Source organism: Paenibacillus sp. FSL H7-0331 (assembly GCF_001956045.1).
Genome location: NZ_MRTH01000031.1, coordinates 1 through 57,671 on the forward strand (window position 1 = coordinate 1; position 57,671 = coordinate 57,671).

General features: G+C 44.6%; 60 protein-coding genes and 1 tRNA gene (1 of these 61 running past the window's edge). 41 read left to right on the forward strand and 20 right to left on the reverse strand.

Annotation, left to right across the window (positions count from 1 at the left end; translation table 11 throughout):
• Window positions 1-448, forward strand: a 448-nt coding sequence (locus BK127_RS30775) for a DDE-type integrase/transposase/recombinase (RefSeq protein ID WP_144026617.1), incomplete at its 5' end; no start/stop codon positions are given.
• 197 nt (window positions 449-645) lie between these two features.
• Here BK127_RS30775 and BK127_RS43185 read toward each other — a convergent pair.
• Window positions 646-780 (reverse strand): hypothetical protein, encoded by a 135-nt coding sequence (locus BK127_RS43185; RefSeq protein ID WP_144026618.1) that lies wholly within the window; start codon window positions 778-780, stop codon window positions 646-648.
• Window positions 781-1,509: 729 nt separating this feature from the next.
• Window positions 1,510-1,797, reverse strand: a complete 288-nt coding sequence (locus tag BK127_RS30780) for a hypothetical protein (RefSeq protein ID WP_144026619.1) — start codon at window positions 1,795-1,797, stop codon at window positions 1,510-1,512.
• A 253-nt stretch (window positions 1,798-2,050) separates the two neighbouring features.
• On the opposite strand from BK127_RS30780, the gene BK127_RS30785 reads away from it, so the two are divergent.
• Window positions 2,051-2,245: a hypothetical protein gene (locus BK127_RS30785; protein WP_144026620.1), complete on the forward strand. Its 195-nt coding sequence runs from the start codon at window positions 2,051-2,053 to the stop codon at window positions 2,243-2,245.
• A gap of 66 nt (window positions 2,246-2,311) precedes the next feature.
• On the opposite strand, the gene BK127_RS44560 is transcribed toward BK127_RS30785, so the two are convergent.
• The 4 genes from BK127_RS44560 to sda all read right to left on the reverse strand — a co-directional run bounded on the left by BK127_RS44560 (window position 2,312) and on the right by sda (window position 3,408).
• On the reverse strand, window positions 2,312-2,443 hold the full coding sequence (locus tag BK127_RS44560; RefSeq protein WP_218639056.1) for a YjcZ family sporulation protein: 132 nt from the start codon (window positions 2,441-2,443) through the stop codon (window positions 2,312-2,314).
• 384 nt (window positions 2,444-2,827) lie between these two features.
• A complete protein-coding gene (locus BK127_RS45830) occupies window positions 2,828-2,926 on the reverse strand; it encodes a YjcZ family sporulation protein (protein WP_372237387.1) in 99 nt (32 codons plus the stop codon).
• Window positions 2,927-3,071: 145 nt separating this feature from the next.
• Window positions 3,072-3,233, reverse strand: coding sequence for a hypothetical protein (locus BK127_RS44035; RefSeq protein ID WP_179097667.1), 162 nt, complete (start codon window positions 3,231-3,233; stop codon window positions 3,072-3,074).
• 16 nt (window positions 3,234-3,249) lie between these two features.
• A complete protein-coding gene (gene sda / locus BK127_RS42670) occupies window positions 3,250-3,408 on the reverse strand; it encodes a sporulation histidine kinase inhibitor Sda (RefSeq protein ID WP_179097668.1) in 159 nt (52 codons plus the stop codon).
• An 86-nt stretch (window positions 3,409-3,494) separates the two neighbouring features.
• Between sda and BK127_RS30795 the strand changes: the two genes are divergently transcribed.
• From BK127_RS30795 to BK127_RS30845, 11 genes are all read left to right on the forward strand, one after another.
• On the forward strand, window positions 3,495-4,238 hold the full coding sequence (locus tag BK127_RS30795) for a Kelch repeat-containing protein (protein WP_076235938.1): 744 nt from the start codon (window positions 3,495-3,497) through the stop codon (window positions 4,236-4,238).
• Entirely contained in the window at window positions 4,186-4,719 is a 534-nt protein-coding gene (locus BK127_RS30800) for a terminase small subunit (RefSeq protein ID WP_076235939.1), read from the forward strand. Before BK127_RS30795 ends, BK127_RS30800 begins: the two co-directional genes overlap by 53 nt.
• Complete coding sequence (locus BK127_RS30805; RefSeq protein ID WP_076235940.1) at window positions 4,640-5,917, forward strand: PBSX family phage terminase large subunit; 1,278 nt, start codon at window positions 4,640-4,642, stop codon at window positions 5,915-5,917. The genes BK127_RS30800 and BK127_RS30805 overlap by 80 nt, the downstream gene beginning before the upstream one ends.
• 152 nt (window positions 5,918-6,069) lie before the next feature.
• A complete protein-coding gene (locus tag BK127_RS30810; protein ID WP_076235941.1) occupies window positions 6,070-6,783 on the forward strand; it encodes a hypothetical protein in 714 nt (237 codons plus the stop codon).
• Between the two features lie 210 nt (window positions 6,784-6,993).
• On the forward strand, window positions 6,994-7,584 hold the full coding sequence (locus BK127_RS30815) for an anti-CBASS protein Acb1 family protein (protein ID WP_076235942.1): 591 nt from the start codon (window positions 6,994-6,996) through the stop codon (window positions 7,582-7,584).
• A 140-nt stretch (window positions 7,585-7,724) separates the two neighbouring features.
• Window positions 7,725-7,925: a helix-turn-helix domain-containing protein gene (locus BK127_RS30820; protein ID WP_083689732.1), complete on the forward strand. Its 201-nt coding sequence runs from the start codon at window positions 7,725-7,727 to the stop codon at window positions 7,923-7,925.
• Between the two features lie 124 nt (window positions 7,926-8,049).
• Entirely contained in the window at window positions 8,050-8,436 is a 387-nt protein-coding gene (locus tag BK127_RS45080; RefSeq protein WP_256711525.1) for a helix-turn-helix domain-containing protein, read from the forward strand.
• 110 nt (window positions 8,437-8,546) lie between these two features.
• Window positions 8,547-8,726, forward strand: coding sequence for a hypothetical protein (locus BK127_RS30830; protein ID WP_256711526.1), 180 nt, complete (start codon window positions 8,547-8,549; stop codon window positions 8,724-8,726).
• A 33-nt stretch (window positions 8,727-8,759) separates the two neighbouring features.
• Window positions 8,760-9,041 carry a group-specific protein gene (locus tag BK127_RS30835; protein ID WP_076235943.1) on the forward strand — a complete coding sequence of 94 codons (282 nt, stop codon included), beginning with the start codon at window positions 8,760-8,762 and terminating at the stop codon, window positions 9,039-9,041.
• Between the two features lie 298 nt (window positions 9,042-9,339).
• On the forward strand, window positions 9,340-9,858 hold the full coding sequence (locus tag BK127_RS30840) for a hypothetical protein (protein ID WP_076235944.1): 519 nt from the start codon (window positions 9,340-9,342) through the stop codon (window positions 9,856-9,858).
• 117 nt (window positions 9,859-9,975) lie between these two features.
• On the forward strand, window positions 9,976-11,223 hold the full coding sequence (locus BK127_RS30845) for a PIN-like domain-containing protein (RefSeq protein WP_076235945.1): 1,248 nt from the start codon (window positions 9,976-9,978) through the stop codon (window positions 11,221-11,223).
• Between the two features lie 728 nt (window positions 11,224-11,951).
• Here the strand turns inward: BK127_RS30845 and BK127_RS30850 are convergent.
• Window positions 11,952-12,024: transfer RNA gene (locus BK127_RS30850), tRNA-Val, on the reverse strand.
• 198 nt (window positions 12,025-12,222) lie between these two features.
• Here BK127_RS30850 and BK127_RS30855 point away from each other — a divergent pair.
• Window positions 12,223-13,158 (forward strand): hypothetical protein, encoded by a 936-nt coding sequence (locus tag BK127_RS30855; protein WP_256711527.1) that lies wholly within the window; start codon window positions 12,223-12,225, stop codon window positions 13,156-13,158.
• 18 nt (window positions 13,159-13,176) lie between these two features.
• On the opposite strand, the gene BK127_RS30860 is transcribed toward BK127_RS30855, so the two are convergent.
• Complete coding sequence (locus BK127_RS30860) at window positions 13,177-13,404, reverse strand: hypothetical protein (RefSeq protein ID WP_076235946.1); 228 nt, start codon at window positions 13,402-13,404, stop codon at window positions 13,177-13,179.
• A 100-nt stretch (window positions 13,405-13,504) separates the two neighbouring features.
• Between BK127_RS30860 and BK127_RS30865 the strand changes: the two genes are divergently transcribed.
• The 4 genes from BK127_RS30865 to BK127_RS30880 all read left to right on the forward strand — a co-directional run bounded on the left by BK127_RS30865 (window position 13,505) and on the right by BK127_RS30880 (window position 17,349).
• The gene (locus tag BK127_RS30865) at window positions 13,505-14,521 is read left to right on the forward strand and encodes a phosphotransferase (protein WP_076235947.1); all 1,017 of its coding nucleotides are present in this window, start codon (window positions 13,505-13,507) and stop codon (window positions 14,519-14,521) included.
• Entirely contained in the window at window positions 14,521-14,841 is a 321-nt protein-coding gene (locus tag BK127_RS30870; protein WP_076236014.1) for a DUF1811 family protein, read from the forward strand. Before BK127_RS30865 ends, BK127_RS30870 begins: the two co-directional genes overlap by 1 nt.
• A 22-nt stretch (window positions 14,842-14,863) precedes the next feature.
• Window positions 14,864-15,775 (forward strand): sugar phosphate isomerase/epimerase family protein, encoded by a 912-nt coding sequence (locus BK127_RS30875; protein ID WP_083689733.1) that lies wholly within the window; start codon window positions 14,864-14,866, stop codon window positions 15,773-15,775.
• A 95-nt stretch (window positions 15,776-15,870) separates the two neighbouring features.
• Window positions 15,871-17,349, forward strand: a complete 1,479-nt coding sequence (locus BK127_RS30880) for a stalk domain-containing protein (RefSeq protein WP_076235948.1) — start codon at window positions 15,871-15,873, stop codon at window positions 17,347-17,349.
• 53 nt (window positions 17,350-17,402) lie between these two features.
• Here BK127_RS30880 and BK127_RS30885 read toward each other — a convergent pair whose 3' ends face one another.
• Together BK127_RS30885 and BK127_RS30890 are read right to left on the reverse strand one after the other, a co-directional pair.
• Entirely contained in the window at window positions 17,403-19,019 is a 1,617-nt protein-coding gene (locus BK127_RS30885; RefSeq protein WP_076235949.1) for an ATP-binding protein, read from the reverse strand.
• 192 nt (window positions 19,020-19,211) lie between these two features.
• A complete protein-coding gene (locus tag BK127_RS30890; RefSeq protein WP_076235950.1) occupies window positions 19,212-19,955 on the reverse strand; it encodes an MBL fold metallo-hydrolase in 744 nt (247 codons plus the stop codon).
• 402 nt (window positions 19,956-20,357) lie between these two features.
• Between BK127_RS30890 and BK127_RS30895 the strand changes: the two genes are divergently transcribed.
• Entirely contained in the window at window positions 20,358-20,975 is a 618-nt protein-coding gene (locus BK127_RS30895) for a stalk domain-containing protein (RefSeq protein WP_076235951.1), read from the forward strand.
• Between the two features lie 96 nt (window positions 20,976-21,071).
• Window positions 21,072-21,368, forward strand: coding sequence for a DUF1292 domain-containing protein (locus BK127_RS30900; RefSeq protein ID WP_076235952.1), 297 nt, complete (start codon window positions 21,072-21,074; stop codon window positions 21,366-21,368).
• A 121-nt stretch (window positions 21,369-21,489) separates the two neighbouring features.
• On the opposite strand, the gene BK127_RS30905 is transcribed toward BK127_RS30900, so the two are convergent.
• On the reverse strand, window positions 21,490-21,909 hold the full coding sequence (locus BK127_RS30905) for a DUF1885 family protein (RefSeq protein WP_076235953.1): 420 nt from the start codon (window positions 21,907-21,909) through the stop codon (window positions 21,490-21,492).
• Window positions 21,910-22,026: 117 nt separating this feature from the next.
• On the opposite strand from BK127_RS30905, the gene BK127_RS30910 reads away from it, so the two are divergent.
• On the forward strand, window positions 22,027-22,851 hold the full coding sequence (locus tag BK127_RS30910) for a Cof-type HAD-IIB family hydrolase (RefSeq protein WP_076235954.1): 825 nt from the start codon (window positions 22,027-22,029) through the stop codon (window positions 22,849-22,851).
• Between the two features lie 111 nt (window positions 22,852-22,962).
• Here BK127_RS30910 and BK127_RS30915 read toward each other — a convergent pair whose 3' ends face one another.
• The gene (locus BK127_RS30915) at window positions 22,963-24,432 is read right to left on the reverse strand and encodes an aminotransferase class I/II-fold pyridoxal phosphate-dependent enzyme (protein WP_445667536.1); all 1,470 of its coding nucleotides are present in this window, start codon (window positions 24,430-24,432) and stop codon (window positions 22,963-22,965) included.
• 277 nt (window positions 24,433-24,709) lie between these two features.
• Here BK127_RS30915 and BK127_RS30920 point away from each other — a divergent pair, with 277 nt between their 5' ends.
• On the forward strand, window positions 24,710-25,888 hold the full coding sequence (locus BK127_RS30920; protein WP_076235956.1) for an MFS transporter: 1,179 nt from the start codon (window positions 24,710-24,712) through the stop codon (window positions 25,886-25,888).
• 102 nt (window positions 25,889-25,990) lie between these two features.
• Here the strand turns inward: BK127_RS30920 and BK127_RS30925 are convergent, their stop codons facing one another.
• From BK127_RS30925 to BK127_RS30935, 3 genes are all read right to left on the reverse strand, one after another.
• Window positions 25,991-26,914 carry an S-layer homology domain-containing protein gene (locus BK127_RS30925; RefSeq protein ID WP_076235957.1) on the reverse strand — a complete coding sequence of 308 codons (924 nt, stop codon included), beginning with the start codon at window positions 26,912-26,914 and terminating at the stop codon, window positions 25,991-25,993.
• A gap of 205 nt (window positions 26,915-27,119) precedes the next feature.
• On the reverse strand, window positions 27,120-27,881 hold the full coding sequence (locus tag BK127_RS30930; protein ID WP_256711528.1) for a hypothetical protein: 762 nt from the start codon (window positions 27,879-27,881) through the stop codon (window positions 27,120-27,122).
• A gap of 111 nt (window positions 27,882-27,992) precedes the next feature.
• Window positions 27,993-28,628, reverse strand: coding sequence for a DUF1054 domain-containing protein (locus tag BK127_RS30935; RefSeq protein ID WP_076235958.1), 636 nt, complete (start codon window positions 28,626-28,628; stop codon window positions 27,993-27,995).
• Between the two features lie 253 nt (window positions 28,629-28,881).
• On the opposite strand from BK127_RS30935, the gene BK127_RS30940 reads away from it, so the two are divergent.
• From BK127_RS30940 to BK127_RS30985, 10 genes are all read left to right on the forward strand, one after another.
• Complete coding sequence (locus tag BK127_RS30940) at window positions 28,882-29,838, forward strand: ABC transporter permease (protein WP_076235959.1); 957 nt, start codon at window positions 28,882-28,884, stop codon at window positions 29,836-29,838.
• Window positions 29,839-29,860: 22 nt separating this feature from the next.
• Complete coding sequence (locus BK127_RS30945) at window positions 29,861-30,739, forward strand: carbohydrate ABC transporter permease (RefSeq protein WP_076235960.1); 879 nt, start codon at window positions 29,861-29,863, stop codon at window positions 30,737-30,739.
• A gap of 166 nt (window positions 30,740-30,905) precedes the next feature.
• Complete coding sequence (locus BK127_RS30950; protein WP_076235961.1) at window positions 30,906-32,474, forward strand: extracellular solute-binding protein; 1,569 nt, start codon at window positions 30,906-30,908, stop codon at window positions 32,472-32,474.
• 151 nt (window positions 32,475-32,625) lie between these two features.
• The gene (locus tag BK127_RS30955; RefSeq protein WP_076235962.1) at window positions 32,626-33,663 is read left to right on the forward strand and encodes a response regulator transcription factor; all 1,038 of its coding nucleotides are present in this window, start codon (window positions 32,626-32,628) and stop codon (window positions 33,661-33,663) included.
• Window positions 33,660-35,513 carry a cache domain-containing sensor histidine kinase gene (locus BK127_RS30960; protein ID WP_305954337.1) on the forward strand — a complete coding sequence of 618 codons (1,854 nt, stop codon included), beginning with the start codon at window positions 33,660-33,662 and terminating at the stop codon, window positions 35,511-35,513. Before BK127_RS30955 ends, BK127_RS30960 begins: the two co-directional genes overlap by 4 nt.
• Window positions 35,514-35,553: 40 nt before the next feature.
• Window positions 35,554-36,321 (forward strand): SDR family NAD(P)-dependent oxidoreductase, encoded by a 768-nt coding sequence (locus BK127_RS30965; RefSeq protein WP_076235963.1) that lies wholly within the window; start codon window positions 35,554-35,556, stop codon window positions 36,319-36,321.
• The gene (locus BK127_RS30970; RefSeq protein ID WP_076235964.1) at window positions 36,318-38,498 is read left to right on the forward strand and encodes a heparinase II/III domain-containing protein; all 2,181 of its coding nucleotides are present in this window, start codon (window positions 36,318-36,320) and stop codon (window positions 38,496-38,498) included. Before BK127_RS30965 ends, BK127_RS30970 begins: the two co-directional genes overlap by 4 nt.
• Window positions 38,491-40,788: a DUF4962 domain-containing protein gene (locus BK127_RS30975; RefSeq protein WP_076235965.1), complete on the forward strand. Its 2,298-nt coding sequence runs from the start codon at window positions 38,491-38,493 to the stop codon at window positions 40,786-40,788. The genes BK127_RS30970 and BK127_RS30975 overlap by 8 nt, the downstream gene beginning before the upstream one ends.
• A gap of 178 nt (window positions 40,789-40,966) precedes the next feature.
• A complete protein-coding gene (locus BK127_RS30980) occupies window positions 40,967-41,542 on the forward strand; it encodes a TetR/AcrR family transcriptional regulator (RefSeq protein ID WP_076235966.1) in 576 nt (191 codons plus the stop codon).
• 11 nt (window positions 41,543-41,553) lie between these two features.
• Window positions 41,554-44,235, forward strand: coding sequence for a phosphoenolpyruvate synthase (locus BK127_RS30985; RefSeq protein ID WP_256711529.1), 2,682 nt, complete (start codon window positions 41,554-41,556; stop codon window positions 44,233-44,235).
• Between the two features lie 59 nt (window positions 44,236-44,294).
• Here the strand turns inward: BK127_RS30985 and BK127_RS30990 are convergent, their stop codons facing one another.
• The 3 genes from BK127_RS30990 to BK127_RS31000 are packed head-to-tail and all read right to left on the reverse strand — an operon-like array spanning window position 44,295 to window position 46,931.
• Window positions 44,295-45,359, reverse strand: a complete 1,065-nt coding sequence (locus BK127_RS30990) for an ABC transporter substrate-binding protein (protein ID WP_076235967.1) — start codon at window positions 45,357-45,359, stop codon at window positions 44,295-44,297.
• Window positions 45,360-45,388: 29 nt separating this feature from the next.
• Window positions 45,389-46,159 carry an ABC transporter permease gene (locus BK127_RS30995; RefSeq protein WP_240417420.1) on the reverse strand — a complete coding sequence of 257 codons (771 nt, stop codon included), beginning with the start codon at window positions 46,157-46,159 and terminating at the stop codon, window positions 45,389-45,391.
• A complete protein-coding gene (locus tag BK127_RS31000; RefSeq protein ID WP_076235968.1) occupies window positions 46,092-46,931 on the reverse strand; it encodes an ABC transporter ATP-binding protein in 840 nt (279 codons plus the stop codon). Before BK127_RS31000 ends, BK127_RS30995 begins: the two co-directional genes overlap by 68 nt.
• Before the next feature lie 216 nt (window positions 46,932-47,147).
• Between BK127_RS31000 and BK127_RS31005 the strand changes: the two genes are divergently transcribed.
• From BK127_RS31005 to gndA, 7 genes are all read left to right on the forward strand, one after another.
• Window positions 47,148-48,113 (forward strand): stalk domain-containing protein, encoded by a 966-nt coding sequence (locus tag BK127_RS31005; protein ID WP_076235969.1) that lies wholly within the window; start codon window positions 47,148-47,150, stop codon window positions 48,111-48,113.
• Window positions 48,114-48,365: 252 nt separating this feature from the next.
• Window positions 48,366-48,962 carry a hypothetical protein gene (locus BK127_RS31010; protein ID WP_076235970.1) on the forward strand — a complete coding sequence of 199 codons (597 nt, stop codon included), beginning with the start codon at window positions 48,366-48,368 and terminating at the stop codon, window positions 48,960-48,962.
• Between the two features lie 142 nt (window positions 48,963-49,104).
• The gene (locus BK127_RS31015; RefSeq protein ID WP_076235971.1) at window positions 49,105-50,121 is read left to right on the forward strand and encodes a LacI family DNA-binding transcriptional regulator; all 1,017 of its coding nucleotides are present in this window, start codon (window positions 49,105-49,107) and stop codon (window positions 50,119-50,121) included.
• Window positions 50,118-51,389, forward strand: coding sequence for a nickel pincer cofactor-dependent isomerase, group 22 (locus BK127_RS31020; RefSeq protein ID WP_076235972.1), 1,272 nt, complete (start codon window positions 50,118-50,120; stop codon window positions 51,387-51,389). The genes BK127_RS31015 and BK127_RS31020 overlap by 4 nt, the downstream gene beginning before the upstream one ends.
• A complete protein-coding gene (gene gntK / locus BK127_RS31025) occupies window positions 51,386-52,939 on the forward strand; it encodes a gluconokinase (protein WP_076235973.1) in 1,554 nt (517 codons plus the stop codon). Before BK127_RS31020 ends, gntK begins: the two co-directional genes overlap by 4 nt.
• Window positions 52,940-52,979: 40 nt before the next feature.
• A complete protein-coding gene (locus BK127_RS31030) occupies window positions 52,980-53,747 on the forward strand; it encodes an SDR family oxidoreductase (protein ID WP_076235974.1) in 768 nt (255 codons plus the stop codon).
• Between the two features lie 82 nt (window positions 53,748-53,829).
• Complete coding sequence (gndA, locus tag BK127_RS31035; RefSeq protein ID WP_076235975.1) at window positions 53,830-55,242, forward strand: NADP-dependent phosphogluconate dehydrogenase; 1,413 nt, start codon at window positions 53,830-53,832, stop codon at window positions 55,240-55,242.
• On the opposite strand, the gene BK127_RS31040 is transcribed toward gndA, so the two are convergent.
• On the reverse strand, window positions 55,223-55,552 hold the full coding sequence (locus BK127_RS31040) for a hypothetical protein (protein WP_305954338.1): 330 nt from the start codon (window positions 55,550-55,552) through the stop codon (window positions 55,223-55,225). The two genes, gndA and BK127_RS31040, sit on opposite strands and share 20 nt — an antisense overlap.
• An 84-nt stretch (window positions 55,553-55,636) precedes the next feature.
• Here BK127_RS31040 and BK127_RS31045 point away from each other — a divergent pair, with 84 nt between their 5' ends.
• The gene (locus tag BK127_RS31045) at window positions 55,637-56,143 is read left to right on the forward strand and encodes a shikimate kinase (RefSeq protein ID WP_076235977.1); all 507 of its coding nucleotides are present in this window, start codon (window positions 55,637-55,639) and stop codon (window positions 56,141-56,143) included.
• A gap of 6 nt (window positions 56,144-56,149) precedes the next feature.
• Here the strand turns inward: BK127_RS31045 and BK127_RS31050 are convergent, their stop codons facing one another.
• Window positions 56,150-56,443, reverse strand: a complete 294-nt coding sequence (locus BK127_RS31050) for a rhodanese-like domain-containing protein (RefSeq protein WP_076235978.1) — start codon at window positions 56,441-56,443, stop codon at window positions 56,150-56,152.
• 172 nt (window positions 56,444-56,615) lie between these two features.
• Here BK127_RS31050 and aroA point away from each other — a divergent pair, with 172 nt between their 5' ends.
• A protein-coding gene (gene aroA, locus BK127_RS31055; RefSeq protein ID WP_076235979.1) for a 3-phosphoshikimate 1-carboxyvinyltransferase crosses the window boundary here: on the forward strand, window positions 56,616-57,671 show its 5' portion. Its footprint extends 237 nt past the window's final position; only the first 1,056 of its 1,293 coding nucleotides appear in the window; the start codon lies at window positions 56,616-56,618; its stop codon lies off the right edge, out of view.

A 57,671-nucleotide genomic window follows, 5' to 3' on the forward strand; every position in this document is an offset into this window, starting at 1 on the left:
ATTCAAGCCGTTCAAATCCGATGCCAACAATGCTAAAGTTAGCAATCAACTACAACGTCAGTTCAAGCAAGAGGAGCTCTATGCGGTTGTTGTTAGTGATTTAACGTATGTACGGGTGGCAGGGAAATGGCAGTATGTCTGCTTGTTTGTTGACCTATTTAACCGTGAAATCATTGGGTTTAGTAGCGTTCCGAGAAAGACAGCAACGCTGGTTTACAAGGCGATTGCGAGCATCTCTGTCCGGTTGGATCGTATCCAAATGTTTCACGCGGATCGGGGTAAAGAATTCGATAATACACTGATTTCTCAGGCCTTACAAACCTTTGGAATTGAACGCTCACTAAGCAAAAAAGGTTGTCCATACGACAATGTTGTTGCCGAAGCCACATTTAAGATCTTCAAGACGGAATTTGCTAACCATGCTCATTTCTTGAACTCGGAGCGCTAACTCTTGAGCTCAGCGATTACGTCCATGGTTCAACCACCACCGAATTCATGGTACCTTGGGGTATCCTACTCCCATTGAATTTAGAAAAATCCCTTCATAAATATTGTCCAGTTTTCTGTTGACAATCCAAGTGTATAGGCAACGAAAGGGTAGCTGTAACCACCTCCCAAATTGAGCGAGAGGTGGTTAACAAATATTTAAATAACAAAAGCACTGCTTATAATAACCAACAAAATGAATAGTACAAGAATGGCGGCTGTACTAGTTCCTACTCCATAACCTGCACAACTTCCACCAATTCCACCAACTCCACCAACTCCGAGTGCACCCATATATAAACCTCCTTCCGTCTTTCCTTCAGCATATTATGAACACCAGGCACTGTGTGATTGGACAGATGACAAAATGGGTGCTTGAAAAAGTAGTAGCGACAAGTTCCCAACTTGGAAGGTTTTCATATGCTGTGGTGTGACTGAATCCTCCTTCTGCTCACGTTGGCCTCCTTTCCTGAAAGTAGACGGCAGCAATCCGTGCTCCGTCTATTTCTCGTTAATAACAACATGCCTATGGGGATGCAAAAGATCGTAGACAAGACGCTCACAGCTTGCGGAGCTGGCGTTTTTAAATACAGTGCTGTATGGTAGGGTGGATCGAGGGATCGAGGTTTAAATAGCAAGGCCCTCGATCCGGGAGGAAAGAGGGCCTATTTGTTTGTGTAGGTCAAGAAAATTTTCCATACATTATTCTTTCTTTTCTATTCTAATACCCCAAGACATCCATTTTTTTATACCTACAAACAAAAATGGAGTGGCTAAAAGACTAATCCAGAAGAAACCGTTAACTACATATTTCATGTCAGATCCACCCCATACGGATTTATAAACACTAGGAGACACCTTCTTTATTTCTCCTGGAGACATTGACGTACGTAAAGTTTCTTTTGTTTGACTATGATATGAAGAATCATATTTTGGATTAAAGTCAAAAGCAATAATATCCAGGGCTTCCCAAGCAAGGAACAGAGTTAAAACAATGACGTATACAAAGATTAGAAGTTTAGCTTATTGCCTTTGATCCAAATATAGTTCAATAGGTTTATCTTTAAAAAGGCGTAGAAATGTAACGAAGAGTAATGGCATAATGAGAATTCCACCCCAAAAAAATGGTGTATGTATAGTTGGTTGAGACACCTTTATAACCCAATTCCTTAATTCGCCATGAAGAAGAGGATTGTTTAAACCTTCTGCAAGAGTTGGATCATAATCTGGATTCGCCACTGTTCCATAATAATAAGTAACCAATCCTCCAAGGAATACAGCAACGATTACAGCTAAAATGCGACGAATCATATGTAACCTCCAAATTGTAATAAACACTAAGAAAGTATCAAGGGTGTCTATCTTTTGTAAAATCAACTTTTTTCCTTGCAGTACTTTATATGCCACAAGGTACAGTAACGCCACCTACAGGTAACAACAGGGCCTTACTCGTTATTACCCTAAGGTAGCCGGCATTACTGGAAACGTGGACATGAATGAAATGGACCTTGCATTTTGGCAGGAAATAATAGAGGTAAAACAAATTGAGGAGGCAGAGAACGATATGACGAGAAAATTGGAGTTTGAACACGATTGGCAATGGGACCAACTTTCAACTGCATTGGATGGCTTGTACCACAAAGGATTATTCGGGGATTATAATTGGGCTGAGAAAGCTTCCAAACGAGAGATTACCGCAGCAGACGCTTTATTTCTGAGTACTGTCATACTGGCGCGGCAGAACGGCGTTGATGTTTAATGTATAGGCAACGAAAGGGTAGCTGTAACCACCTCCCAATTGAGCGAGAGGTGGTTAACAAACATTTTAAATGATAAAAGCTGTACTTATGATAACCAACAAAATGAATAGTACAAGAATGGCGCCTGTACTAGTTCCTAAACCATAGCCTCCACAGCTTCCACCAACTCCACCAACTCCACCATATCCAAGACCCATTGTTACCCCTCCTTTCGCTTTGCATAGAGTATGTTATGAATGTCAGCGGATGCGTGATTGGACAGATGCCAAAATGGGTGTTTGGTTGAGGAATTAGTAGTTCCCTATTTGATAGATTTTCATAAGATATGATGTGGGACACCCTGCCAACGGGTCCCATCCTGTGCCCATTGATTACTCCGAATAGACGGTTGCATTCATTGCGCCGTCTATTCCTCGTTCATAGTATGTCTATGGGACTAGATGCTGAAGATCGTAGACAAGCTACTTGTGGCCTCGGAGTTGGCGTTTTATATCGGATTTATTCTCGTTGTTGGAACTAAATAAATTAAAAGAAAGAACAAGATATTAGGCTCTTGTTCTTTCTTTATAATCTCCTTGCTATTAGATACAGAAACCAAACGACAACACGATCACCAACAAAATGAAAAGAACCAAAATTTCTCCAGTGGAAGTAACTCTGCGTCCAACAACATCACTCATCGATTATCCCTCCTTTTTGCTTTCTGCGTCATGATATGCACCGTCCGTACTGAATGTATGGATTGTAACCTAAATAACATTGAGAAATACATGTCCGATTTTAACCCACAGAAATTATCCGTGAAACTCATTTCCGCCTGCCACTTCATTTCAACCATTTGAAGGAAGGAAATATACGCTCACCCATTCCGATATTATGCAGCTTATCCCGCTGGCGGTTACAAAACACGAAAAGGCTGCTGGACGCCAGCATCGCCAGCATCGCCAACGGGGTCAATCGGTGAAGGGCTAGAAGCCATTCGCTCATATTTTATTTGCTTTTACTACTGACTTTCCCCTTGCTGCCGCTGAAAGGTAATTCCCCTTCGAGCTAATTCCATTTCCAGTAATTTAATAAATTCCTTATCGACTCTATGTTCAATCGTCAGGTTGTAGTATTCAAGTAGATCCTTGTTATTCACTGTATTCAGTATTGAAGTCAATCTCCTTATAGCGAAGGCTCCTATCCCTTCACCTATAAGAATTATGCAAATATCGACTTATATTTACAATATATGGCTTTATATGTTTGGACAACAAATTTGAAGTATATGATCCATCAACTAATATTTGGACTGCTCTTGCTAGTTCCCCGATCCCGACAGGTATCGATTATCCGGCTATTACCAAAATGAATGGAAAAATTTATGTCGGTGGAGGTTTTGCCGCGAATGGGAACGGAACAAGCTCGATAGATAGCTACGACCCCTTAACCAATACTTGGACAAGTAAGGCTGCTGATGCTAAATATTATTTTCATGATATAGAAGCAGTAGGTAATGAAATTTACCGTGTTGGTGCAAATATTAATCCAACCCAAACCAAAGCTTATGACCCAATTGCAAATTTCTGGACTATCAAAGCTAACCTGAATGTTTCGAGAGTTCTTCCTAATCTCGTAGCTATCGGAGGTAAGTTATATGCTTTGGGTGGACAAAGTGGAAGTATAACAAGCATGAATGCAGTACAAGAACTAATAGTATTCGACGATCTTATAAGTCCATCTAACTTAACAGCCAATGCTGGCAACACTCAAGTCACACTTAGCTGGACTGCGGTCACTGGAGCTACAGGCTACAATATCAAACGCTCCACGACTACTGGCGGCCCTTACACCACAGTTGCCAGCAACGTCTACGGTTCGCCCTATACAGATACTACAGTCACAAACGGCATAACCTACTATTACGTGGTCACAGCCCTTAATGCAAGCGGCGAGAGTGGTAATTCAAACGAAGCAACAGCTACTCCTATGGGCTCAAGCGTTTGCTGACGTCAGCGACTATCTGGACTTTGGGCAGCGTGAAGTGCCAGTGATGACGATGCTGGGGCCGATGAAGGATGAAGAGGGTAACGTCGTAACCAAGCTCATCAACTACGTGGACCTCAAGCCTGCTACCGAGCTGGACGTATCCCTGATCGCTGAGGTCAAGCAAGGCAAGGACGGCGTTGGCATTAAGCTTCACAGCAAGATGGAGGCGCTGGAAGCCCTGACGAAATTCTTTGACGTGCTGCCCGATAAGCATAAGCGCATGATCGAGGAGAAGAAGCTGGAGCTGCAGCGTGAACATATCGATATCGTCAAGCATAAGGCTACAGGCGATGGCGGATCAGAGATACAGGATGACGGTTTTATCGAAGACATGCGCGCCTCTGCAAAGGAGGTGTGGGCCGATGAAACTGAAACCGGCAACGTTCCGCTGGTCTCCGATGTCACCAAAGCAGATCAAGGTGATGACCTGGTGGATGCTTGAGAGCCCACATCACGATAAAGACGCGGTAATCGCTGATGGGTCGGTACGTGCTGGCAAAACAATCTCAATGTCGTTCAGCTTCGTTGTATGGGCCACAGAGACGTTCAAGAATGAGCAGTTAGGCATGGCAGGTAAAACCATCGGATCGCTGCGCAGGAACGTCGTGGGGCCACTCAAACGGATGCTACAGAGCCAAGGCTACCGTGTCCATGATGATCGCACACAGAACGTGCTGACGATCAGCAGAGGACTTGTCACAAATAACTTCTTCTTGTTTGGCGGTAAGGATGAGCGATCACAGGATCTGATTGCCGGGATTACACTGGCTGGCATGTTCTTCGATGAGGTGGCTCTGATGCCGCGCAGCTTCGTTGATCAGGCGGTTGCTCGTTGCTCCGTGGAAGGTTCCAAGTTCTGGTTCAATTGCAACCCGGCTGGACCCTATCACTGGTTTAAGGTTGAATGGATCGATAAGGCGATTCAGAAGCTGGCGCTGCATCTGCATTTCACGATGGATGATAACTGGTCATTATCCGAAGCAGTACGAGAGCGTTACCGCCGCATGTTCAGTGGCATATTCTATAAGCGCTATATATTAGGCTTATGGGTGCTGGCTGAAGGCATCATTTACGATATGTGGGACGAGGACCTGAACACGCTTGACGACGAGGATCTGATTCCAGGCTTTAAGATGCTGGCACGTCGCTATGTCGCGGTTGATTACGGAACCAGTAACCCGATGGTGTTCTTGGACATCTGGGATGACGGGGACGTGATCTGGATCCTGAATGAGTATTATTACTCGGGCAAGGAAAAAGGCGTTCAGAAAGAGGACAGCCAGTATGCGGAGGACTTCATGGCCTTCATTGAGGCAGACGGGCCACCGTTGTACACGATCATTGACCCGTCAGCTGCCAGTTTTAAAGTGACCCTGCGTAACCGCGGTGTCCGGATCAAGGATGCAGATAACGATGTGGAGGATGGCATTCGTAATGTGTCTACGATGATCGCGAAGCGCAAGCTACGGGTGCACCGTCGTAACTGTCCAAATTACCTGAAAGAGCGCGCATCCTACGTTTGGGATGAGAAGGCAGCAGCACGAGGCGTTGAGCAGCCAATGAAGCAGTTTGACCATGCGATGGATTGTAGTAGATATTTCGTGAAGACGATCATCAAGCCGCGCAGGATTGCAGCTTAAATAATTGGATAAAAACAGGAAAAATGACATATCCCGTCGAAATTAAATGGTGAGTAAGGTGAGAGGAGGTAGTATCTTCAGAAACCATTCGAAAGTTCATAATTGCATTAAAAGGAGAACTTAAAAATACAAATAAAAGGAGAATGTTAGTTTTGCAACCTGTTATTGAGCCGAGTACCTTAAGTGTTACAAAGGATGTATTTAATATTATCCTATTTATTTTTAATATCGCGTTTTTTTCTGTGATAGGTGTTGTTGCAATATTAACTTACAGAAGCGCTAAGAGGGGACTACTTAATACCGTAAATACTGAATACCATAAGAAGGCAATTGAACAAATACAATCTATTTCAAAAAAATTGCACGATGAATTTGATGAGACCTCCGATTTTCATTGGCTAAAAGTTAATTGGAAACAGGAAGCAATAAATAGAGTGGTCGAACAATATTTAGAAAGTAAAAATGGGGGTTATGAATTTGAAATTGGAGGGATTCCCGAAACTGCTCTTAATAAAAGACTAGATGCATTAATCTCTGAAACAAAATCTGATCCTTTCCTACCGACAGTAATTGCAGATAGTATTTCTAATTATTTGGAAGAGAGGCAAAGCATATCGTTTGATATCTACTGGGAAGAAATAGAAAAATATAAAAAAGAGCTAGGTGATGGGAAATACAGTACTAATGAATCGTTGGAGTATTCAAAAGCTATTGTCTCAAATAGGATAAATAAAAAACTATACGCAGTTGGTTTTGGAGTATCTGATGTCGAAAAAAAGATACATGAACTACGTGTTGAGATACGAGAATATTTCGAAAGCTTCAATCCCTTAAATCCAATTAAAAATAAGTCAGTTCAAAAATGAATGGGTGTTATAAATCGTATAAATAGCATCTATATACAACTGGTTGATTATTGGTCGAAAACACCTTTTAAGGTGTTTTTTATTTTTCAGTAGAAGCGGGTGAACAAGATATGAAAGTCACCATGTTTTTTCGACTCCTTTCTGTGATGGACCAAACTAATCCATTTTAACAGAAATTAGGTAAATCGGATATAAGAAAGGAGGGATAACTTGTCGAAACGAAGACGCAGCACAACGGACGCCAGGCAGCCACCTAAGGACAATCAGATGCCACAACCTAAATTGCCTCGCGGATTAACAATGGACGCGTTCTCGAACGTTCTGGCAAGGTTGGGAGCTGGTACGCCGAACCTGTTAGAGGGCACCGAATACCCGATGACTCGATTGACGCAGAATTACCAGCTAATGAACAGCTTGTATCGATCACATTGGATTATCCGGCGCGTGATCGATACCATACCGGAAGACATGACGCGCAACTGGATCACCATAACGACGCAGCTGCCACCCGAGGACATACGTAGGCTCGATAAGTTGTGGCGTGTCCGTAAGGTCAAGTCGAAGATCCTGCAAGGCCTCAAATGGGGCAGGCTGTACGGTGGCGCGGTTGGGTTGATCATGATCGAGGGTCATCAGGATATATTGGACCAGCCACTCGACTTTGACATGATCATGCCAAGCAGCTTCAAAGGTTTGATGATTATGGATCGCTGGTCAGGCGTATCTCCGAATCTGGGCAGGGTTGACGACATCGACGATCCGGACTTTTGGATGTCCTCGGAGAACTGCATTATTCGCTAAAACTCCATATTTTTCGCTAAAGGAATCGACAAGCATGAATGAAGAACTATATAAATGACAAATAATGAACATTTTCAGAATCTGATGAAGCTTGACCAAATGGTTTAATTTAATGCCAATGCGAAAGGAGGTGGCTTATTTTGAATGAATTACCACAAATGTTAACAGCAGACGATATTGCAAAGTATTTGCGTATTAACGTAATACGAGTGTACGAAAATCTAAACTTAAAGCCCATTGCTGGGGGCATCCCGAGTTTTAAAATGGGGAAACAAAAGCGAGTTCTGAAGCAAGATTTCATCAAATGGGTGAACGATCAGAGAACTGGAAGTTTAGGTTAAAAACAAGATCGACAATCTATTTCCATAAAGTTGTGAGAGCTTCCAATGGGAGGTAGTAGCAAAGTGCATCAAGGTTGTTCATTGCTCTAAATTAGCTCTGGTAAGGTGAAGGGATTGATTCATAGTGAGCAATTGGCCCGATGAGCAGAACAATATTTATTCGTTCTTACGACATTCTTTAGAAAAATCCAAAACCTATGACGTTGTATTAGAGACTATCATCAATCGCATGGAAAATATCGAAACTATCGTTAATCGGATGGAAGCTAAAAAGGAGTACGCCGTGGGTATCCTATTACAGGTTGTTATGCAGGATAAAACGGAGACAACCATTGACGAGCTTCCTTCAACATTAACTGTTCGTGATGTAGCTACCTATCTCGGAATAAGCAAGGCGACGATTGATCGCAGGATCAGTACAGGTAAACTAAAGAGTTATAAAGATGGAAAATTACGGCGGATCAAGCGTGAGGATCTTCTAGAGTACATTGAGGCGTTGGAAAACAAATGAACACCCTTGCGAGAAATAGCAGCAGCTTGGAAACTGAATATCCATATGAAAATATCAAAATAAGGATAGACAAACGGTGGGATATGCGTTTTTTTAGAGAGAGGTGCGGAATGAGAAAGAAACGTCCTGAGTTGAAAATCGTTGCTGAATTTATGGTTATTGATGGCGTTTTAACGAAAATCGACCCATTTAAGACTAACTTACCTGATCGTTGTAAATTAGCTTGGGCGGAAATGATAACAGGTAAAAAGCACGAGTTAATCAGACATAGCGAAGTAATTGACGAGTGATTCAACGGAGCGTGAAGGGAGATAAACCCACCTATGGTAATCGCATCCGTAAACGTGCAAGTCGATCAAACCGAGGTGCGTAAGCTTTGTCTTCAGAAAATAGAAGAAGACCTTAAAGAAGTTGATGCGGAATTAGTTTTTTGGGACTCGGTAGAGCTGAAGCTGCGAACGTGTATGAGTTGGGGTACTATACAAGACACGTTCTTCTACGATCCCCGCTTCATCAAACGTAAGGTGGGTGGCAAATGGTATTACCCTGCTCGTGAGACCAGGGCATCTCTGGTTCAGTGGCTATATGAGCAGTCGAGGAACTGAATCTTAAACAACTTTGGGAAGACTTAAGATAGTGAGCAATAGACTAAATCAGGTAGGTTTTAAGCTGTTTTATTTTGGCTAATATCTTCCATCTATCAATTGAAATTTGGTATAGTGGAACAAATGTCACATTTTGGGGGTGATACAGTAGTAATGTAGCACATGTTAGTGGAGGTAGTACTTCGGAAAAATTTTAAAGACCAACACTACCAATCCCGAACTACGGGGACAGATCCTACGTGCCTCTTGCAAAGCTTGGAGGTATGACACAGGCCAATTACATCTTAGAGCGAAGCGCATGGAGATCGTGTCGGGTGGACAGGCAGCTGCGGCAACAAATACTGGCGATGTTACAACAAAGATATATGACAAGACCACTGGCAAGCTGCGCGATGTGGAAGCTATACTGGCAGAAGAGGAAGCAATCAGGAAGTTAGCGGAAAATACGAACATTACGGTTAAATCGGAGTTTATCGAAGACCAGGGGAACAAGGTATTCCACGCTTATGATATGAATGGTATGTTCATGGGACAGTTTACTGATGAGGACGATATGATACATTCGAGGTATCGTATTCAGAAGATGATGTCAGAGGAGATCGTAGGAGCAAGCAGCCCTACAAACAGTGAAGCTCCCCCAATATTCAGCAATGGATGGATGTCAGATGTTCTGTTAAAGAAAATATTCAAATATACCGTGACTGTAGACAGTTCCACAGCGACCATCAAAAGCGTCGATGGTAAGGAGCTGGCTCGGATCACGCTGCCACTGACTGGAGCACCAAGACAAGCGGGGACGCAACGGTTAATAACGTGAAAATTAAGAAATACGACACATATACTTATTTCAATATTGTCGATCTACAGAAATCGGGAATCATTAAGTAATGTTGAAATGATATCCAATTGCAACGATAAAAATGGGGGAAGATGAATGAAGAGTGTCTTTGCTGAATATTATCCATATACTAAACACCAGAAGGACCTTATATGGAATAATTGCAAAATTGTTTTAGATACTAACGTTTTGTTAAATATTTATGGACTTAATAATGATAATCGTCATAAATTTTTTGAGCTATTAACAAAAGCACAGGATAAACTTATTATGCCATATCAAATAGGTCAAGAGTTTTACAGAAACAGATTAAATAGAATAGATGAATATCTAAAAGGACATAACAATGTTAAAACGAGTATACTTGCAGAATTAAAAAGCTTGATTAATAAAATAGAAAACTCTAATCCCTTACCCTTTTCCTTTATCAGACACCACGATTCTCTTAATCAGAACCTTGTTTCTATTTTCAAAGAAACTATTGTTAAAGTAGAAGATTCCTTTGATTCAGTTAAAGATCAACAATTGTCAGAATCTATTCGAAAGGTAAGTACAGATCACATTTTGGAGCAGGTTGATCTATTATTCAAAGAGAAGATAACAGAATCTTATACCGATTCATATTTGGAAGATTTGTATTCCCTTGGAAAAAAAAGATATGAACATGAAATACCACCGGGATACGAGGACTTAAAAAGTAAGCCAGAGCCTAGATGTTATGGGGATTTGGTTATATGGTTTGATATGATTAACTATTCAAAGGCTAACAAGATTAATATGCTTTTCATTACAAACGATGTGAAAAAGGATTGGTGGGAAGAAGACAAGGGTGTAAAAAATCCTAGAGTTGAACTACGTAAAGAGTTTTATAAAGAGACGGGCATGATGTTCAATATGATGACGCAAAATGAATTCGTAAAATATTCTGCAGAAAAATATGACATATCAAATACTGAACAACTACAAACTGAGACACAGGATCTTCAATTAAAAGTTACTGATTTTAATCTTGATGAAAGCGATATGGAATTCTTTACCCAGTTAATTAACAAAGCAGAAAATGCGCCCAATTCGAGTATATCTAATGAACTTTATTTCAAAGCAAGGAAGTGGGCTAAGGAAAAATCGGAAACAAGAGTGATTAATGATCGATTTTACGAAATGCACTCGGAGATTAGTGAAAAAATTCAAATCGCAAAAGTGTTTGACGAGGAACTTTTTCATAAGACCATTAGTAAACTTATTTTAATATCTTCAGAAAACGATGATGAGTTAAGGTTGAGTAGTTTCGAAAAAGTGAAGATGGCACTATATGATAGCCTAAAAAGGTATGGGGAGTTTTAAAACATCCAATACTGAGGTCCGGTCCGTGAGATTCGATATTTTGGACATGTTCTTTGCAGGGCTCGTAGAACCTCCAATCTTCAATGTGTCAGGAATAAAACGACATCAAACAAAGTGGGGATTTCAAATAAATCCTGTCGAGACGGCTGCCGAGTTATCAATCTGCCGCATACACCGGTGTGCACTACATGGAATAGGAATATGAGCATAGTTGACAGACAATTGCTCTTGTCCGGTGATGAAGAGGATAAGAGCAGGTTGATTCTTATCGTTTAAAATATTTTAAAACTCTGAGAGATGATCATAATTTTATGTAACCCGTGTCTTAAGGCTTTTCAAAATTATAACAGAGCCTTGATGTGAAACATTAACAACAACGCTAGCAAATCGCTATAAAAGATGATAATCGAATAGGATAAACGTTGTTTTCACACTATTTTGGCACTATAACAGAAGGCTTGATAACGAGGTTTGTTCCCGCATACGGGGTATGCTGCTGAAATTTTGCATCTTGCAAATTCAGACTGTGGCAGGTAAATATATAAAACAGTTAAGCAAAAAGACGCTATGCGGTAGGAGCCGTTTAGCGTCTATTCCTATTGTGTAGTTTTATTTGATTAGCTTTATCAGAATTTTTTGCGGCAGATTTGCGGCAAGTCATATTTTCGAATTAACTATGTAACCCCATAAAAGAAGAAAAACCCTTGATAATCAAGGGTTTTCGTGTATGACCTGTAGTGGGCTCGAACCACTGACCCCTACCCTGTCAAGATAGTGCTCTCCCAGCTGAGCTAACAAGTCATGTTTTAGCGACAAGTAGTAATATACCAACGATATAAAGAATTGTCAACTCCTTTTTTAAAAATTGTCCCTATGCAGTGATTTATGTCCTTATTTACCTGCCTTGATTCCTATGGTGAACAAGATAACCTACAACTGCAAGTTGCAATTATGCTATAATATTTCCATACGACAACGAGCAGATTGAGGGGATAATTTATGAAGGATTTTCATCGGCCATTTCAGCCAATCCAAGGTGTATTGACGAATAATGGAGATAGCGCCGTTGATTGGGGTGGACGTGAATGGGGTACACATCGGCATCATGTCCGCGAATTGCTGGAGCATGCCGTGAATTCTATTTCCAATAAAGATAGAGCTGCTGTTCTGGGTGCTGGTAATCATGGTGATCTCGATTTGCCGGAATTGGCGAATCGATTTGCACAGGTGACGGTGCTGGACACAGAGGCTAACTCAATAGAAGAAGTGCTGGAGCTAAGCGTGGGTACTTACTCTGGTAAAATAAAATCGCTAACTAATGTGGATTATACATGTCTGGATCAAATTCATTTCTACGAGACTTGGGAGGATATGCTGATTAATCATGCTCCTGCCGCAGAAATTGCTGCTTATGTGAAGAATTGTTCTTTTGAAGCAAGAAGATACGAGGCCCTTCCGCATTTGAAAAAAAGCTTTTCATTGGTTGTTTCCTCATCCGTTCATACCCAATTATTTTATATACATGCTTTGACGCAGCTATCCGGATATGCCGATCAATATAGCAGCCAAGAGGTCGGGCAGATCATGGAGGCCTTGATGTATTTACGCAATAGCCTTGTGGCCGATTATAACCGGCTGCTTGTATCTCTATTGAAGCCAGATGGCAGACTGGTCGTATGGTCCGATATGATTCGTTTGGATGAATCCAATGCAGGACTTCTCGATAGCCTGTATGCTTTACAAAGCGACGAGGAGCGTACACAGTTTTTATTTCGTTCGTTCGGTCAAACCGGTATAGAAGCGGCTGTTGTGGGACTTAAGGGGTTGTATGAGCAGGTGAAGCCAGAGGGTCAGCTGTTCAAATCGTGGGTATGGTTAACCGGTGTGGAGAAGCAGTATGTGGCAGCTGGATTATCTGGAGTGCCAAGGAAATAACAAAAGAAAAACCGCTCATTAGCTGAGCGGCAGTAGAATACTTTCCTCTTCGATAGAGGTGTATAAGATAGCATTGTTTCCTACGACTTCAATCAAATCAATACGATTTAACAATGCTAGTGAGGGTTCTTCTGGTTGTGTGCAGCGGTGTTCAAGTGCTTGGATTAATGAGGGTATCGCCTTCTGATCACTGGATATAAAACGAACGGGAATCTTGTGGTCATGAAACAAAATTTCAGTTTTCATAAACGGTTCTCCCTTCCCTTACAATCTGTCCTAATTATACCTCATTTTCATTAAAATAGGCTGAATAATTTTAAATTTTTGGTCAATATTAGGAGCCTTTATGATAAATTCACAAGTTAGCAACATGGATGCGATCGTTCAGCAATATTTTAACAATGGGGTTTGGACGGTCGAAACAGGGGAGAGCGGAGTGAACAATACAACCCGCTTTATCCTGTATAGGAATCGAAAATATGTGCTGCGTATTTATGAGAACCACGCGGATCTGGATAAGGTTCGTTATGAGCACGCTGTACTGCAAGCGCTTCAACAGAGCAAGCTTTCTTATCGGATACCCTCGCCAATCTTGGCTTTATCTGGGGATACCTACGTGCGAACACAAGCTAATCAGCTTGCGGTGCTGTTCGAGTATATTGAGGGTTCAAGGGCTGATTTATCCGAGGTCGTGCATGTTCAGTCGATTGGCTGCGCAATGGGAGAGCTGGTTGGTGAAATGGCGCAATTGGTTATACCTCTTGAAGCTGCATATGAACGGTATTATGAGCTGTATGAAATCCATCCTTTGGTCAATCGGGAAAGGCTGAATGCTTGGCTGGGGGATATGGAATCGGGTGAAGCATCGGTGGAAGCTGGGCAGCTGAGCAAAGAAATACAGCGGATTGAACAGGCGATTCCGGAGTGGAGTCGTTTGCCAGTTCAATTGGTGCACTCGGATCTTGTGGCTGGCAATGTACTTGCCGATGACGATGGGGTAACGGGCATATTGGATTTTGAGTTTGTAACGATGGACTTGCGGGTAATGGATGCGGCTGTTTTTCTCAATGAGATCATTCGATATCAGGGAGATTGCTGGGAGCTTATTGAAGCCTTTATTCAAGGGTATGGACAATCTGGAAGCTTGAATGCGGATGAGATTGCTGCATTGCCGCAGCTTATTTTGCTCAGAAGCGTCGTCTTGTGTATCCATTTCCTTGGAAGGCATTGGGCCGGGATTGATCCCCGTGATGAACCTCAGACTTACTTGATCGGTTTTGCCAAGGTTCAGGAATGGCTTGAATTGCATAGGCATCGCCTCATGGAATGCTGGATCTTATACGGGAGTGGGGGAGTATGCTGATGAAGAAACTATTTAGTCAAATGAATGCATTAGAACTTGAAGAGGAGCTTCATGAAATTGTAGATGCCATGTCCCGCGCTGAGTTTCCCAGCCAGAAGGAACTGTTAGAGCGTAAATATTACACAGCCAAAGCTTATACACTGGAGCCTGCTGATTATTCTCCCGGGTTGTATGAAATTGAAGGTGAACCGGATGATCGTTTCCGGCTGCAGTATGTCAATGGGATCATGGGCTGGGGGACGCTTGTGGGCAATGCTGAAGAGGCGAGTTTTCCCATATCGATGCTGAAAATTGTGATGAATGAGCAGGTTGGAGATTAAAATACACGAAAGAGGTGTAAATATGAGTAAAGCTACACGATTCGCCAGTGATCAGAGTATGAACCCGCCGCGCTTGGATATTCAACAGTCCTGGTGGGCTATGATCGGATTAGGTAATGGTGAACGAGAATGGACAATAGAAGAGAAATTCGAAAAGATTGCAGAAGCCGGCTTTACTGGTATTATGGGGCGTCTGCCTGAAGGTCCGGATGCGGATTTATGGCGCCGATTGCTTGATGATTATCGTTTCAGCTTCGGCATTCATTCGTTTCCTGGCAGACCTGAAGATATTACACAATTATTGAAGGCCGCCAAGCAATTCGGAGTGCAGTATGTGAATTCCCAGGTGATGGATTCCTTCGTAATCGGTCAGCCTGCGATCGAATTGCTGGAAGGATTGGTGCGAGAAGGTTGCTCTGCGCATATGCCTTATTTTGTTGAAACACATCGCGGTCGTTTAACTCAGGATTTACATCGAACAGTGGAGTACGTAAAGGCGATTCCTGATTTGCGTTTGACCATTGATTTGTCCCATTACATAGTGGCAGGTGAAGTTACCGGTAACGACGAGAACGTCTTAAACAGGGTGTCAGAGCTGTTTGAGAGTCTGTTGGAACGTACCTCCAGTATTCACGCGCGCGTGTCCAATGGAGAGCAGGTCCAGGTCGATATAGGACCGAATGGAGAACATCCGATGGTGAGGCATTATATGGACTGGTGGCAGCGAGGGATCGGATATTGGTTAAAGGATGCACAGCCTGGCGACCTGTTGCCATTCGTCCCGGAGCTTGGTCCTCCGGATTATGCGATTACGAATCCAACCTACGCATCGAGTGGACGTACAGAGATCTCGGATCGATGGGAGCAGGCGCTTGTATTGAAGAGATTAGGTGAACAGGCTTGGAAGCTCGCCGTGCAATCTAGCGGTAAGTAACAGCTATCCGAGCATATCGTTAATTAAACAGCTAATAGTTACGAGAGAATCAATAATTGGTAATAGTGTTATCAATCATGAGGTGGGGACAACCGATGAGACTAAGCCTAACCGTTTGTGGTATTTTACTTGCGATCTTTGTCATCTTTACGGATCAGGCTGTTGCACAAAGGCTGGAATCTGCAGCTTATAAGAGTCCTGAAGGAATCCAATTTGTAAGCTACAGCACCGTATGGAATGAGCAGAAATTAAAGGAGCTGTATGAGAGTTTACTCAAATGCGAGCATGGTGAAGAATTGTCGGCTCTGAAGCAAGTCATTTTGGACCCGGGTCCAAGTGAGGGGAAGAGCGGCTCAAGAGTTGGCAGCTACAATGCGGATACCCAAGTGATTAGGTTGTTTGAAGTCGAGGCTACTCCGGTGGTACGTACCTTGACCCATGAATATGGTCATCATTTTACCTATTATTGGCTGCAAAAAAAGGAAAGTGCTTCTCCAGGACAGCTTACAGAGTCTTCAGTCTGGGCTAAGGTTAGGCAGCTTGGTGGTTTTCCTATTCGATGGTCAGGCAGTACCCTTCCTTATGTACATAAGTGGGATCCTGGCGAGATTATGGCTGAGGATTATGTATTGCTGTTCGGCGTGGGGGGGAATCCGTTGTCCTCGAAGTCGGCGAATATTGTGAATATGCTGCGTCACGAAAATGAGTATATTCCTTCTGCGCAGTCACTGCCTGCTCTGAGACAATACTGGGAGCAATTGGCTGGTTTGTCCAGGAAGGAGCCGATCCGACTCCCCGAGATCAAGCAATGGCAAGCAGTGGAAGACAAGGAGGACGCTACCAACCGTTTGGTGTTTACCTCTGCCGCCACTCAAAACTACCAGCTCATCCAATATGGTATTCACGTAGTTAGCTTTAAAGACGGACAGCCGATCAACTGGACAACGACTATCAATACGATTGGCAAAGAGCTTGTAGAGGTTAATCTGGATATGAATGCACTAAGGGATACCGATTCCACGGCTTCCTTTAACGGATTTATTCAGATTTGGGCGCTGGATCCACAAAGCAATCAGCTCGTCTACACACCATTTTATATGAATTGGTTTACCTATGAGCCCGTTTCAAAAAAACTACTTGCGATACCTCCTTCTTTTTCCAGCAGAGGACTAACTGCGATGTTGAAAAGAGATGGAATGGACAAATGGCCCCTTATGAATATGGTTATGAATGGGATGCCCTTGGCGCCAGTCAAGCGTTATGAGGATAAAGAAGGTAATCTGTATGTGCCACTGCGCTTATTCAGTGATGAGACCGTTCAAGGTCTAAAAGAGCAGCGAACTACGGATAACGATGGAGGCAGACGAATTAAAGCGCATTACAAGCAGAGGGATGTTCAATTGAGGTTGGATGAACAGCAAGCGGCTGTCAATGGAATCACAATCAAGCTGAACCAGCGAGTCAGGCGTATGGGTGCTGAGTTCGTGGTAGCGATCGATGATCTGAAAGCCTTGTTCGATGTGACCGCACGCTGGGATGAATCAGGCAGCAGCCTGCTTATGGAGTCGACTTAGCATATAATAAAAAAAGATCTTAGAGGGCTAACTTAGCCTTGTAGGATCTTTTTTTAATGGGAAGGTGAAGTTTCCGTACTGTATGCATCATGAGAAGCAAGAGGGATGGTAATGGTCAGCTTGGTGCCTTTACCGCTTTCACTTTCAACCTCCATTGTGCCTTGATGATCCTGTACAATCTTATGGCAAATAGATAACCCGAGACCCGTACCCGAATCTTTGGTCGTATAGAAAGGTAAAAAGATTTTTTCCAGCTCGGACTGAGGTATACCGCTGCCTGTATCTGATATTTCAATGACTGCTGACTGATTATGATTGGACAGATGAACACGTACAAGACCCTGCTCTTCCATCGCTTCAAAGGCATTTTTGATCAAATTCAACAGAAGCTGCAGCATCTTGTCCTGATCCATCATGAGGTACAAGGGTTGCCCGGCATGCTCGAACTGAATTTCATGCCCCAGTCGTGCTGCTTCCGAATCCAATAGGGAGAGGACTCTTTGTATACAATCATCTATGGCATGTACTTTAAATTGGGTCGCATGTGGTTTGGAGAACTGGAGAAATTCCGCAGTCAGCATGCTCATGCGTGTAATTTCATCCATAATGAGATCGTACCATGGACGAACATTGAAATTATCCGCTCTGGAAAGCTGAAGAAAGCCTTTAATGGTTGTCAGTGGATTACGAATCTCATGAGCCATGCCGGAGGCCAATTCCCCGACCACTCTGAGCTTCTCTGAGCGAAGCATATGCTCCTCACGTTTCAGCCAGGATTCCCTCTTCATCATATACAGATTGCGTTCCGCAATAAAGATCAAATCATCCTTATACTCGCCATCGTTAGGATAAAAAGCCATTCCAAAGTTCATTTCGATGCCAGTTAGCTTAGGAAAGTCAACGGTAAGCTGTTGCTCGATATTATGGGTCAGCTGCCCTATATGATTCGATTCCAACACGATAGCAAATTCGTCGCCACCATAGCGGGAAATAAGCAATGCTTCCGGAAACATAATGCGCAGTAATTGAGCAGCCTGCTTCAAAATTCGGTTTACACCATGAAAGCCATTGGCCGTATTCAGTGATTTCAAATCCTTGCAGTCGATCAATACTAGCGCAATAGGTGCCCCTTGCTGAACCAGCTTGCCTAACTGACGATGACATTCCTCATAGTTATATAGGCCAGTGAGCGCATCGTGGGTAGTCAGATGCTTCTTTTCACTATCCAGTTGCTGGGTCTGGTTTCGAAGAACATATATGTATTGATAAAACAGAAAAGCAAAGGTAAGGCAGCTAATCGAACTGAATAAAAATGCAGAGACATTATAAAGGGTAAGCTTCATATAAGAGTAAGATACCAGAGCAAAGGTTAAGGTGTACAAAAGGCTGACAAGTACCGCTGAGCCAGGTGTTCGAATTTTATGAAAATGTTTGCCAATTTGCGCAAAGTAAAGAGGCAAGCACCAGGCCATTTGACTGACGGAGTGAAAAGCAATCAGCAGCACGATTTGAAGAAAAACTGAAATCACAAGCCGTTTCTCTGTGAAATGAGCGATGATGTATAAAATTGCTATCAGGACAAGTAGAGCCGGATGTAAGGATCTTTCGAAATAAATGGAAGAACCACAGATCACGACGGTATAGCCGAATAGTATCCAATTATAGCCCATGCCTTTTTACTCCTTCTTAATGTGGATATGATTGAATGGATAAGAACCCGACAAGCCATAAACTGAAAGGATTCTTTGATACAAACGCTTTCATGCACATATAACAAAAAGTCAGGTCGAATTGTGGTGAATGCTGTCTACTGAGCTAATACCATATTTTAAGGGAAAAACCTGACCTCAGAGGCCAGGTTTTTAGGGGAAAGAGTAGGTTGAATGCTGCTTCATAATTGTCATTTTTCCTGTTTTCCCTATAAATTCTTCAATATAATCATCATAATGCATAAGCATAACCGAGCCTTGAATCGTATCTGGTAAAGTCAGCAGCTCATTGAGGCTGGCATGCACAATACCTGGACTGGACAACTGACAATCATGCAAAATGTACTGACAGCGCTGTTCCTCGTGGAGTCCAACCAGAAGCGGATAATTGAATTTCGTATCAGAGCTGTAAAAGACCTTTTCATTAATCAATAAGGAATAGCTGGGCTTGTCGCGAATATGTTCGGATCGGATCAGCTCCAGGGTAAAGCCCGGATGAATAACAGTAGAAACAGCTTCCTCCATAATGATAAGCTCAAAATAGTCCTCGAGTCCAAAAAAACCTTCGGACTTGTTCTCCAAACCGCCGCGTAATGACTGATTCCACAAAGAATCGACCAAATCAGCTGGAACGAATAGCTTCATTCTGTACTTGTATGTATATTTTAAACGAAAAGCAAACTCTTCCATACCACCTACGTGGTCAGCATGGATATGGGTGATTAGTAAACCATTAATATGATTAATCTCGATACCAAGCTCATGTAAGGCTCTCGGTGCTGTATAGCCGCAATCCACTAGTAAGGTGAAGCCGTTGCACGTCACTAACGCATTATTGTTATAAAACTTTTTTGAAAAGGCACTTCCCGTGCCAATCATCTGGATTTGCAGGCTCACGAACGATCCTCCACTCATGGGTGCATAACGCTTACATATCTTTCTTAATCTATCACGGTTTGGAGTTAGATTTCAAGAGAATTTTTACACACTTTAACAATATTTTACCCTTAATTTTCTTATTTTTTATAAATTAGGATGAACATGATTTGGTATTGCATAGTGTTTTCATAGTATGGTTACACTGAAAGCAAACTTATAGCAGGTTAGGAGTTTCGATTTAATTTCCAAAATCATGGCATATTTTGTATTTAATTCGTTGCTTGCGTCGAGTTTTGTACCATATATAGATCGTATTCCAAAATCTTTTTTTGATTTTTTTAACAAAGCAGCGCAACTCTTGATAGCTTTCCGAGTATAACTTTATATAAAACAAGTACAAGTCACGATGGAGGTTACACAATGAAAGTGCCACGAATGCTAACGCTGGTACTATCGCTCTCCTTGCTTGGAAATGCAGGTGTTTTTGCAAATTCGATCTGGGGCGATTACGAGGGATTTAGTAAAGTGAAGATGGTCGTTAATAATGTGGAAAAACAATTTAAAGACGGTGAGGCGCCTGCCTTTTTGATTAAAGGTAATGCGGTGTTTCCGGTGCGTGAGCTTTCGGAATCTCTTCAGTCGCTCGTACGGTGGGATAATGCCAAAAATACCGTATCGATCTACAAGCCGAATGTTCATATGTTTGTTGCTGAAAAGGTAAATGAAGATTATTCGATCAAATCTCCTTTTGGTAAAGTACCCAAAGGCAAAAAAATTGATTTTGCAGTATTCGCGCAGGTTGACAGCTTGAAAACACCATTTTATTCCTTCAAGATATCGATAGATTCTCCAAGCGGGGATCAAGCGGCACCGGCTCATGAAAAGGTCGTTAACGGGTCGAAGGAAAACTTTTGGTATCCATGGTCGTTTAGTGTTCCTTTTAACGAAGCGGGTGAATATGTCATTAAATTCTCCATTAAACTGGATGAAAGTAGCGACTATACCGTGATTTCCCAGAAAGTGATTGTATCTGAATAAATGATTGTGTAGGATGCTATGATGGCAATTGACCTGTATGCATGAACATGTTACTATACGTGGGATAACTAATTTCTAATGAAATGAGGTTTACCCATGAGCGAACATATACATGATGAGAATTGCAATCACGATCATGACGAAGAAGATATTTTTGTAGTTACGGATAAAGATGGCGTAGAGCACGAAATGGTGATGGTGTACACATTTGAGGCAGAAAATCAGCCTTATGCTGTGTTACTGGACCGTAATGATCCGGAAGCGGACGGTGTTATTTTCAGAATTGAAGAAGAGGAAGAAGATGCTTACCTAGAAAGCATTGAGGATGAAGAAGAATGGGAACGTGTAGTTAAAATCTACAATCAGATCATTGAGGAACAAGCAGCTGAATAGTTGATAACGAGAGCCCTTCTTGCGACGACAAGAGGGGTTTTTCGTGCGGCCAGGGGGTATTGTGGCTGAAAAAGCAAATAGACCTTTCCGCTTTAAAAGGGAAGGGTCTGCAGCACCACTGTTATTTACGAGGATTGAAATACATAATACGTCCATTGAACAAGTGAAGCTCGGCTTTCCACAGTCTGCCCAAATACTTGCAGAATTCGTTGCCCTTGGCCTTGTCGCCGTGGGTTGATCCATCAGGTAATACGATCTGTACAAAATGCCTGCTAGTGTCACCATCCTGAGTGGAACCAGTCCCCATCACTATGTAATGATATAAAGGATCTTTACCTTTCAGGTAAAACCACTGATCTGCAGCCTCTGGCTTTGTTTCTATGGTGTAAGGGAAACCGGCATCGCCATATTCCCAGCCTAATTGCTGGCCTGTGAGGTTAAGTTGTTCCTTGTAATGCATAAGTTGTTCTTTTAATTGTTCTAAGGAAAGGGAAGGAATGGTAGAGCCTTCTACGAATTTAATATACGCGCTTTGAGCCATGATCGATACACCTGCCTATAATTGGACTGAGAAGGGTTACATCTGATCGGATACCATGAACATCATAGCATTTTAGAAAGCGTTTTGACAATATGGATAGACAGAGGAGCGTACACAATGAATAAGCAACGATTTGATGGTTATTTGCTAGTCACGGATATGGACGGCACATTATTAAACAGAGGTAAAATCATCAGTCCTGAAAATCAACAAGCCATAGAAATGTTTGTGGAGCATGGCGGCTTGTTCACTTTGGCGACTGGACGCATAACGTCATCGGTACAACGGTTTGCCGATCAACTGCCGCTTAATGCGCCAGCGGTCTTATATAACGGTGCTGTAATCCATGATTTTGCTAAAGGGGTCGATATTTGGCAGCGTACGTTGGTACCTTCAGCTGGGGCGGTTCTGAGTCGGGTCATGGAACGGTTTCCCGAGGTGGGTGTGGAAATATATTGCGGCAGCGAGCCTTATTTCATTCGTGAAAATGAGACAACCGATTACCATCGTCGTATGGAAAAATTCACGAGACCCGTACTTGAAAGCTTCGAGTCATTGAAGGATCCATGGTTTAAGGTACTGTTGGCCTGGACACCTGAGCGATTGGACGAGATTGAACGTTTCACCGCAGAAACCGATGATGAAGATGTCATTTGGGTACGTTCTGATGAAAAATATTTGGAACTGCTGCCGTCGGGTGCAACGAAAGGACATGCTTTGGAGCACTTGGTACAGCTAATGGGCATTGAGATGTCCAAATGTATTGCAATGGGCGATAATTTGAATGACCTTGAAATGATCCGAAGGGCTGGTGTCGGGGTTGCTGTAGCTAATGCTCATGAAATACTGCTGAGCGCTTCTGATCGATCCTGCTGCCATCATGAAGAACATGCAGTGGCTGATGTAATAGCTTGGCTAGATCGGGAAGTTGTTAGCAAATAAGAGGATACTTGATACTGACTACGGGGAAAAGCACAAAGAACAAGTCGGTTTCGACTTGTTCTTACTGCAAGGAAATAGCGAGCTTCAATGGACTTCTACTAGTGAAAAAAATTAGAAGATAGCGTTCGTTTCGACGATAACTTTTACATTCTGAATACTGCGATCCTCAGGTCCTTTAACAGGGAGCCCGACTTCAACATGCTCGACAATATAATCGATCAAATCCTGTGAAATGACCTCACCGGGCAGTAGAATCGGAATTCCTGGAGGATACACATAAATAAATTCGGCAATGATTCGGTCAGCCGATTCCTTGAAAGGGACCACTTCGGTATCGCCATAAAAGGCATCGCGAGGAGTCAGTGTCAGCTGTGGAATGCTCGGAACCTTAATAATTAAATCCGTGGCTGGACGGATGTTATAATTTTGGCTGGAAAGCTCACGTAGGGCATTGAGTAGCGTATCGATGTTCTCGTGAGTGTCCCCTGGAGTAATCAGGCACAGGATGTTGTACATATCGCTGAGCTCAACCTCAATATTGTAATGATCACGCAGCCAGTTTTCTGCATCGTATCCGGTGATGCCCAAGTGGCGGACATGAATATTGATCTTGGTTGGATCATAATTGAAGGTAGCTTCAGTACCAAGAATATCTTCACCAAAGCAGCTTAGACCGGGAATTTCATTGATGCCATGACGAGCAAATTGGGCCAGTGCAATCGCTTTGTCAGCCAATTCCTCTCCGTTTAATGCCAAATGGCGGCGCGCGGTATCCAGAGAAGCAAGCAGGATGTAGGAAGTGGACGTTGTTGTCAGCATACTAAGGATGGTTTTGACGCGGCTCGGATTGATGCGCCCTTCCTTAATATTTAATACGGAGCTTTGTGTCATGGAGCCGCCAAGCTTATGAACGCTGGTTGCCGCCATATCAGCGCCAGCTTCCATAGCAGATATGGGCAGCTTGCTGCTAAAATGGATCAGCACGCCATGAGCTTCATCAACCAGCACAGGTATATTATAGCTATGCACGAGGTCAACGATTTCCTTAAGATCGGCACAAACCCCATAATAAGTAGGATTGATAACCAGAACAGCTTTGGCATCCGGATGTCTTTCCAGAGCGCGTTTGACAGAGCGTGTCGTAATGCCATGATCAATCCCGAGGTTCTTATCACGGACCGGTGAAACAAAGACTGGCTTGGCTCCTGCAAAAATAATGGCCGACATGACAGATTTATGCACATTTCGGGGAACGATAATTTTATCACCCTGTGAGCAAACGGTCAAAATCATCGTCATGATCGCGCCGCTGGTTCCTTGAACAGAGAAGAATGTGTGATCCGCACCAAAAGCATCCGCGGCCAAATGCTGAGCTTCTTCGATCACACCTGTCGGTTGGTGCAGGTCATCCAGAGGAGCTATATTTATAAGGTCGATAGATAGGGCGTTATCACCGATAAATGCGCGATATTCCGGATCCATTCCAACTCCTTTTTTATGGCCTGGAATATGAAATTGAATTGGATTGCGTTCTGCGTGTTCTTTCAACGCAGAGAATAGAGGAGTACGCTTGTGGTCCACAGTCATCCCTACCTTTCACGGTGTTAGCATTAATACAAACTCTTTTAGATACTAAACTATAATCAGCCAAGGATGCAAGCCATTTGTGTTAATAGTTTGTTAACTTTTGCAAGAAAAATTCGTAATTTCTTTGAATGTTTTGTCCAATTTGTTAATCTTCAGGGGCGAAGGTTTCCCTGTATAAATAAGTTGTGATACGATAGGTCTACAATCTAATAAGCAAATGCTTTCGATGTCATTATTTGTCGAGAGTTTGTAGGAGGCATATAACACGATCATGAACAAACAGCTGGCCATTATCATGGTACTGCTGATGACGATATTTATCGGCTTCGGCATCATTATCCCTGTGTTACCTGATGCGATAGAGGGGTCGGGAGCAAGCAGCTTTCACTTGGGAATGCTGTTGTCCATTTACTCATTGGCTTCGTTTTTGATGGCGCCTATTTGGGGAAGCTTGTCTGACAGAATAGGTCGACGGCCATTAATAATTCTTGGAACCATCGGTTTTAGCGTCAGCTTTTTTATATTTGGTATTGCTGGTGATAATTTGACCCTGATGTATGTTTCCAGAATATTGGGTGGGTTATTCTCCGGGGCAGCTACGACTTGCGCTGTGGCCTATGTTGCGGATATTACAACAGAGGACAACAGGACAAAGGGTATGGGACTTGTCGGGATGTCAATCGGTCTCGGGTTTATATTCGGTCCTGCAGTTGGAGGCATTCTTAGCCAGTGGGGCTATCAAATTCCCTTCTATACAGCATCCGGACTTGCCTTCGTTACATTCTTGTTCGCCCTGGTGATGCTGCCAGAATCTTTAACTAAAGAGAAGCGTCACAAGCCACAGGGGGCCAAGGTTTCCCGGTGGACTGCTTTCATGGGCACGGTTAAATATTTGTATGTGCTGTCGTTTTTTGTCTCCTTTACATTAGCAGGCTTGGAAGCTACACTGCTGCTGTTTGAAAAGGATCAGATTGGTGCGACCTCCTTACAGCTGGGTATTATGTTTGCGGTGAGTGGTGTCGTAGGCGCCTTGATTCAGGGGGGAGTCGTACGCAGGTTCATTAAGCGTGGTGATGAAGCCAAGGTCATTGGAATTGGTTTGGTGCTATCGGCCATAGGCTTCGTACTGATTTTGTTTTCATCAAGTTTGGTCACAGCATCGATTTACTTATCGGTTTTTGCTGCAGGCAATGCCCTGATACGTCCTTGTGTGACTTCCTTGATCACTCAAAAAACAAAAGCCGGACAAGGTGTAGCCTCTGGACTTAGCTCATCGATGGATAGCCTTGGACGTATTACAGGACCACTGCTTGGGGCAGGGATTTACCAATACAGCCATCAGCTTCCCTTTTATATGGGTGCGGTTCTTTCGTTGGCGGCACTTTATCTGCTTTATCGTTTTATGGTGCTCGATCGCAGCCAAGCAGCAGGTGAACTGCGTCAGCTATAATAACGTCTGAACAATTACATATAACCGTAATTAACAAGAACCGCCGGGCTTGAGAACAAATATAAGCCCCGGCGGTTCTTTGCCATACATAGCGATTAAGACTCAGGAGGGATTGAGCAGCCTGTATATGACGGCAACGGCCTCGCCGCGCTTCATTTCTTTAAGAGGGCGGAAGGTACCATCCTCATAACCATCAAACAGATTTGCCTGCTGAACCGCAAGAATATTGTCCTTGGCCCAATAGCTGTCGGCTACATCTTTGAAGCCCTTGCCCGGTTCGCCTTTAAGCATTTCACTCCGTGACAGGATGGCTGCGATTTCAGCACGTGAAATTTGGTTGTCAGGACGAAAGGTATGGTCTGCATAGCCGTCAATTAATCCATATTCAACTGCTGTAATAATATAGGGTCTGTTTTCCTTGTCGGTGTTGATGTCTGTGAATTCGGTTGTCGTACTGTTTGATAAAAACATTTGCTTCGCTTTTACCAAATAACGCACAAATTCGGCTCGGGTAATATTTTGCTCCGGTTTAAAAGAAAGAGTTCCGTTTTCCTTATTTACATAGCCATCGATGAACTGCTTGTCCAGCAGCTCTTTGATTTCTTTGTTGGCCCAGTGGCTGCTAATATCATTGAATTCGGTTGGGATTCCATTAAGAGAGAGGACGTATCGGGTTACATTCTTGTAATCCTCCTCGCTGAGCGATCCCGGCGAGTTTTGCGGCATGCTGTGGCTAATGAATTCGTAAGCCTGATCGTATGTGCCGTATTTCTTCTTTACCCGATCACTGACAAGCGGTGGGTAACGGTCAAGTCCTTTGCCTTCAACGGCATGACAGGCTATACAATTCTGCTCATAAACGAGCAGGCCATTATTAGCTGGGACACTGGCTGCCGGAGGGAGTGAGGCCGCTTGCAGGGTGCTGGTTGAACGGAGTTCATCCTGTACCCACAGAACACCGGCAATGAGAGAGGTGCCGAGTATAAGCAGGGGGATACGAAAACGGTTGGGGTTGAATAATTTCAAAACGAGACACCTCCATAATCAGACCTTATTGTTCATTATAAACGAATCGTGTGACGTAAGTGTGAAAAACAACAATTATTTAGGACAAATTCAGGACAGGATATAACAAAACAAGCCTCAACTCCCACTATATTAACGCGGGTATCGGGGCCTGTTTGTAATGCTTGATAAAGCTTAGGTATGCAGTTATCAGAGTTACTAGCTATTAACTGGCTGGTTGCTTATTGAGGGAAGGTTGGCCCCGCTTATGGTCAACCTTTTTCTCAACCCAGGGTGTAATCTGTTCAGTTATCTGATGGATCAGCTGTTCCTTGGATATTCCTTTGGATTCCGCGATTTCGGTTAAGGATTTGCCGGCTTTCGTTTCCGATTTAAGCTCATCGGCAGTTATACCCAATATAGCAGCTAATTTATCAGGAGCAGGCAGCGCACTGTTATGTTGTTTTTTATCAGCCTTGCCAGCACTGTGCTTATTGAATTCGCCGTTATGATTGACCATAAATTTCAAATGATCAGCCATATTCGCTTTGAGCTTATCCGCATTCTCGGCTTTAATTTTGCCTGCTAGAACCGCTTCGTCGATCTTTTGGGCACGTTCTGTCTGCAGCTTAGCAATTAAATCCGCTTCAGAAATACCTTTATCCTTGGCAATCTCGACAAGGTTTTTGTCCTTCAGTGAAGCGCTAAGCGCTGCTTTATCTACACCCAGAATGGCAGAAGCCTCGTCAAGAATCGGCATTTTGCCTTTTGCAAAATCACGCTGCGCGGTATGTTCCTTTGTTGCTTTTCCAGAATTGGCTTTTTTATGTTCATTTTTATGCTCAGAGGAAGTGTATGGTTTAACAGCTTGGTCAGGTGTTTCGGCATAAGCTCGCTGTTTCGTTGTATAGAGAGCAGTTCCACCAAGCAGCAGAGCTAATGTTAAGCTCGTGACAATGACTTGTTTGGGTTGAAAACGGTTCATCATGTACGAAGCCACCTTTCCAGTGGAAAATCAAATGGGTTTGGTTCTATCTATCTCAAACTTACACAAGCAGTCTTAAGCTAACTTGAAGCTAAGCTTAATTTAAGATTAATTTCAGGATGATGCTTGACGGGCCATCTGGTATAGGGGCATTAAGGTCTCGAAGGTTTGTTTGATGAATTCGGCCAGTGCTTGACCATCGGCAAGGATAGGATTGTCATAAGCGATGTTGTGTCCGATGAGCAGCTCTTCCTTCTTAATATCGCGAAATCTCTCGAACGCGGTTTGCAATTCCTGCTCCTTGAGACTCTTGAACGAAATGTTGTCTTTCTTCATATGATCAGCGGATAACACGTATTCCTTGGGAATGATGCGACGTATTTTTTTAAAATGGCTCAGATAGCTTTCGGCTATCGCCTTTTTGTTAGGGAGCTCGTAGATTAGTGCAAGCCAAATAAATACCCGGTCGTCAAACAGTCCAACCTGAAAATGCGGGTGCTGCTTGTAGCCGCGTTTATCATGACCGATTGCCATCCACGTATCAACAGGTGCGTTAACCTTGCGGCGGGCATGCTTCGCTATATGCAAATACATAGGATTTCCAGTAAGTAGGGATAGTTCGTCACGAAGAGGCTCTCCGAGTGCTTTAAATTTAGGCTGAATCCGGGTTTGAATCCCTTCCATCCGACCTTCGAGGCCAGGTATAGAGAATACATCAAAATCATTTTGCGTAAATCCGGTAAATGTCATAGGGGAACCTCCTTTAATTTTTGGAGAAAACTGAATACATAAGTTTCCGTAAGTCAGCTTCGGTTTGATAGATAGCCTTACTATATCATAGGATCATAGGCCGAACCATATAAGCAGCGCAAGTCTTTGTGACAAACCTAAAAAAAACACAAGTGGGATAAAAGGGATTCCATTGTTCAATGTCTGCAATGCAAGTAGGATAAGGGTATATCAATCAAGCATGTACAGATTCATGACAAAAGGGGGCGGCCATATGGCTAGCAAGGTTCAATCAGCAGAGCAGGTCAGCTATCGCGCAACAACCCAAAGAAGCCTATTCAGCTTTATGTGGAAATATAAAGCGCTTTATCTGATTTCACTGCCAGGCATTATTTATTTCTTTATTTTCAAGTACATTCCGTTGTTCGGCTCGATCATCGCGTTTCAAGAGTACAATTTGTTCGGAGGGATCATGGGAAGTGAGTGGGTAGGTCTGGAGCATTTTAAAAGAATGTTTGCCCATTATGATTTCCTGATTATTTTAAACAACACACTGTTGATTGGTCTTTATGATTTGGTACTTGGTTTTCCCGCTCCTATTATTCTGGCATTGCTCTTAAATGAATTACGTGTTGTCGTATACAAAAGATTTTTGCAAACACTCGTTTATATGCCACACTTCTTGTCATGGGTAATCGTCAGTGGAATCGCAATCGGGATTCTCTCACCATCTACAGGGATTCTTAATCAATTGATCAGCTATCTGGGATTCCAGCCTATCTATTTTCTAGGTGAAGATTCTTATATCCGCTCCGTATTGATCGGTTCAGGGATTTGGCGGGATTCGGGCTATGGCACGATTATCTATTTGGCGGCACTGGCAGGTATTAATCCTGATTTGTATGAAGCTGCTGAGGTGGATGGAGCGAGCCGCTGGCGTCAAACGATTTCGATTACACTTCCTTCGCTGCTGCCGACGATTATGATTTTATTCCTGCTGCATATCGGTAAATTTCTTGATTTTGGATTCGAGCGTGTGTATGTATTCCTCAATCCGCTTAATAGTCATAATGGTGAAATTCTCGATACGTATATTTATAAATCAGGCTTGCAGTCACAGCAGTACAGCTACACCACAGCTATTGGTTTGTTCAAATCGATTGTTGGTCTCGTCTTAATCGTGATCGGAAATGTATTCAGTAAAAAAACAACGGGCGAAAGCTTGTACTAAACCAGGGAGAGGAGGAAGCGGTATGAGAAAAGTAAGTACAGGTCAGCAAGTATTTAATGGATTCAACATTGTCTTTTTGACTATTCTCGGGTTGCTGATGTTTCTACCTTTTTTGAACGTTCTGGCAGAATCGCTCAGTTCATCAGAGGCTATAATAAACGGTAAAGTCGTGTTTTGGCCCGTCGAATTTACTATGATTAATTATCAATATGTATTCAGTGATGCTTCATTATGGAGATCGTTCGGGATTACCGTGTACATTACAGTTGTGGGTACGATTATCAACCTGTTGGCGACAGCCTCGCTCGCTTATCCGGTATCCAGACAAGAGTATATGGGTCGTAAATATATTGTATTTTTCGTCTTGATTACGATGGTATTCAGCGCTCCATTGATCCCTAACTTTATATTAATGAAGGGTTTGAATCTGACTAATTCTTTGTGGGCCTTGATTTTACCAGGAGCCATAAGCGCCTTTAACTTCTTCGTTATGCGGGCCTTCTTTATGCAAATTCCTCCGGAAATTATTGACTCCGGCCGTATTGATGGCTGCAGCGAAACACGGATGATCTGGAGTATCGTACTGCCGTTGTCCAAGCCGGTTATGGCATCACTGGGGATATTTTACGCGGTAGGTCATTGGAATACGTACATGAATGCCCTATACTATTTGAACAATCCGAACTTATGGCCGCTTCAGGTGAAATTGCGTCAGCTGATTATGTCGGATGATATCAATATCGATCCTTCGGCTACCCAGTTCAGCTCACTTGCACATATGAATCCGGAAGGCATCAAGATGGCGACGATTATTATTGCTACCATTCCAATTGTGCTGATTTATCCGTTCCTGCAAAAGCATTTTGTTAAGGGTATGATGATCGGTTCGGTGAAATCCTAATAATCGTATCACCCCATTCATTTCATATATTCTAAAAAAAAGCCTACTGAACCTAATGAAAGTCCATTGTGACAATGGTTAGGTAAATCTACAATGAAGCTATCATGAAAGCGCTACACAACATCATCATTAAATATTATAAGTTCTCAGAAAAGAGGGGTAATACATGAAAAAATGGATGAAGGTTAGTTTGGCCTCCGTAATGGCAGTCACGACTTTGACGGCATGTTCTTCCAAAGCACCTGAAGCAAATAATGCCGCTGGAGGCAGCAAGCCTGCAGAAAAAGCCAAGTTCTCTATCTCGATGCGAACACTTGCATTTAACCACGTAGAAAAATCACCGAACATTAACGAAGACAAATGGGTAAAAAGACTGGAAGATTTGACCAATACCGATCTGAATATCGTTTTGGTGCCTCATAAGGAATATGAGCAAAAAATGGTTCAAATGTTTGCCACCAATGATATTCCTGACGTTGTGGGCGGCTCCGGTGGGGTATCCGGTAAAGAAATGGCGGGCTCCGTGCAAGCTGGTGTGTTCATGCCACTTGACGATTTGCTGCAAAAATACGGACAAAATCTGTTGAAGAAAATTCCTAAGGATGCATGGCAAAAAGAAACCTACAAAGGTAAAATTTATGCAATTCCTGAATTTCTATCGAATCCTTCCCGGCGAGCTGTAGCGATACGTAAGGATCTGCTGGATAAAGCGGGGCTGCCAATTCCAAAGACGGTAGATGAATATTTGACAGTCATGCGCAAATTTAAAGAAATGGGCGTAGAGAACCCTTATCAAGGCCGCGAAAATTTCAAATATGCGGATTCATTCTTCGGTGCTTTTGATGCATACCCTTACATGTCGATGTTTATGAAGCAGGGAGATCAGATTGTACCTAAATTTTTCAATGTGGAGAATATGACGAAAGCGCTGCAAACGTATAAAACGATGTTCGATGAGGGCTTGATCAACAAAGAATTCGCAACAATCAACCCTACAGTGTACAAAAACTCGATTCTTGCAGGTAAATCCGGCATTTGGTCGATGAATGCGAATGAAGTACTGCAATGGGAACAACAGCTCAAAGCGAACGTGCCAACTGCCAAGGTGGAGCTGATTGCGGCACCTACAGGACCTGACGGCAAAGGTGGAGCGTACCTGTATAACTCCGTTACCCGGGCTTGGTTTATTAACAAAAATGTAAAAAATCCGGAAGCAATCATCAAGTTCTTCGATTGGATGCTATCTGACGAAGCAGAGAAATTCTTCACCTTCGGAGTAGAGGGTGAGACGTTCAAGACAGTTGATGGCAAAATTGAATACAAAGCTCCTACTGAGCCTCAGGCTGTAGACGAAGAGCGTTACCGTCAGGCATTCCTTTGGATGGTTCAAGACACTACCTACAACAAAGGTACACTCAGCTTGACAGAAGATGGTAAGAAACTGATGAGTACGTACGATAACATGCTTGCCAAAGAAGGCCGTGATGGTGTTCAATTCGAACCGCGCCTTGACGCATTGATCAAAAATCCAGACATTTCACCGGAATCCGACTATGCCGCACCGCTCATTTTGCAGCACATGGTCAAAATGGTTTATGGTAAAGAGCCGATTTCCGACTGGCCTAAGGTTATTGAAGAGTATAAGTCCAAAGGCGGAAATGACGTCATCAAAGAAGCAACTGAGAAATTTAATAAACAAGATCCAAGTGTGACGATCAGCATGCCGCGTCGATAATTGTTTTACATTGAGCTCCTCATGTCTGATGACATGGGGAGTGCGTTTTATTCAGGTCATGGCTTAGAAGGCTTGTGTGTGAAAGGATTTCACATCTGGCATCGTGTATACTACAAGCATAGATGTTTAATTCAGCAAAGGAGGCGACCTCATGTACAGCATAATGATTGCGGATGACGAGCCGATGATCCGTAAAGGATTGCAAAAGCTGATTCAACAATCAGGTCAGCCTGTATCAAGCTTACGATTAGCGGAAAATGGAGAGGATGCGCTGCAGCAGATTCGTGAGGAGCGTCCTGATTTCCTGTTTACGGATATTCGGATGCCAAAGCTGGACGGGCTTGAGCTATGCAGACACGTGTCAGAATTGGACCCCAGCATTCACATTGTGGTTGTGTCCGGGTACAGTGATTTTGAATATGCGCAAAAGTGCTTGTCCTATGGTGTGAAGGAATATGTATTAAAGCCGATTAGCAAGAAAACAGTCGAAGCCGCTTTGATCAAGCTGACACATCTGCATACGCTGCAGCAATCGCAAACCTTCGTCTCCGTGCAAAGGCTTGAGGAATGGGTTGGTGCTATGGAGGATGCGATATGGTCTCTGGATCATAAAGGATTATGCAGTACGCTGAATAAGGTTCAATTGGAGCTTCAAGTTCAGCGGCTGCGCCTGAATCAATGGATTGATGTGCTGGGCGAATTTTCGGCACTGTTGTATAAGCGGTTGCTTGGCAGAGATGTATTTTCCTTCATAGAAAAGCTGGATTTGACTGGCGTCAAGAATGAAGATGAGGTATGGTCTCGGTTTGCAGCAAGTCTTGAGCAGTTATTTGCAGAATTGAAAGTAAAGCGTAGAGGCAAGCTGAAGGACCCTGTTGAGGAAGCCAAGCAATATATTGAGACGCATTTAGCTGAAGAGGTATCGCTGGAGGAGGTTGCGGGTCGTATCGGGCTTAATGCGTCCTACTTTAGTCAGCTCTTTAAGCAATCGACTCAGGAAACCTTTGTGCAATACCGTACGCGCAGGCGGATGGAGAAGGCTAAGAAGCTGTTAGCCCAGCCGCATTACCGGATCACGGACATTTCCGGAGAAGTGGGCTATGCAGACCATCCGCATTTCACCAAAACCTTTAAGAAGCATACGGGCTTATTGCCATCTGAATTCAGGAACAAGCTGGGAATCGAATGATGAAAATGCGCACGCTTTCCGGACAAGTTTATTTTTATTTTGCGATTGTCATTGTCATATCGCTGGCTTCTGTCGGGTTTGTGTCGTATTTTCAGGCTTCCCGAGCTTTGGATACGCAGGTTGAGCAGTATATGGAGCAAATGATTGAGAATGTTGCTTATCAAACGGATATTTATTTGCAAACGTACGAGCTCTTGAGCAACACCTTTTCATCCAATACGGATGTAAGAAATTTTTTCGAGATCGGGCCGAATGATTCCTACGAATATTATTATTATTCGAACGAAATTAAAAATTTCGCCTCCCGGTCCGTGCAGTCGATTCAAACGATTTACAAACAACTGAATGTCATTTATATCGTTGGACGGCAGGGCAGATCCGTTGTGTACGATAATCAGAATTTTCTTTTCAGTGAAGCTGGACTTAGTCCAGAAAGATATGATTGGCTGATGAAAGCTATACCTGAAGATGGCTCAATCGTTCTTTTGAACACGAGCTTTCGCCCGAGCGACCAAGGAACGGTAGTTACTATGGCACGTCAGGTACGTGGGGCTGCTTACACGGATTTTAAAGGAATTGTGGCGATTGAGTTCAAGCTGCAAGAGCTGGCCAAGATATGGGATCGGGTCAATATCGGGAAAGAAGGGTATTTTTTTATTGTGGATGAGACGGGAAAGTCAATTTATCATCCGCCCTTCGCACAGCCTGATGAGCAGGTATTCAAGGATATTGCCGCTCATTTGACAGATAGCAATAACAAGGTGTTCCAAGCGGAATACTTGGGCAAAAACCGGATGTTTGTGGCGCGTAAATCCGATTATTCGAACTGGCGGCTTCTTGCCTCTGTACCGGTTAGTGAACTGCGCAAACCGATTTCGACAATACGAACAACAACAATCGTAGTTGGCTTGCTGACCCTGATTGTGGCATTGTGGCTAGCTTGGCGGTTTGGGCGATCGCTGCTGGCACCGATTCGAGAGCTTAAGGACAGCATGCGTGAAACGGAAAAAGGAAATTTTCAGCACATTGACGAGATCGAGCGGACAGATGAAATTGGAGGCCTCGTTCATAGCTACAATCTGATGGTTACTCGCTTATCCGAAATGATCAACAAAGTGTATGCAGCTGAGCTGCAGCAGCAGAAGGATGCTCTGCAGATACAGGAGACGGAAATTGAGCGGCATCGAGCCGAATTTCAAACTCTGCAGCTGCAGATCAACCCGCATTTTTTATACAACACATTAGAAACGATTAATTGCTATGCCATTGTTCAGGATTCGCATGAGATTACCGAAATGGTCGAAGCTATGGCGTTTATGCTGAGGTATTCGATCCAGACGAATCTGGAAGAGATTACGGTAGCTAACGAATTGAATCATGTGCGCAATTACTTGATCATTCTGCAGCACCGGATTGATCGTGAGTTTGAAATTGATGTGATCATCCCACCTTCGCTGCTGTTGGAAAAAATGGTTCGTTTAACCCTTCAGCCGGTTATCGAAAACTGCTTCCAGCATGCTTTTCCAAATGGGATTGAGGCTCATCACCGAATATCGATTGATGCCCGAAAGCAGCAGGGGCTGTTTCAAGTTATTGTTGAGGATAATGGGATTGGCATCCCGCCTGAAAGACTTCGGGAGCTGCAAGAGCAATTAAAGCTGAACCGGTTAGCGGAGCAGCAGACGGAATCAGGTTATTATCGCCGCGGCGGCATCGGGCTAATGAATGTGCATCGACGGATTCAAATGGTATTTGGTGAGCAGTATGGAATGCAGATTGAAAGTGAATGGGAACAAGGAAGCCGAATTATTTTATCCATGCCTGATATACCTAAACCTATCAAAATATAATACGGGATGAACCGTTACTAATCTTAGGAGGAAACACATAATGAACACACAATTAAATGGGAAAATCGCTTTGGTTACTGGATCTAATGCAGGGATTGGACGCGCAACCGCTGTTTTATTGGCAGCAAACGGAGCCAAGGTTGGTGTTAGCTATATGAACAATAAAGAGCAGGGTGAAGAAACGGTAGCGATTATTCGCCAAGCGGGCGGACAGGCTGAGCTATTTCAAGCAGACGTGACTGACGCTGCACAGATCGAAAGCCTGGTAAGCGGTGTGGAAAGTGCATTCGGCGGAACGATTGATATTCTGGTTAACAATGCAGGTCACATGGTGCAGCGTGTACCGAATGTTGATATGACGGAAGAGATGTATGACAAGATCATGAATGTCAATCTGAAAAGCACTGTATTTATGTGCAAACGCGTCATTCCGGGCATGAAAGCCAAGGGTGCAGGGCGAATCGTGAACATGGCTTCAGTTGCAGGACATAACGGAGGCGGACCCGGAGCAAGTATATATGCAGCGAGTAAAGCGGCTATATCGGCCTACTCCAAGGGCTTGGCCAAAGAGGTCGCAGGTGATGGAGTTACTGTAAATATCGTATCCCCAGGCTTCATTGGGCAAACCGCGTTTCATTCGACATTTACGACCGATGCAGCACGTCAGGCTACAATTGGCGGCATCCCGTTAAAGCGTGAGGGAACTCCAGAGGATGTAGCAGGTGCTGTCTTGTATTTGACCTCGGAGTTGGGTGCCTATTTGACGGGTGAGACGATTGAAGTCAACGGCGGGATGTTCATGCGATGAGAATAGAACAGAAGCTGCAATCCACTTTATGGGCGAATGAAGCCCTGCAGAAGCTGAAGGAAGAGCTCGATGCTCTTCTTTCCAGCGACAGTCTCCATATTCCGAAAGAGCCTGGCGGCTGGTGGCATCAATATGTATGCCCTGAGCATCATATTGAGCTGCTGTTCGATCCGGCCGAGCGTGATGCTCATAGCTTCCAATGTCCGCATGGCTGCCGTATTGAAGGTGAGGCGTATCGCGGGGCATGGCTCGTATTTAAGCATCAGTCCTTGGCAAGGTACGCGCTGCAAGCCGCGGCCATATATGCGGGCATCAATGAACCAGGCTACGCGGAGCTGGCCAAGCAAATTATTATCAATTATGCCGCACAATTTCCGCAATATCCGGTGCACCCGGATGCTCAGCCCTGGATGTTGAAGGGGCGCGCCTTTCATCAGGCATTAACGGAGGCGATCTGGTCTACGACAATTTTGCGCGCCTATTTACTGCTTCATGATGAAGGTGTTGGTTTTAACGAAACGGAAAAAGCGACATTGGATGTGTTCCTTTCCATGCTGGAAGAGAGCATGGTGCAATACCGCCAGATCTTGATTCATGATCGTCAGAATGCGGAAAATAATTATACTGCCTGGCTAAATGCTTCACTTTCCTGCGTTTATGCAATTCGTGGACAGCAGGAACTTTTACAGGGCTTGATTGATGGAGAAGGCGGTTGGAAGCACCATCTTTCCATTGGCGTAAAACCGGATCAATTCGAATTTGAAGGCAGCACTTATTATCATATTTTTGTATTGCGTGCGTATTTGATTTCAGCGGAGATGGCAGAACGGTTCGGTGTGGATTTATATCATATACAGGCGGAGCAGGGTCAGTCCATGCGCGGGATGTTTGATGTGCTAGTAGGGCTGGCCGATGATCAAGGTATGCTTCCGGCACTGCATGATGGCCCGTTAGCAAGGGTTCCTTTTGCCAGAGAAATCGCGGAGATTATGGAAATTGGTCTTGCTCATTACGGCAATGAGCTTTATGCTCCGTTGTTAGGTGAAGCCTATCGGCAAATGGACGGAGAGGCTCGTCGAATTTCATTGGAAGCACTTGTCTATGGAGAAGGCGATGCCAATCTTACAAATGCAGGTCTATTAGCAGGAAGAAACACACTGCTGCTGAAGGATTCGGGATTTGTTGTTGGACGGAAAGCGGGTAATCCATTATCCTACCTTGCAGATTTTGGTCCACACGGTGGTTCACATGGGCATTATGATAAGCTGCATGTATCCATTCAGTACGAAGGAGGGACATTTACACCGGATCTGGGTGTGGTTCCTTATGGATCTTCCCTGCGTAAGCAATGGTTTGCCGAGACGGTCAGTCATAATACGGTTTCGATCGATGGGCAATCCCAGGCTGAGCATTCAGGTTTATGCAAGCTGTTCACGGAGTCGGAGCAAGCTGTATATACTTGGCTGCAATCAGATGGAGCCTATGAAGGCTGTATATTAAACAGGCATTTGCTCTTAAGTGGAGAGTGGCTGCTCGATTGGTTTGAGGTTCAGCTGTCTGAAGAGCGTACGATCGATTGGTGGATGCATCCGCTCGTTAAGCCTCATGCTGCAGACGGAGCCTGGGTGAGAGACAGTGGGAACAACGATGGGTTAGGTGCATTGGGCTACGCTGGTCACGGATACGATCTGGTGAAGCTTACAGACTATTATGAAACAGAGGAAGGCGATAGTCTGGGGCTTGAGGAACAACTCGATTTGCTTCCGGCTCCCAAGATGCTGACGCTCCAATATACGCCTGATAGCGACACAACGAAATCGCTGCATCAATCAATTGTTGCTTTTCCGGGAATGTCACTGCTGCGTGTAGAAACACCAGGAACCTCTATAGATCCGAGCCAAGCATTAAGTGGCTTGCTGCAGCGGCAGGTGGGCAAGCAAGCTAACTTTATACAGATTTATAAGCTGGGTCCAGCCGTTCACGCCAGTTGGGAAGCAAGTGATGCCACGGGTACCGTTGAAACGAATAATGAAGCTTCGACAATCGAACATGCGCATGTAATCGGTATGAATTCTAGTCATGGACAACTGGTGATAAGCACCCGGTCGCAGGAAGCGGTTTGCGTGCTTGATCGTGAGCAAGGGCTGGTTGTGACCTGGAGGGACAAACATGAGTAAAGCATTATACCAACCGCAAAGCGGACTATTGACTGTGCAATATGCACCAGATGAACAGACCGTTTTAATCGAGAATCCGCCGCGGTTTACATGGATTCCGGCTCAGCTTGAGCATGACCAGTATATACTGCAGTATTCTACATCCTCACAATTCACACCAGAGGATACCATAACAGTTCAACCGATTCCTTACAATTTGTATACGCCTGATCATGTTTTCACTGCGGGAACTTACTATTGGCGGTATGCGCTATTGCAGCGAGGAGAAGGGCAGCCTACGGAATGGAGCCACATTCGCAGCTTTACGGTACAGGAGGGTTTGCCGGAAACACCACTGCCATCGCGCGGGCACCGATATACGGATATTTCCATGAAGCATCCCAGATTGTGGCTGCAAGCCGAAGAGCTGCCGGAATTTCGCCGTACGGTTCGTGAACAGCCATCCAAATACGGCTGGGATGTATTCTTGGAGCGTTCGGTAAAACCATGGGTCGACCGTGAACTGATCCCGGAGCCCTTGCCTTATCCAAACAATAAGCGTGTAGCCAACCTATGGCGTCAAATGTATATCGATTGTCAGGAAGCATTATACGCAGTGCGTCATCTTAGTGTTGCTGGTGTGATTCTTGAGGATGCGGATTTGATTGCACGGGCCAAATCATGGCTGCTTCACATTACCTCATGGAACCCGGAAGGCACAACAAGTCGGGACTATAATGATGAAGCTTCCTTTCGTATTGCCGGAGCGGTTGCATGGGGTTATGATTGGCTCTATCAGGAGCTGACGGAGGAAGAACGCGAAGAGGTACGTAACAATTTGTTGACACGCACCCGTCAGGTTGCGTTCCACGTGATCGAACGCTCCAAAATCCACCATGTTCCTTTTGACAGTCATGCAGTTCGCTCTTTATCGTCGGTTATCGTTCCAAGCTGCATGGCTCTGCTTGGCGAGGCCGTAGTGGCAGAGGAATGGCTTGATTATACGCTGGAGTATTATGCATGCTTGTATTCTCCATGGGGCGGGGCAGATGGAGGCTGGGCGGAAGGTCCGATGTATTGGACGACCGGGATGGCTTTTGTAACAGAAGCTATGAATCTATTGAATAAATATACCGGTATTAACTTTTACCGCCGTCCTTTTTTTCAGCATACGGGTGATTTTCCGCTGTATTGCTTTAGCCCGGATACACTTCGTGCCAGCTTTGGCGATCAATCCACACTTGGCGATCCGGTAAGCTTGAAAACGGGCTTTAATATTCGTCAATTTGCCGGCATTACCAATAATGGACACCATCAATGGTACTATGAGCAGACTAGAGCGATCGATACGGACTCCGAGATGAAGTTTTACAATTATGGCTGGTGGGATTTCCGTTTTGACGAGATGATGTATATGCACGATTATCCGGCAGTACAAGCCAAAGCGCCTACAGATATCGAACCTGTAAAATGGTTCCGCGATATAGGCTGGGTAGCTTTTCATGCCCATATGGATCGTCCGAAAGACCATATCATGCTGTTGACCAAAAGTAGTCCTTACGGTTCAATCAGTCACAGCCATGGAGACCAGAACGGCTTTCTGCTGCATGCCTATGGGGAACCACTCGCAATTGAGAGCGGCTATTATGTTGCCTTCGGTAGCACGATGCACATGAATTGGCGCAAGCAGACAAGGTCTACTAATAATGTACTAATCGATCGTCAGGGGCAATATGCAGGCACGAACAAAGTACTGAATATGTCGGCATCCGGCACGGTGGAAGCTGTCGAAACCCATAAGGGCTATACGTATTCCCGCTGTAATGCGACCGCTGCTTATCAGGAGCAGGTTCCTTACCTGGAGCGATATGTCAGAGAGCTGTATTTTTATGAGGGTGCCTATATCGTAGTTGTAGATCAAATAGATCTGTCACAGCCGGGACGTGTGGATTGGCTGTTTCATACGCTGTATGAGATGGAGTTGGATGGACAGTCCTTTAAGGTTCATGGGCAAAAGGCTGACATGGATGGGCGTTTTGTGTACAGCTCATCCGGCGATCTCTCATTATCACAGCATGACGAGTTTACAGAAGTAGATACTGCAGAGATAGAAGGTCTGAACCGCCATTGGCATTTGACGGCTACAACACAATCAGCCCGTAGTCATCGCATTGCCACACTGCTGGTGCCACTCCGTAAGGATGAGCCCAAGTATGTATCCTACTTCATGGATGATCAAGGTCATGGTGTGCATATTTACTTTACGGAAGACGGCGTTACACATAAGGTAGAGATTCCTAAGCCTTATTAAGCTGTGGAGAGAGAACGGCAGTTCATCCTTAGGGTTAGCTGCCGTTCGACTTTTCCGTGATGCTAGAGGAGAAGTATCGGTAAGAAGAATGATTGACGGGTATGCATTTTTTTTGTAACATGGAAACCATAAAAACTATATTGGTTTCCTTGGTTTCAAGGCGGGGGAGAGTATCATTGTGGATGAAGCTATGCGCATACGTATCGTACAGACAGCAACCGATTTATTTCATAAAAAAGGATATCGATCTATGACTTTGAGTGAACTGTCGGCACAGCTTGGGATGAGCAAGAAAACCTTATACGTGTATTTCAGTGGGAAGGAGCAGATCGCAGCAGCTGTGCTGGAGAACACGATGGCAGCGATCAGTGCCAGGATTGACGAATCGACGCGGCAGGCAGGAGATCCGCTTCATTTATTAAGAGACACACTTTATGGAGTCAAGCAAGAGATTGTGAAGCTGAATCCGATGTTTCTGGAGGATATCCAGAAGTATATTCCAGAGCTGTGGGATCGTATTGAAGCTTTTCGCGCCGGACAGCTTACTTTTATTGAGAAACTGCTGGTTCAGGCTCAGCAGGTAGGATTGATTCGAAATGTCGATCCGCGAGTTGCTGCTGTTCTTATGTCAGAAATTGTGCAGACGTTTTTGCGTCCGGATTTTGCCTCGAAGCATGGTTTTACGACGATTGATGCAGTTGAAACCTTGCTTGTCATGTTTACAGAAGGTCTTCGAATCCATAACGATCATTGAGGAGCGTGTGCATGATGAAAGGATACGTTCTTGACTTTGCACAGATCGATGAAGACAGCATACCCATTGTAGGTGGAAAAGGTGCGAATCTTGGTGTAATGACGAGAGCAGGTTTTCCGGTGCCTCCCGGGTTTTGTGTAACGACTAGCGCTTACCGCGATTTTATCGGGCAAAGCAGTCTGATGGAAGCCTATTTTGACCAGCTGGATGGGATTAAGGCCAACCAACTGAATGCGATATCCGAGCTTGGCCAAAGTATCCGCAAGCATCTGGTGACGTTAGCTATTCCGGAAGCCATTGCTGCTGAAATTATAGGCAGCTGGGAGCAATCAGCTAAAGAAAATGCCTATGCGGTTCGTTCCAGCGCGACAGCTGAGGATCTTCCTTATGCCTCATTTGCCGGGCAGCAGGATACGTATTTGAATGTAAAAGGAAGGGAGCAGCTGCTGCTGGCCATCCGTCAATGCTGGGCATCACTGTTCACGGATCGGGCCATCTCCTACAGAGCCAAGAATGGATTCGATCACCGCTCGGTACAGTTATCGGTAGTTGTCCAGCAGATGGTGGTTCCCGAAGTATCGGGTATTATGTTCACTGCTGATCCGATTAGCGGTCATCGGGGAATCCTTTCTATTGATGCCAGCTATGGACTAGGAGAGGCTCTTGTATCGGGACTGGTCTCAGCGGATTTATATCAGGTGCATGCGGGAATGATCATTTCCAAGAAAATAGCCAAAAAGAAGCTCGCCATTTTCTCATTACCGGAGGGAGGTACGCTTACAAGGGATTTGCCTGAAGATATGCAAAGCAGGCAGGCACTTGAAGATTCGCAAATTGAACAACTGGCCTCTCTCGGTGTAAAAATCAAGGATCATTATGGAACGGATCAGGATATCGAATGGTGTTACGCAGGAGGTTTGATCTATATTGTCCAGAGCCGACCGATTACGTCGTTATACCCGCTTCCCCAATTGTTGACGGCAGCTGGAGAATCCCCCCATATTCTACTCTCGTTCGGGCACCAGCAGATGATGACAGATGCAATGAAGCCGATGGCGCTGTCGATCTGGCAGACGATGTTTCCCTTCGGGAAACCTGCCGTTCAAGTCGAAAGCAGGTTGACGTATCGTGCTGGCGGAAGAATGTTTATTGATATCACCCCCATACTAACTCTTAAACCAGCACGGAGCCTTGTACCCAAGGTTCTAAAAGGTGTTGACGAAATGATGGGCAGCGCTGTGGGCGAATACGTTCAACGGGATGCATTTATTCAAGACATCAAGCAGCCTAAAGGACTTGCTATGCAGATGGCTCGATTTGTCGTTCCCTTGCTCAGGAGAGTCGTTAACAATTTGCTGTTTGCTGATACCTCACGGGCAGTTCATACCGTTAATACATGGTTAAGATCCTCGTTCCAATCGGGCAAGGATCAATTGACAGACGTGAGCGGAGCGAATAGGGTGCTTGAAGTGCAGGAGCATGCCGGGAAGCTGCTGCGTACCCTGTTTCAAGAACTGATGGCCTATCCGTTGTCGGGTGTTATTGCATCAAGACTGATTCAAGGACTTGCTGTAAGATGGTTACATGATAATGAAGTCATTCACATTTTGAATAAATCGCTGATTGGCAACGTCACCAGTGAGATGGGACTGATGATCGGAGATTTGGCGGATATTGCCAGGCAGTACCCCGAGGTCACCGCGTTGATTCATGAGGGCAGGGCATCAAGCTTTCGTGAGGCTCTTTCGACGGTTGAAGGCGGTTCCGTTTTTTTACAAGCATGGGACCATTTTATTCAGCTGTATGGCATGCGCTGTGCAGGTGAAATCGATATTACACGCCCAAGATGGAGAGAAGACGCCAGCTCGCTGTTGCCCTCGATTGAAAGCCATATCAGAACGATGAGGCATAAGGAACACAGGGAGCGGTTTGCACAAGGCGCAGTAGAGGCTCAAACGGCTGCTGACGACTTATTGGATCGTCTTGGGAAGTTGCCCTTCGGATGGTTTAAAAAGAGATTAATGGGTCGCTTACTGCGAGTATTTCGCGATTTAATGAGCATCCGGGAGCATCCCAAATATTTGATGATGCAGCACTTCGGTTTGTTTCGAGAGGCTATTCTGAAGGAAGCGCAAAATTTGGTGCAGGAAGGAATTCTGATTGAAGAAGAGGATGTCTTTTACTTGACCTTGGATGAACTGCTGCACTTGACGAAAGGCAGACCGATCGAGCATCTCTCCCAAATAATAGTTGGCCGCAAAAAGGAACATGAGCATTACAAGTCCCTCATTCCGCCGCGGCTGATGACAAGTGAAGGTGAGATCATTACGGGTCGTCGAAGTCACCAGGATGCACCAGAGCATGCACTGCTCGGAACTCCGGTGTCCGCAGGAATCGTAGAAGGGATTGCTCGCGTGGTATTACGGCCCGAGGATGCAAAGCTGAATAAAGGTGAAATCTTGATCGCCCCATTTACAGATCCAGGGTGGACGCCGCTGTTTCACTCGTGTGTAGGTTTGGTGATGGAAGTAGGCGGATTGATGACGCATGGTGCCGTCGTAGCGCGCGAATATGGTCTTCCAGCTGTAGTAGGCATAGATGACGTAACCAGGCTGATTCATGATGGTGACCTGATTCGTCTGGACGGTACGCGTGGATTTGTAGTAGTCTTGACTTCAAGTACGAGCTCATAGTCAAAAGCCCTTCGAAGCATCACTTGGATGCTCAAAGGGCTTTTTTACTTCATACAAGCTTATTTGCCTGCCTTTACTTCATTTAACAGGGTTAAATCCACAAATTTGCTTAGATCAAGCTCTTCCTTTTTAACGTCTTTAATATAGCCAGCATCAATGGAAACCTTGGCCATTTCTTCAATGGCTTCCTTGCTAACATCTGTGGTGAGGCTAAAACGACCCAGGGATGCTTTAATCAGGCTGATTTCCATTCCTTTGCCACTCAAAGCTTTCAAACGATTGTTAATTAGCTCATAAGATTTATCCGGGTTTTTCTTAATAAAGTCAACAGCTTCTGCATTGGCTTTAATCGCTTGCTTCGTCATTTCACGGTGATCCTTCAGGAACTTGTCGCTAACAGCCAGCAACGTTAAAGGATAGTTACCATTATTAGGAGGGATTTTGTCCCAATCTACGATGATTTTGCCTACGCCTTCCTGCTCCATTTGTGTACCCCAAGGCTCTGGAACAAGAGTCGCATCAATTTCTTTTTGTCTCATCGCTACCATTGTGTCAGCAGGTGCACGTGCAATGATATTCACACCGGTTTTATCTGTAGTGATTTTCAAATTATTTTGTTGAAGCAGCAGGCGCAAAGAAATTTCATTCGTGCTGCCTTTTGTCGGGATCGCAACAGTTTTACCAAGTAAATCTTTAGGGCTTGTAATTCCCGAATCTTTGGCTGCTACCAGTACAGCTCCACCATTGGTAGACCCGCTGACGATACGGAAGTTTTTACTTTTAACGAATTGGTTGGTAGCAGGCCCAGGTCCTGTGTACCCCAGATCAATCTGATCTGTAGCTAAAGCGGTGGAGAAATCGGAGCCGTTGTCAAAGCCGACAACCTCGATCTTAACTTTATCTCCCCAAGCTTTTTGGAACAGCCCTTGTTCCAAAGCAACATAACCGGCTGCGTGTGTGACATTTTTGAAAATTCCGATGCGAACGGTAGATGCTGTTGGTGCTTGTGGAGCAGCAGCTCCTCCAGCGGCAGGTGCGGTAGGCTCTTCTTTTTTGCCGCATGCTGACAGAACCAATACGGTAACCAGCAGCAGGGCCAATAATAGTGATCCTTGTTTTTTCATCGTTTAACTCTCCCTTTTATAAAATGTCGCTATTTTTTATTTTTATTCTCGGCTAGGCCGTAGCGAATCAAAATCGTATCCTCCAACCGTTTAAAGCAAAAATGGTCGGAGAGGGTACCCAGAACGGCAATAATGATAACTACACACAGCATCAATGCGGTATCCGATAAGCTTCTTCCATCCTGAAGAAGTTGACCCAGGCCAACGCCTTTGGCAATCAGCTCCCCTGATACTAATGCACGCCAGGCAAATGCCCATGCGACACGAACTCCCGTGATCATATGAGGAAAGGCGGCGGGCACCATAACCTGATAAAACATTCGAAAGCCATTGCCTGTGCCCATCGTTCGTGCAGCCTTCAGGTACAAAGGAGGAATATTCATAATACCGGTTCGGCTTGACATTGCCATAGTCCAGGTTGCCCCAAGTGTAGTGATAAATACGACAGAAAAGTCATTCATTCCGAACCAGATGATAGCAAAAGGCAACCAGGCGATACTTGGGACGGTTTGCAAGGCAACGACCAGGAAGCCGATAGTATCGTCCAGAAAGCGGTATCTCGCGAATAAAAAGCCAAGTGTAACTCCAATCGATATGGCCAGCACAAAAGCTGTCAGTAGCCTGCGTATGCTCTGTAGCGTCGCTTCCAGCAGCTGTCCGTGCACAAAGCCGTCATAAAATGCTTGAGCGGTCTGGACAACAGAGGGGAACTTCCAGCCCCAATCGAATATTCTAAATCCCGCTTCCCATGCTATTAGAACTACGATCAGAAAGAGTGTTCTTCTTAAGGCTGTACTCATCGCCCATCTCCTCCTTTACGACTTTTTCCAACTCATCGGCAAGAACTTCCATGATGTTGGTTTCCGTATGGTGAAGAAGGGGGTCAGATGCATCCCGCGGACGCTCTGCCTGAACGGCGAATTCTTTTTTTATGGTTCCAGGTCTCGTCGACATGACGAGAACACGGTCAGATAAAATAACGGCTTCACGTATATTGTGGGTGATGAAGAGAATCGTTTTCTTGGTCCGCATCCAGATTTCTTCCAGCTCTTTATGTAAAATAAGCCTGGTTTGTTCATCCAATGCAGCAAACGGCTCATCCATCAACAGAATTTCAGGGTCCATAGCCAAAGCGCGGGCAATAGCCGCTCGTTGCTTCATCCCGCCTGATAGCTCATGTGGATAACGATCTGCAAATCTGCTCAAGTGAACGGATTTGATTTGCTCCATCGCCAGCTCCTCGCGTTCCTTCTTGCCCAATCCTTTTTGCTTAAGCCCAAATGCTACATTGTCGAGCACGGTTAGCCAAGGAAACAAGGCGTGCTCCTGAAATACGACGACACGGTCGGGTCCGGGTGTGCTGCAGTCTTTACCGTTGACGGTTATAGTTCCCTGCTGCGCATGCTCAAGTCCTGCTACCAAATTTAAGAGTGTAGATTTGCCGCAGCCCGATGGTCCCAGCAAGGAGACGAATTCCCCTTTTTGAATGGTCAGTGACACGTTGTCAATTGCAGTGAATGTGCCGCCTGTACGCTGCTGGAACGTCTTGCTGATGTTCTTGATTTCAATCATGTGTTGCTCACTCCTTCATGAACTCCGTACAAGTTAGTTTTCTTCTGAAAGATCACACTAAAAGTATATACCAACCTATTCTATCGGAATTAACATATTTGTCAATATAAACTTTATGAAGGAAAAAAGGGTCATCGTGCCGAAGTAGTCTCATTCAAGTATTTACAGTCTTACACGATACCAACAATTCATGAACAAGAAAGGTTTGGATAGCGAATGAAACGATGGAAACGCGTGCTGATTACAGGAACTCTATTGACAACTGCCTTCACGGCCGGCGTGTATGCTGAGGATGTGCTTCAACGGGTCGACGCCTATTTGCGACCTGATTTCAACGTAGTGCTCGACGGTAAACAGATCCAACTAGAAAGTCCAACATTAGTGTATGCGGATAAAACCTACTTATCTTTGAAGGAGCTTGGTAATCTGTTGGGGGCTAGTGTTATTTGGAAAGATGTGAATAAGACCATCTATATCAACAGCCGGATTAATTCCGAGCAGCAGGTTGTCGAGAAGGATCAGTCCATAGAAGAATTCAAATTCCGTACCCCTTACTCCATCAAAGTAAACTACCTGGGAGCCGAGTATCCCTTGATGCTGGCCTACGCTGATGAGGGTACAGGTGTGAGAAATAATTTGATTTATTACCGTCTTTCCGATGTGAGGAAGATGGGTATTGATACGAATGGCTTGAAGCAATCCAAAGAAAAACTGACCGGAGCCCTATACATAAGTGAGCCTGAAATGAAAAAACGCCTGAAGCAAATGCCAACACCGATTTATAATGGTAGTGAGCGGTATGTGATAGCTGGTGAAATTAACACGAATAGAATTAAGGCATTGCAAACGTATGTAAAAGAAAATGGCAGCACACGTACTGACGATATTACATTCACGAACATTCCTGTCATGATCGAGAAGATGGATACAGAGAACATGTATGAATACTTATATTTCCAAACCCGTACCTCATCTAAATTTACGATTAGCCATTATATTTCAACCAAGCTGATTTTAACCAAAATGGAAGAAAAATTGGTGGATGGCTCGGATGGCTATACGATTAATAATTATGGTTGGACGGATTTGGATGATAAATTGGAACGTGAAGTTACACGTAAAGAAGATGAAGCGAGAAAAGCCAAGGATGAGGAAGCAATAAGACAGGCTGCCCAAAAATAAGTATAAGAATTATTATTTAGCGAATCGTCTGGGCACTGTCCGGACGGTTTATTTTGTTTTTCCAAAAAATAAATAACAATTAATTAATAAAGCAAGTTGCCAAAACATAGAATTCATAATAAAATAACAATAAGTAACTGAATCTTCTGACTATTTTATGGGAATGTAGTCATGGTGTTGTCATTGTTCGTGCATCATTCGTGCAGCAGCAAATTCACAGTGAGTGCCAAGCACATATTGGAGGGGATTGCCGTGAGTAAGAGTCATGAAGTTGAATACTGCAACCTTGAGTTACGATTTGACCGTCGGCTAATCCGTAATTTCATTAAGTCGCTTATCCAGGAAGGCTACTCATTGTATTGGAATGAAAGCGAGCAGCAATTTATCGTATCGATTCGTACCGGCAGAAAGCTGGTAAAGCTGAAATTCCAAAGGCTGGGAGATCGCTATAAAATTGTTGGCAACTATTCCTTTAAGGATGAGAAGCTTGCTGAACTGATGGAAAAAATGATTGGGGATACCCGCGGTCATGCAATCGTCAAACGCTTCAAGGACAGACAAATTTTGATCGAAAATATTATGTTTGGTGAAATTATCCGGATGGTCGAAATCTCGGGGGTGGAGCATAAGGTGCTATTCCAAAAGGAATCTGGAGTTACATTGGATGAAATGATGCAAGCGTTCCGATCGAAGCGTCTGGAAGAACGTATCCCGGTTCTGCGAATGGAGCTCGATTACGAGCTGATGAGTCTACAAGATGCGCTTCAAGCCAAGGATTCGGAAGCCATTCATACTAGCAAAGAAAGGTTGTTGGAGCTCAGGCATGAAATGTTGCAACTCGAAATGTAAACAGTTTGATTAAATGGTCTGTGGAACTCTGCACAGGCCATTTTTCATGTACAGAAACAGCAAAAAGCGTGTATGGAGCGCAAAAATTGCTCGTTGTTAACGTGTGCAGCAATATGATATGATAAATTTCGAGGTGGTAGGATTGAGCGTTACAATCAAGGATATCGCCAAGCTGGCAGGCGTCTCTCATACAACGGTTTCCCGTGCTTTGAACGACAGCCCTTTAATCAACCAGGAAACAAAGGAAAAAATCAGACTGCTAGCGGCACAATTGCATTATACACCGAATTATAACGCCAAAAGTCTTGTACTTGATCGATCTTACAATCTTGGCTTGTTTTTTTCAACTCTACACACGGGTACATCGGCGGGTTTTCTATACGAAGCCATTAAAGGTGTTAACGATGTGATTCAAGATCGATACAACCTGATTGTACGTGGAATCGACGACTATACCAGCTTTCACAAGGTTAATCGCAAAAGCTATGATGGGATTATCGTCATGAGTCAGAGCGCAACCGACCAACCTTTTATTGAATATGCGGCTGGGCTCGAGATTCCGCTTATTGTGCTGAACCGCCAGATTGAGCATGTTCAGGTTATGAATATGGTTCCAGACGACAAGCGCGGCGCATATTTGATCGTGGAATATTTGATTTCCCAGGGACATCGGCAAATCGCCATTATTGAGGGAAAGCAAAATTTCAAATCGACACAAGCCCGCCGCGAGGGTTATCAGGAAGCAATGGAAGCCTATCAGGTTCCGTTAAGTTTGGATTATCAGCAGCACGGGAACTATGATTTAGAAAGCGGTCATACCGCGATGAACCGACTGTTGGAGCTCGAGAATCAACCGACCGCCGTTTTTTGCTGCAATGATGATATGGCATTGGGTGCGATCAAAGCCATAACAGAAAAACAGCTGAGTGTTCCGGGTGACATCTCTGTGGTTGGCTTCGATGATCATATTTTCTCAGGCTTTATGACACCAGCGCTGACGACGGTTCGACGGCCGATCGAGCAAATCAGCAGGGAAGGCGCAGCCAAGCTGCTGTCTTTTATTGAATCGAAGCAGGTAGAAAAAGAAACTATTTTTTTTCATACGGAGCTCGTGATTCGGGAATCCGTAACCAACATAACAGGAGGTTTACAACGATGAGTATCTTAAGAGAAGTTCTCAAAGACATTCCGATTCCACAAATGGTGCGTATCCGTCAAAAATTCGATGGCACCAAGCTCGACAATCTGGAACAATCTCTGAAGCTAGAGCTGCAAAAGCCGGGTACGATCGACCGGATCAAGCCCGGACAGCAGGTTGCTGTAGCCGTAGGGAGCCGGGGCGTTGCGAACATTGATCTGTTTACGAAAATTACGATTGATGCCATAAAACAAGCAGGTGGTCATCCTTACATTGTTCCTTGTATGGGAAGTCATGGTGGGGCAACGGCTGAAGGTCAGAAGGATGTGCTGCATCATTTGGGTGTTACAGAGGAATTGATGGGAGCTCCAATCCGTTCTTCCATGGAGGTTATCAAGCTTGACGAGCTTCCTAACGGATTACCTGTTTATGTGGATCAAATTGCTTCGACAGCGGACGCGATTGTTGTGATTAATCGAGTGAAGCCCCATACGGCTTTTCGCGGGAGAATTGAGAGCGGGATTATGAAAATGATCGCGATCGGTCTGGGTAAACAAAAGGGGGCGGAAGCCTGCCATCAGCTAGGATTTAAATATATGGCTGAAAATGTGCCAGCTATGGCTACCATTATGATCGACAAGCTGCCGATTGTGTTCGGCGTTGCTCTTGTTGAGAATGCCTATGATCAAACCTGCCGCATTGAAGTATTACCTGCTGAACAAATCGAAGCACGTGAAGAAGAACTGCTTAAGGAAGCGAAGGAAAGACTTCCGAAGATTTTGTTCGACCAGGTCGATGTGCTGGTGATCGATTACATTGGCAAAAACATTAGTGGAGACGGTATGGACCCGAATGTAACAGGCAGGTATCCAACGCCTTATGCACACGGTGGACCTGATGTATCCAAAATGGTTGTGCTGGATTTGACACCTGAAACCAAAGGGAATGCCAATGGGGTAGGAACTGCAGACTTTACGACACAGCGTTTAGTAGATAAAATGGATTTGGCTGCAACTTTTGTTAATGGGCTGACTTCAACGGTATGTGCACCAACCAAAATTTCGACTACGCTCGATAACGACTTCTATGCAATCAAAGCCGCTGTCAAAACTTGTAATATTCTGGATTACACCAAATGTCGTCTTATCCGCATTCAGGATACGCTGCACTTGGGTGAAATCGAAATTTCGGTGAACCTGCTGGAGGACGCTAAAAAGCATGCGGATATTGAGATTTTAAGCGAGCCTTACGATCTCCAATTTGATAGTGAAGGGAATTTGGTACAATGAGCTTGTCGTCACAAAAGCCTTACATCATAGCGGCCGATCTCGGTACAACAAGCGCCAAGACGCTGGTTATTGACCGGGATGGCCAGGTGTTGGCTTCACATTCCGTAGAATATCCGATGTACACTCCGCGCCCGGATATGGCGGAGCAGGACCCGGATGAAATTTTTGCTGCGCTTTTAACTTCGGTTCAGGCCGTCATTGCTAAGGCAAGAATTTTGCCAAGCCAGATTTTGTGCGTATCGTTCAGTTCGGCCATGCATAGCTTGATTGCGGTCGATCGTGAATTGAATCTCCTGACTCCTAATATTATTTGGGCTGATAATCGTAGTGTTGGTTATGTGAAGGTATTGAACGAACAGCTTGACGGTCATCAGATCTACATGAATACCGGCACGCCAATACATCCGATGTCCCCACTACTTAAGCTGATGTGGCTTCGGGACAACCAACCGGATGTTTTTGAGCATGCACATAAGTTTATCGGTATCAAGGAATATATATTTGCCAAACTGTTTGGGCAGTATGTGATCGATTATTCGATAGCGAGTACGACTGGACTTTTCAATCTGCGTAAGCTGGATTGGGACGAGCAAGCTATGAAAGCCTGCGGTGTTCGCAGGGAGCAGCTGCCAGACCCGGTTTCAACGACGCATCATCTCGCAGGCATGAAGCAGCAGTACGCTCAAGCTATGGGACTTCACGCGGATACGCCGTTTGTACTCGGTGCAGCTGATGGAGTTTTGGCAAACCTGGGTGTAGGTGCTTTTGAAGAGGGCATATACGCGGTTACTATCGGTACGAGTGGTGCTGTTCGTGGTGTTGTGCGGGAGCCTATTACCGATCCGAAGGGGCGGCTGTTTTGCTATGCCCTCAAGGAAGACTTCTGGGTCGTTGGAGGAGCGATTAATAACGGCGGGATCATGTTCCGCTGGGTGCGCGATCAATTGGCTACAGCAGAAGCTGAGGAAGGTCGGCGTCGCGGCCTCGATCCATACGACTATTTGACCTCTATTGCAGAGGAAGTCGCAGCAGGCTCTGACGGTCTTATTTTCCTGCCGCTGCTTGCCGGAGAACGGGCTCCTTATTGGAATGCCAACGCTCGAGGTGTATTTTTTGGATTGTCCTTGTATCATCAGAAAAAGCATATGATCCGTGCCGTTATGGAAGGTGTTATGTACCGGATACAATCCGTTCTTTCCGCGTTAGAGGAGCTTTCAGGTCCTACCAAGGAAATACGCGCATCCGGCGGCTTTGCTCGGTCCAGCTTTTGGCTGCAAATGATGTCTGATGTAACAGGGAGCTCTGTTGTGGTGCCGAATACGATTGAAAGCTCGGGACTTGGCGCTGCTCAGCTCGGCTTACTTGCTATGGGCGAGATCAAAGACTTTTCGGTCGTTCACGACTGGATGCAGGTTCAACACAAGTACACAGCCAATCAAGAACACGTTGAGCTGTATAAGCAATTGACCGGTATTTATGGTCGTGTCTACCATCAGCTGAAGGATGAGTTCGAATCGATCGCTGCTTTTCAACATGCGCATACGAAGTAATGAAAACTAATAATTTTTGACAAATTTGAGGAGGTTCATCATGAATTTATTTGATCTGACAGGAAAAACAGCAATCGTTATCGGTGGTAACAGTACTTTGGGCGGTGCTATGGCAGTAGCTCTAGGAGGACATGGAGCCAATGTTGCAATTGTCGGCCGTAATCAGGAAAAATCCGAAATCGTGAAACAAAGTATTTTGGAAGTTGGCGGCAAAGCAGAAATTTTTTCCGCAGACGCTACACTTGCCGAAGACTTGCAAAAAGTGCTGGCTGATGTGTTGGCATGGACAGGCCGCGTAGATATTTTAATGAATTGTCCCGGAAAGAACAGCCCAACGCCGTTTTTTGACTTGAAAATGGAAGAATGGGATTCTATCATGGACGTTAACCTGAAAAGTGTCGTATTAGCCAGTCAAGTATTTGGAAAACATATGGTTGATAAAGGCGAGGGCGGCAGCATCATCAACATTTCGTCGGCTTCTTCCCAGGTTCCATTATCACGCGTGTTCACTTACTCGGCTTCCAAAGCAGCCGTTAATAGTGTAACCAAATTTCTTGCCCGTGAATTTGCACCTGCGAACGTTCGCGTGAATGCGATTATTCCTGGTTTCTTTCCGGCAGAACAAAACCGCAAGCTCTTGACTCCTGAGCGTACGGCGTCTATTATGGGCCATACACCGATGAATCGATTTGGGGAAGCAGAAGAGCTGCAGGGAGCGGCTGTATTTTTGGCTTCCGATAAGGCTTCGAGCTTCGTAACAGGCTCACTTTTGACAGTTGATGGCGGCTTCACAGCAATGACAATCTAATAATCTTTTGAAATTCATCGAGAAATGTTTATAATTACAAGTGAGTCGTAACGAAACTATATGCAGGAGAGGGAGAAAACAGATGTCTAAACAGCAAGTTGGCGTAATCGGATTAGCAGTTATGGGTAAGAACCTGGCATTGAACATTGAAAGCAGAGGATTTACTGTCTCTGTGTACAACCGTTCTCGTGAAAAAACGGATGCCCTGATTGAGGAAGCAGCAGGCAAAAACCTGGTTGGTACATACAGCATCGAAGAATTCGTAGCTTCTCTGGAAACGCCTCGCAGGATACTGATCATGGTACAAGCAGGTGCTGGAACAGACGCAACTATCGATTCGCTTGTACCGCTTTTGGATAAAGGCGATATTATTATTGACGGCGGTAACGCTTATTTCCCTGATACGCAGCGCAGAAACAAAGACCTGCAAGCACATGGTCTTCGCTTTATCGGTACTGGGGTTTCCGGTGGTGAGGAAGGCGCTTTGAAAGGTCCTTCGATCATGCCAGGCGGCCAAAAAGACGCATATGAGCTGGTTGAACCTATCTTGACAGCAATCTCGGCCAAGGTTGGCGGCGATCCTTGCTGCACATACATCGGACCTGACGGTGCTGGTCACTACGTGAAAATGGTTCACAATGGCATCGAGTACGGCGACATGCAGCTAATCTGCGAAGCTTACCAGCTGTTGAAGGATGTATTAGATGTTAGCACGGACGAGTTGCACGAAATTTTCTCCGAGTGGAATAAAGGCGAGCTTGATAGCTACCTGATTGAAATCACTACAGACATTTTCACGAAAAAAGATCCAGAAACCGGCAAGCCTATGGTTGATGTGATTCTTGATTCCGCAGGTCAAAAAGGAACCGGTAAATGGACAAGCCAAAGCTCTTTGGACCTTGGAGTACCATTGTCCATCATTACGGAATCCGTATTCTCACGTTTCCTCTCCGCTATGAAGCAAGAGCGCGTAGCTGCGAGCAAAGTATTAAACGGACCTAACGTTTCCAAATATACAGGCGATCGCAAAGAGTTCATCGAAGCTGTTCGCAAAGCGCTGTATGCAAGCAAAATTTGCTCATACGCTCAAGGCTTCGCTCAAATGAGAGCAGCTTCTGTTGAATATAACTGGAGTCTGGATTACGGCAGTATCGCCATGATCTTCCGTGGTGGCTGCATCATTCGTGCCCGCTTCCTGCAAAATATCAAGGACGCTTATGACCGCGATCCTGAATTGAAAAACCTGCTGCTTGACGGCTATTTCCAGGATGTTGTGAGTAACTACCAGGATGCATGGAGAAATGTAATTGCAACTGCCGTAACTCGCGGTATCCCTGCTCCAGCATTCGCTTCTGCCCTGGCTTACTACGATAGCTACCGCACAGAGCGTTTGCCTGCAAACCTGCTTCAGGCTCAAAGAGATTATTTCGGAGCGCATACTTTCCAACGTCTGGATAAAGAGGGTTCTTTCCACTTTAACTGGATGGAGAACTAGGAGAGACGGGAAGAGATTGATCCGTCAATGGATCGGATTGCAATCCGTATACGGCTTCTGCTATCCAGGTCTTAAGACGATCCGCCTCTTGATCGAAGCCGTTGCGCCGCTGAATCAGCATCAAAGATATTTCTGCAAAATAATGAAAGTTTTGCAGTAAGCGTGGCTGAGAGAGCTCAAGTAATTGAGGGTTCTTCTCAGCCACCTTTTTTTTGATAAATCCCAATATCCACACAATATCATCTTTACACAGCAAATGAGCGGGATCGAGAATCTGCTCGATTTTTTGCTTCGATACATCAGATTTCATCATAACACTCCTTAGCTTGGGGTGTAGGTACCATTCATCTTATGACTTTGTCCAAGTTTCTATTCATGGTGAGGTGTCAGAATAATGAGAGTAAAAAATGTTGTTTTGATCGGTTTTATGGGAACAGGGAAGTCGACAGTAGGCAAAGTGCTTGCGGGGAGACTTGGCTGGCAGTTCGTTGACACCGACCAAAAGGTTGAAGAGCGTCAAGGAATGACAATCAGTGAAATGTTTGCGACACTTGGGGAGTCGGCTTTTCGCCAGACAGAGAGTGAGACTCTAGATAGTGTTCTTGAACAATCCTCTCAGGTTATATCTACAGGAGGCGGTGCCGTATTGGCAGAACGTAACCGCTTGAGTATGAAAAAGGACGGCTATGTCATTGCCTTAAAGGCCGCTGCAGAAACGATCATCGAGCGGGTCAAGCATGACCAAAGCCGTCCCTTGGTGCAGGGTGACGTCGAAGAACGCGTTCATAAGTTGTTGGAATCACGTCGGAATGCATACGACTTCGCTGATCTTATTATTGATACGACAGGGGTTTCTGTCGAGGAGATCGTGGAGCAGATTTTAGCATCAACCCAGGATTGAGCAGGCTTAGGATTCGTCCCAGGCCAGCATCCCGCCGGTCAGGTTTTTCAAATTCGTATAGCCTTGTGCTTGTAAGTAATCGTAAGCCTTTCCGCTGCGGCCACCGCTGCGACATACCAGAATCGTCTCTTGATCGAGAGGGATTTCATCCAATCGCTCTGGAATTTGCATGAGCGGTATGAGGACTGCGCCTGGTATGACACCCAGAGCCGTTTCTTCAGGCTCACGTACATCAATAATGTGTAATTTATCATTGTTGTTCAAGCGAGCCTTTAGCTGTTCTGTCGTAATTGTTTCCATCTGTGTAACCCTCCTAAGTGATTTTGATCTCTATAGGTCTATGATATCGATAATCGCAAGCGAGTGTCAACTTCACGGTTTGCAACCTCGAATCACTATGGTAAACTTAAACTAACTGAGTGTTGATCAAAATCAACAGGAATTATTTGCTGAACAGGAGAGATACATATTCATGAAAGCCATTGTAAAACCGACAAATCTATTAGAAGGTACAATAAATGCACTTTCCTCTAAAAACTACACTACTCGCTACCTGTTAATCGGTGCTTTGGCAGAGGGGACAAGCACGATATATTACCCTGCACATAGCGAAGACAGTGATGCTATGCGTCGTTGTATCCGTGATTTGGGTGCTATCGTTGAGGAAGATGAAGAAAAGATGACCATTCAGGGATTTGGCAGGAATCCTCGTGATGTGTCGGAACTGAATGTTGGCAATGCGGGAGCCGTGCTTCGTTTCTTAATGTCTGTCGCTGCATTTTGTCCTAAAGTGACCTTTATTAATGCATACCCGGATTCTTTAGGAAAAAGACCGCATAACGATTTAATCGATGCACTTAAACAGATGGGTGTAGAGGTCGATGATAATCAAGGAAAGCTGCCGATTACGATTGGCAAGGGTAAGCTGCACGGAGGCAAAATCCAGGTTTCTGGAAATGTAAGTTCGCAGTTTCTTAGCTCGCTGTTGTTTATGACACCTTTGCTTGATGAAGATAGCGAGATCGAGGTGCTTCACGATTTGAAGTCCAAAGTCATCGTGGGACAAACACTGGAAGTGATCGCACAGGCAGGTATTCAGATTCAGGCTTCCGAGGATCTGATGCATTACACCATCCGTGGTGGCCAAAAGTATCAACCACAAAAGTATGTCGTACAAGGCGATTACCCCGGCTCTGCCGCAATATTGGCTGCCGCGGCAGTTACCCATTCCGATGTTAAGGTACTCAGATTGGAAGAGAACAGCAAGCAGGGTGAGAAGGCGGTTGTAGACGTTCTTCGTGCGATGGGTGTTAATTTGACGCATGAGAACGGTATTGTACATGTTAGAGGGAACCAACAGTTGAAGGCCGGCGAATTTGACGGTGATCATTTTACCGATGGTGTATTGGCCATGGTGGCTGCTGCTGTGTTTGCTGAAGGAACATCCCGGTTCTATAATGTAGAAAATTTGCGTTACAAGGAATGTGATCGTATCACAGATTTCGTAAACGAGTTGCGCAAAGCGGGG

Coding starts and splice junctions, on each gene's coding strand:
- BK127_RS43185 (WP_144026618.1), bottom strand. CDS start 780: ATGGGTGCACTCGGAGTTGGTGGAGTTGGTGGAATTGGTGGAAGTTGT.
- BK127_RS30780 (WP_144026619.1), bottom strand. CDS start 1,797: ATGATTCGTCGCATTTTAGCTGTAATCGTTGCTGTATTCCTTGGAGGA.
- BK127_RS30785 (WP_144026620.1), top strand. CDS start 2,051: ATGACGAGAAAATTGGAGTTTGAACACGATTGGCAATGGGACCAACTT.
- BK127_RS44560 (WP_218639056.1), bottom strand. CDS start 2,443: ATGGGTCTTGGATATGGTGGAGTTGGTGGAGTTGGTGGAAGCTGTGGA.
- BK127_RS45830 (WP_372237387.1), bottom strand. CDS start 2,926: ATGAGTGATGTTGTTGGACGCAGAGTTACTTCCACTGGAGAAATTTTG.
- BK127_RS44035 (WP_179097667.1), bottom strand. CDS start 3,233: ATGAGCGAATGGCTTCTAGCCCTTCACCGATTGACCCCGTTGGCGATG.
- BK127_RS30805 (WP_076235940.1), top strand. CDS start 4,640: ATGAAACTGAAACCGGCAACGTTCCGCTGGTCTCCGATGTCACCAAAG.
- BK127_RS30830 (WP_256711526.1), top strand. CDS start 8,547: ATGAGAAAGAAACGTCCTGAGTTGAAAATCGTTGCTGAATTTATGGTT.
- BK127_RS30835 (WP_076235943.1), top strand. CDS start 8,760: ATGGTAATCGCATCCGTAAACGTGCAAGTCGATCAAACCGAGGTGCGT.
- BK127_RS30840 (WP_076235944.1), top strand. CDS start 9,340: ATGGAGATCGTGTCGGGTGGACAGGCAGCTGCGGCAACAAATACTGGC.
- BK127_RS30845 (WP_076235945.1), top strand. CDS start 9,976: ATGAAGAGTGTCTTTGCTGAATATTATCCATATACTAAACACCAGAAG.
- BK127_RS30855 (WP_256711527.1), top strand. CDS start 12,223: ATGAAGGATTTTCATCGGCCATTTCAGCCAATCCAAGGTGTATTGACG.
- BK127_RS30860 (WP_076235946.1), bottom strand. CDS start 13,404: ATGAAAACTGAAATTTTGTTTCATGACCACAAGATTCCCGTTCGTTTT.
- BK127_RS30865 (WP_076235947.1), top strand. CDS start 13,505: ATGATAAATTCACAAGTTAGCAACATGGATGCGATCGTTCAGCAATAT.
- BK127_RS30870 (WP_076236014.1), top strand. CDS start 14,521: ATGAAGAAACTATTTAGTCAAATGAATGCATTAGAACTTGAAGAGGAG.
- BK127_RS30875 (WP_083689733.1), top strand. CDS start 14,864: ATGAGTAAAGCTACACGATTCGCCAGTGATCAGAGTATGAACCCGCCG.
- BK127_RS30880 (WP_076235948.1), top strand. CDS start 15,871: ATGAGACTAAGCCTAACCGTTTGTGGTATTTTACTTGCGATCTTTGTC.
- BK127_RS30885 (WP_076235949.1), bottom strand. CDS start 19,019: ATGGGCTATAATTGGATACTATTCGGCTATACCGTCGTGATCTGTGGT.
- BK127_RS30895 (WP_076235951.1), top strand. CDS start 20,358: ATGAAAGTGCCACGAATGCTAACGCTGGTACTATCGCTCTCCTTGCTT.
- BK127_RS30900 (WP_076235952.1), top strand. CDS start 21,072: ATGAGCGAACATATACATGATGAGAATTGCAATCACGATCATGACGAA.
- BK127_RS30905 (WP_076235953.1), bottom strand. CDS start 21,909: ATGGCTCAAAGCGCGTATATTAAATTCGTAGAAGGCTCTACCATTCCT.
- BK127_RS30910 (WP_076235954.1), top strand. CDS start 22,027: ATGAATAAGCAACGATTTGATGGTTATTTGCTAGTCACGGATATGGAC.
- BK127_RS30920 (WP_076235956.1), top strand. CDS start 24,710: ATGAACAAACAGCTGGCCATTATCATGGTACTGCTGATGACGATATTT.
- BK127_RS30930 (WP_256711528.1), bottom strand. CDS start 27,881: ATGATGAACCGTTTTCAACCCAAACAAGTCATTGTCACGAGCTTAACA.
- BK127_RS30935 (WP_076235958.1), bottom strand. CDS start 28,628: ATGACATTTACCGGATTTACGCAAAATGATTTTGATGTATTCTCTATA.
- BK127_RS30940 (WP_076235959.1), top strand. CDS start 28,882: ATGGCTAGCAAGGTTCAATCAGCAGAGCAGGTCAGCTATCGCGCAACA.
- BK127_RS30945 (WP_076235960.1), top strand. CDS start 29,861: ATGAGAAAAGTAAGTACAGGTCAGCAAGTATTTAATGGATTCAACATT.
- BK127_RS30950 (WP_076235961.1), top strand. CDS start 30,906: ATGAAAAAATGGATGAAGGTTAGTTTGGCCTCCGTAATGGCAGTCACG.
- BK127_RS30955 (WP_076235962.1), top strand. CDS start 32,626: ATGTACAGCATAATGATTGCGGATGACGAGCCGATGATCCGTAAAGGA.
- BK127_RS30960 (WP_305954337.1), top strand. CDS start 33,660: ATGATGAAAATGCGCACGCTTTCCGGACAAGTTTATTTTTATTTTGCG.
- BK127_RS30965 (WP_076235963.1), top strand. CDS start 35,554: ATGAACACACAATTAAATGGGAAAATCGCTTTGGTTACTGGATCTAAT.
- BK127_RS30970 (WP_076235964.1), top strand. CDS start 36,318: ATGAGAATAGAACAGAAGCTGCAATCCACTTTATGGGCGAATGAAGCC.
- BK127_RS30975 (WP_076235965.1), top strand. CDS start 38,491: ATGAGTAAAGCATTATACCAACCGCAAAGCGGACTATTGACTGTGCAA.
- BK127_RS30985 (WP_256711529.1), top strand. CDS start 41,554: ATGATGAAAGGATACGTTCTTGACTTTGCACAGATCGATGAAGACAGC.
- BK127_RS30990 (WP_076235967.1), bottom strand. CDS start 45,359: ATGAAAAAACAAGGATCACTATTATTGGCCCTGCTGCTGGTTACCGTA.
- BK127_RS30995 (WP_240417420.1), bottom strand. CDS start 46,159: ATGAGTACAGCCTTAAGAAGAACACTCTTTCTGATCGTAGTTCTAATA.
- BK127_RS31000 (WP_076235968.1), bottom strand. CDS start 46,931: ATGATTGAAATCAAGAACATCAGCAAGACGTTCCAGCAGCGTACAGGC.
- BK127_RS31005 (WP_076235969.1), top strand. CDS start 47,148: ATGAAACGATGGAAACGCGTGCTGATTACAGGAACTCTATTGACAACT.
- BK127_RS31020 (WP_076235972.1), top strand. CDS start 50,118: ATGAGTATCTTAAGAGAAGTTCTCAAAGACATTCCGATTCCACAAATG.
- gntK (WP_076235973.1), top strand. CDS start 51,386: ATGAGCTTGTCGTCACAAAAGCCTTACATCATAGCGGCCGATCTCGGT.
- BK127_RS31030 (WP_076235974.1), top strand. CDS start 52,980: ATGAATTTATTTGATCTGACAGGAAAAACAGCAATCGTTATCGGTGGT.
- gndA (WP_076235975.1), top strand. CDS start 53,830: ATGTCTAAACAGCAAGTTGGCGTAATCGGATTAGCAGTTATGGGTAAG.
- BK127_RS31040 (WP_305954338.1), bottom strand. CDS start 55,552: ATGAAATCTGATGTATCGAAGCAAAAAATCGAGCAGATTCTCGATCCC.
- BK127_RS31045 (WP_076235977.1), top strand. CDS start 55,637: ATGAGAGTAAAAAATGTTGTTTTGATCGGTTTTATGGGAACAGGGAAG.
- BK127_RS31050 (WP_076235978.1), bottom strand. CDS start 56,443: ATGGAAACAATTACGACAGAACAGCTAAAGGCTCGCTTGAACAACAAT.